Source organism: Brevibacillus sp. FSL K6-6036 (assembly GCF_037964015.1).
Classification (GTDB): domain Bacteria; phylum Bacillota; class Bacilli; order Brevibacillales; family Brevibacillaceae; genus Brevibacillus; species Brevibacillus borstelensis.
In genome coordinates this window covers 1,937,501-1,995,171 of the sequence record NZ_CP150173.1, presented here as the reverse complement: position 1 = coordinate 1,995,171, position 57,671 = coordinate 1,937,501, and the positions used below count along the sequence as shown (strand labels likewise).

At 52.7% G+C, this 57,671-nt stretch carries 50 protein-coding genes and 3 tRNA genes (1 of these 53 cut by a window edge); 23 read left to right on the top strand and 30 right to left on the bottom strand.

Features of this window, described 5'->3' with window-relative positions; translation table 11 throughout:
• The 5 genes from NST37_RS09940 to NST37_RS09920 form a co-directional block, all read right to left on the bottom strand.
• Window positions 1-1,237, bottom strand: partial view of a hypothetical protein gene (locus NST37_RS09940; RefSeq protein ID WP_003387440.1) — the 5' portion only. Its footprint begins 476 nt before the window's first position; 1,237 of the gene's 1,713 nt are visible here — the first part of the coding sequence; the start codon lies at window positions 1,235-1,237; its stop codon lies off the left edge, out of view.
• Window positions 1,238-1,350: 113 nt separating this feature from the next.
• Window positions 1,351-2,037 (bottom strand): deoxynucleoside kinase, encoded by a 687-nt coding sequence (locus NST37_RS09935; protein ID WP_003387441.1) that lies wholly within the window; start codon window positions 2,035-2,037, stop codon window positions 1,351-1,353.
• A 45-nt stretch (window positions 2,038-2,082) separates the two neighbouring features.
• Window positions 2,083-2,718, bottom strand: coding sequence for a deoxynucleoside kinase (locus NST37_RS09930; RefSeq protein ID WP_024985136.1), 636 nt, complete (start codon window positions 2,716-2,718; stop codon window positions 2,083-2,085).
• Between the two features lie 290 nt (window positions 2,719-3,008).
• Window positions 3,009-4,082: a spore photoproduct lyase gene (gene splB, locus NST37_RS09925; RefSeq protein ID WP_031931744.1), complete on the bottom strand. Its 1,074-nt coding sequence runs from the start codon at window positions 4,080-4,082 to the stop codon at window positions 3,009-3,011.
• A gap of 83 nt (window positions 4,083-4,165) precedes the next feature.
• A complete protein-coding gene (locus NST37_RS09920) occupies window positions 4,166-4,375 on the bottom strand; it encodes a hypothetical protein (protein ID WP_003387444.1) in 210 nt (69 codons plus the stop codon).
• A 142-nt stretch (window positions 4,376-4,517) separates the two neighbouring features.
• On the opposite strand from NST37_RS09920, the gene NST37_RS09915 reads away from it, so the two are divergent.
• Together NST37_RS09915 and NST37_RS09910 are read left to right on the top strand one after the other, a co-directional pair.
• Window positions 4,518-5,033, top strand: a complete 516-nt coding sequence (locus tag NST37_RS09915; protein WP_003387446.1) for a sigma-70 family RNA polymerase sigma factor — start codon at window positions 4,518-4,520, stop codon at window positions 5,031-5,033.
• A gap of 1 nt (window position 5,034) precedes the next feature.
• Window positions 5,035-6,465: a DUF4179 domain-containing protein gene (locus NST37_RS09910; protein WP_327955969.1), complete on the top strand. Its 1,431-nt coding sequence runs from the start codon at window positions 5,035-5,037 to the stop codon at window positions 6,463-6,465.
• A 134-nt stretch (window positions 6,466-6,599) separates the two neighbouring features.
• Here NST37_RS09910 and thiD read toward each other — a convergent pair whose 3' ends face one another.
• Window positions 6,600-7,394: a bifunctional hydroxymethylpyrimidine kinase/phosphomethylpyrimidine kinase gene (thiD, locus tag NST37_RS09905; protein WP_003387448.1), complete on the bottom strand. Its 795-nt coding sequence runs from the start codon at window positions 7,392-7,394 to the stop codon at window positions 6,600-6,602.
• 106 nt (window positions 7,395-7,500) lie between these two features.
• Between thiD and NST37_RS09900 the strand changes: the two genes are divergently transcribed.
• The 6 genes from NST37_RS09900 to NST37_RS09875 all read left to right on the top strand — a co-directional run bounded on the left by NST37_RS09900 (window position 7,501) and on the right by NST37_RS09875 (window position 13,208).
• The gene (locus NST37_RS09900) at window positions 7,501-8,310 is read left to right on the top strand and encodes an ATP-binding protein (protein ID WP_003387449.1); all 810 of its coding nucleotides are present in this window, start codon (window positions 7,501-7,503) and stop codon (window positions 8,308-8,310) included.
• On the top strand, window positions 8,307-8,969 hold the full coding sequence (locus NST37_RS09895; RefSeq protein WP_003387450.1) for a response regulator transcription factor: 663 nt from the start codon (window positions 8,307-8,309) through the stop codon (window positions 8,967-8,969). The genes NST37_RS09900 and NST37_RS09895 overlap by 4 nt, the downstream gene beginning before the upstream one ends.
• Before the next feature lie 299 nt (window positions 8,970-9,268).
• Window positions 9,269-10,159, top strand: coding sequence for a zinc ABC transporter substrate-binding protein (locus NST37_RS09890; protein WP_269745626.1), 891 nt, complete (start codon window positions 9,269-9,271; stop codon window positions 10,157-10,159).
• A gap of 27 nt (window positions 10,160-10,186) precedes the next feature.
• On the top strand, window positions 10,187-10,978 hold the full coding sequence (locus NST37_RS09885) for a metal ABC transporter ATP-binding protein (protein WP_003387453.1): 792 nt from the start codon (window positions 10,187-10,189) through the stop codon (window positions 10,976-10,978).
• Window positions 10,975-12,330, top strand: coding sequence for a metal ABC transporter permease (locus NST37_RS09880; protein ID WP_024985133.1), 1,356 nt, complete (start codon window positions 10,975-10,977; stop codon window positions 12,328-12,330). Before NST37_RS09885 ends, NST37_RS09880 begins: the two co-directional genes overlap by 4 nt.
• Window positions 12,327-13,208 (top strand): metal ABC transporter permease, encoded by an 882-nt coding sequence (locus NST37_RS09875; RefSeq protein ID WP_003387455.1) that lies wholly within the window; start codon window positions 12,327-12,329, stop codon window positions 13,206-13,208. Before NST37_RS09880 ends, NST37_RS09875 begins: the two co-directional genes overlap by 4 nt.
• 211 nt (window positions 13,209-13,419) lie before the next feature.
• Here the strand turns inward: NST37_RS09875 and NST37_RS09870 are convergent, their stop codons facing one another.
• Window positions 13,420-14,520, bottom strand: coding sequence for a TIGR03943 family protein (locus NST37_RS09870; RefSeq protein WP_003387456.1), 1,101 nt, complete (start codon window positions 14,518-14,520; stop codon window positions 13,420-13,422).
• Between the two features lie 11 nt (window positions 14,521-14,531).
• Window positions 14,532-15,536: a permease gene (locus tag NST37_RS09865; RefSeq protein WP_003387457.1), complete on the bottom strand. Its 1,005-nt coding sequence runs from the start codon at window positions 15,534-15,536 to the stop codon at window positions 14,532-14,534.
• 220 nt (window positions 15,537-15,756) lie between these two features.
• On the opposite strand from NST37_RS09865, the gene NST37_RS09860 reads away from it, so the two are divergent.
• From NST37_RS09860 to NST37_RS09845, 4 genes are all read left to right on the top strand, one after another.
• Entirely contained in the window at window positions 15,757-16,092 is a 336-nt protein-coding gene (locus NST37_RS09860; protein WP_051994747.1) for a metalloregulator ArsR/SmtB family transcription factor, read from the top strand.
• Window positions 16,093-16,317: 225 nt separating this feature from the next.
• A complete protein-coding gene (locus NST37_RS09855) occupies window positions 16,318-17,694 on the top strand; it encodes a hypothetical protein (protein WP_172920639.1) in 1,377 nt (458 codons plus the stop codon).
• Between the two features lie 164 nt (window positions 17,695-17,858).
• Entirely contained in the window at window positions 17,859-18,908 is a 1,050-nt protein-coding gene (locus NST37_RS09850; protein WP_031931738.1) for an NAD(P)-binding domain-containing protein, read from the top strand.
• A 34-nt stretch (window positions 18,909-18,942) separates the two neighbouring features.
• Entirely contained in the window at window positions 18,943-20,100 is a 1,158-nt protein-coding gene (locus NST37_RS09845; protein ID WP_024985128.1) for a cation diffusion facilitator family transporter, read from the top strand.
• Between the two features lie 160 nt (window positions 20,101-20,260).
• Here NST37_RS09845 and NST37_RS09840 read toward each other — a convergent pair.
• Both NST37_RS09840 and acsA read right to left on the bottom strand, forming a co-directional pair.
• Window positions 20,261-21,591 (bottom strand): IS1182 family transposase gene (locus NST37_RS09840; protein ID WP_122958896.1). Its coding sequence is split into 2 segments (ribosomal slippage): window positions 20,261-21,051 and window positions 21,051-21,591, totalling 1,332 coding nucleotides; the frame shifts between segments, so codons are not numbered across the junction.
• Window positions 21,592-21,795: 204 nt separating this feature from the next.
• On the bottom strand, window positions 21,796-23,511 hold the full coding sequence (acsA, locus tag NST37_RS09835) for an acetate--CoA ligase (RefSeq protein WP_003387464.1): 1,716 nt from the start codon (window positions 23,509-23,511) through the stop codon (window positions 21,796-21,798).
• Window positions 23,512-23,674: 163 nt separating this feature from the next.
• Here acsA and NST37_RS09830 point away from each other — a divergent pair, with 163 nt between their 5' ends.
• From NST37_RS09830 to NST37_RS09805, 6 genes are all read left to right on the top strand, one after another.
• The gene (locus NST37_RS09830; protein ID WP_003387465.1) at window positions 23,675-24,625 is read left to right on the top strand and encodes a metallophosphoesterase; all 951 of its coding nucleotides are present in this window, start codon (window positions 23,675-23,677) and stop codon (window positions 24,623-24,625) included.
• A 40-nt stretch (window positions 24,626-24,665) separates the two neighbouring features.
• Complete coding sequence (locus NST37_RS09825; protein WP_031931736.1) at window positions 24,666-25,664, top strand: helix-turn-helix domain-containing protein; 999 nt, start codon at window positions 24,666-24,668, stop codon at window positions 25,662-25,664.
• 106 nt (window positions 25,665-25,770) lie between these two features.
• The gene (ugpC, locus tag NST37_RS09820; RefSeq protein ID WP_227277896.1) at window positions 25,771-26,886 is read left to right on the top strand and encodes a sn-glycerol-3-phosphate ABC transporter ATP-binding protein UgpC; all 1,116 of its coding nucleotides are present in this window, start codon (window positions 25,771-25,773) and stop codon (window positions 26,884-26,886) included.
• A 112-nt stretch (window positions 26,887-26,998) separates the two neighbouring features.
• Window positions 26,999-27,772, top strand: a complete 774-nt coding sequence (locus NST37_RS09815; RefSeq protein ID WP_031931735.1) for a Cof-type HAD-IIB family hydrolase — start codon at window positions 26,999-27,001, stop codon at window positions 27,770-27,772.
• Between the two features lie 145 nt (window positions 27,773-27,917).
• The gene (locus NST37_RS09810) at window positions 27,918-29,315 is read left to right on the top strand and encodes a S8 family peptidase (RefSeq protein ID WP_003387469.1); all 1,398 of its coding nucleotides are present in this window, start codon (window positions 27,918-27,920) and stop codon (window positions 29,313-29,315) included.
• Window positions 29,316-29,378: 63 nt separating this feature from the next.
• Window positions 29,379-29,972: an NAD(P)H-dependent oxidoreductase gene (locus NST37_RS09805; protein ID WP_024985125.1), complete on the top strand. Its 594-nt coding sequence runs from the start codon at window positions 29,379-29,381 to the stop codon at window positions 29,970-29,972.
• A 58-nt stretch (window positions 29,973-30,030) separates the two neighbouring features.
• On the opposite strand, the gene NST37_RS09800 is transcribed toward NST37_RS09805, so the two are convergent.
• The 7 genes from NST37_RS09800 to NST37_RS09770 all read right to left on the bottom strand — a co-directional run bounded on the left by NST37_RS09800 (window position 30,031) and on the right by NST37_RS09770 (window position 38,441).
• A complete protein-coding gene (locus NST37_RS09800; protein ID WP_024985124.1) occupies window positions 30,031-30,531 on the bottom strand; it encodes a DUF3907 family protein in 501 nt (166 codons plus the stop codon).
• 95 nt (window positions 30,532-30,626) lie between these two features.
• Window positions 30,627-31,802, bottom strand: coding sequence for an ABC transporter permease (locus NST37_RS09795; RefSeq protein WP_003387472.1), 1,176 nt, complete (start codon window positions 31,800-31,802; stop codon window positions 30,627-30,629).
• Window positions 31,795-32,985 carry an HlyD family efflux transporter periplasmic adaptor subunit gene (locus NST37_RS09790; RefSeq protein ID WP_024985123.1) on the bottom strand — a complete coding sequence of 397 codons (1,191 nt, stop codon included), beginning with the start codon at window positions 32,983-32,985 and terminating at the stop codon, window positions 31,795-31,797. Before NST37_RS09790 ends, NST37_RS09795 begins: the two co-directional genes overlap by 8 nt.
• 77 nt (window positions 32,986-33,062) lie before the next feature.
• A complete protein-coding gene (locus NST37_RS09785) occupies window positions 33,063-33,641 on the bottom strand; it encodes a TetR/AcrR family transcriptional regulator (RefSeq protein WP_003387475.1) in 579 nt (192 codons plus the stop codon).
• 159 nt (window positions 33,642-33,800) lie between these two features.
• Window positions 33,801-36,896 carry a BTAD domain-containing putative transcriptional regulator gene (locus tag NST37_RS09780; protein WP_003387476.1) on the bottom strand — a complete coding sequence of 1,032 codons (3,096 nt, stop codon included), beginning with the start codon at window positions 36,894-36,896 and terminating at the stop codon, window positions 33,801-33,803.
• A 230-nt stretch (window positions 36,897-37,126) separates the two neighbouring features.
• Complete coding sequence (locus tag NST37_RS09775) at window positions 37,127-37,750, bottom strand: YhcN/YlaJ family sporulation lipoprotein (protein WP_003387477.1); 624 nt, start codon at window positions 37,748-37,750, stop codon at window positions 37,127-37,129.
• Between the two features lie 268 nt (window positions 37,751-38,018).
• Window positions 38,019-38,441 (bottom strand): copper amine oxidase N-terminal domain-containing protein, encoded by a 423-nt coding sequence (locus NST37_RS09770; RefSeq protein ID WP_051567434.1) that lies wholly within the window; start codon window positions 38,439-38,441, stop codon window positions 38,019-38,021.
• 150 nt (window positions 38,442-38,591) lie between these two features.
• Between NST37_RS09770 and NST37_RS09765 the strand changes: the two genes are divergently transcribed.
• Together NST37_RS09765 and NST37_RS09760 are read left to right on the top strand one after the other, a co-directional pair.
• Window positions 38,592-40,763, top strand: coding sequence for an exo-beta-N-acetylmuramidase NamZ domain-containing protein (locus tag NST37_RS09765; RefSeq protein WP_003387479.1), 2,172 nt, complete (start codon window positions 38,592-38,594; stop codon window positions 40,761-40,763).
• A gap of 92 nt (window positions 40,764-40,855) precedes the next feature.
• On the top strand, window positions 40,856-40,999 hold the full coding sequence (locus NST37_RS09760; RefSeq protein WP_003387480.1) for a hypothetical protein: 144 nt from the start codon (window positions 40,856-40,858) through the stop codon (window positions 40,997-40,999).
• Between the two features lie 75 nt (window positions 41,000-41,074).
• Here the strand turns inward: NST37_RS09760 and NST37_RS09755 are convergent, their stop codons facing one another.
• Entirely contained in the window at window positions 41,075-42,649 is a 1,575-nt protein-coding gene (locus NST37_RS09755) for an acyl-CoA synthetase (protein WP_003387481.1), read from the bottom strand.
• A 567-nt stretch (window positions 42,650-43,216) separates the two neighbouring features.
• Between NST37_RS09755 and NST37_RS09750 the strand changes: the two genes are divergently transcribed.
• Window positions 43,217-43,525, top strand: a complete 309-nt coding sequence (locus tag NST37_RS09750; protein ID WP_003387482.1) for a DUF3817 domain-containing protein — start codon at window positions 43,217-43,219, stop codon at window positions 43,523-43,525.
• Between the two features lie 102 nt (window positions 43,526-43,627).
• On the opposite strand, the gene NST37_RS09745 is transcribed toward NST37_RS09750, so the two are convergent.
• From NST37_RS09745 to NST37_RS09715, 7 genes are all read right to left on the bottom strand, one after another.
• Window positions 43,628-43,716: transfer RNA gene (locus tag NST37_RS09745), tRNA-Ser, on the bottom strand.
• Between the two features lie 156 nt (window positions 43,717-43,872).
• Window positions 43,873-45,291 carry an aldehyde dehydrogenase family protein gene (locus NST37_RS09740; protein WP_003387484.1) on the bottom strand — a complete coding sequence of 473 codons (1,419 nt, stop codon included), beginning with the start codon at window positions 45,289-45,291 and terminating at the stop codon, window positions 43,873-43,875.
• Between the two features lie 81 nt (window positions 45,292-45,372).
• A complete protein-coding gene (gene gabT / locus NST37_RS09735; RefSeq protein ID WP_339186617.1) occupies window positions 45,373-46,734 on the bottom strand; it encodes a 4-aminobutyrate--2-oxoglutarate transaminase in 1,362 nt (453 codons plus the stop codon).
• A gap of 40 nt (window positions 46,735-46,774) precedes the next feature.
• Window positions 46,775-48,046 carry a peptidase gene (locus NST37_RS09730; RefSeq protein WP_003387487.1) on the bottom strand — a complete coding sequence of 424 codons (1,272 nt, stop codon included), beginning with the start codon at window positions 48,044-48,046 and terminating at the stop codon, window positions 46,775-46,777.
• Between the two features lie 12 nt (window positions 48,047-48,058).
• A complete protein-coding gene (locus NST37_RS09725) occupies window positions 48,059-48,736 on the bottom strand; it encodes a 3-oxoacid CoA-transferase subunit B (RefSeq protein ID WP_003387488.1) in 678 nt (225 codons plus the stop codon).
• A complete protein-coding gene (locus NST37_RS09720; RefSeq protein ID WP_003387489.1) occupies window positions 48,718-49,410 on the bottom strand; it encodes a CoA transferase subunit A in 693 nt (230 codons plus the stop codon). Before NST37_RS09720 ends, NST37_RS09725 begins: the two co-directional genes overlap by 19 nt.
• 18 nt (window positions 49,411-49,428) lie before the next feature.
• Window positions 49,429-50,781: an aspartate aminotransferase family protein gene (locus NST37_RS09715; RefSeq protein WP_338461503.1), complete on the bottom strand. Its 1,353-nt coding sequence runs from the start codon at window positions 50,779-50,781 to the stop codon at window positions 49,429-49,431.
• Window positions 50,782-50,924: 143 nt separating this feature from the next.
• Between NST37_RS09715 and NST37_RS09710 the strand changes: the two genes are divergently transcribed.
• Entirely contained in the window at window positions 50,925-52,484 is a 1,560-nt protein-coding gene (locus NST37_RS09710; RefSeq protein WP_031931727.1) for a PucR family transcriptional regulator, read from the top strand.
• A 15-nt stretch (window positions 52,485-52,499) separates the two neighbouring features.
• On the opposite strand, the gene ablB is transcribed toward NST37_RS09710, so the two are convergent.
• On the bottom strand, window positions 52,500-53,339 hold the full coding sequence (gene ablB, locus NST37_RS09705; protein WP_024985116.1) for a putative beta-lysine N-acetyltransferase: 840 nt from the start codon (window positions 53,337-53,339) through the stop codon (window positions 52,500-52,502).
• 347 nt (window positions 53,340-53,686) lie between these two features.
• On the opposite strand from ablB, the gene NST37_RS09700 reads away from it, so the two are divergent.
• A complete protein-coding gene (locus NST37_RS09700) occupies window positions 53,687-54,415 on the top strand; it encodes a glycerophosphodiester phosphodiesterase family protein (RefSeq protein ID WP_003387493.1) in 729 nt (242 codons plus the stop codon).
• 55 nt (window positions 54,416-54,470) lie between these two features.
• Here NST37_RS09700 and NST37_RS09695 read toward each other — a convergent pair whose 3' ends face one another.
• The 4 genes from NST37_RS09695 to NST37_RS09680 all read right to left on the bottom strand — a co-directional run bounded on the left by NST37_RS09695 (window position 54,471) and on the right by NST37_RS09680 (window position 57,381).
• On the bottom strand, window positions 54,471-55,430 hold the full coding sequence (locus NST37_RS09695; RefSeq protein ID WP_024985114.1) for a TIGR01212 family radical SAM protein: 960 nt from the start codon (window positions 55,428-55,430) through the stop codon (window positions 54,471-54,473).
• A gap of 265 nt (window positions 55,431-55,695) precedes the next feature.
• Complete coding sequence (locus NST37_RS09690) at window positions 55,696-56,934, bottom strand: glycosyltransferase family 2 protein (protein WP_003387495.1); 1,239 nt, start codon at window positions 56,932-56,934, stop codon at window positions 55,696-55,698.
• A 255-nt stretch (window positions 56,935-57,189) separates the two neighbouring features.
• Window positions 57,190-57,266 (bottom strand) — tRNA-Glu (locus NST37_RS09685).
• Window positions 57,267-57,299: 33 nt separating this feature from the next.
• Window positions 57,300-57,381, bottom strand: a tRNA-Leu gene (locus tag NST37_RS09680).
• Window positions 57,382-57,671 lie beyond the last annotated feature (290 nt).

Below are 57,671 nucleotides of genomic sequence, written 5' to 3'. Positions count from 1 at the left end.
GTTTTTCCACCCGATACAAATTTTTGTCGCCCGCTGGACGCACGAGCACGATATAGAGATAGCCATCCACATCGTCTACAGCCATTTCCAGCGCAATCGACCCGGTCGACGTCTCATCGAAAAGCGGCGTTTTTTCTCCCGTAGCCAAATGATACACTGTTCCAAGCTTCTCTTCGACATAGAGAAATCTCCCTGCATCCAGCCAATCGATTGTCGCATGGGAGAGTCCGCTGCCTTCCAGCATCGGCTCGATCAATAGCGGATCACGTCCTCTCTGCTCCAAAACGAGGGCAACCTGTCTATCTCCCCGTCTGCTCTTGCTTCGCCCTCTGTCAATCACGCCGAGATAGCTTTCGCGGTCAGGAGAGAGTATCAATCGGTCGTAAAAGGAGTCATAGGGACTAAAACCGACCACCTCGCTGTCAGGGTAGGAGAGCCAGGACAACGGCTGTTTTTTGTATAATGCCACATAGCGATACTCTTCGGGCAGATAGTTCCCGCTTTGCGAATGGAATTGCGTCAAGTCCAGCGCCGCCCGATTGACCCTTCGCACATCAAGAGACATCGTCCGATCATCCAGCCAGACTGCCGGGTAGCCGTTGACTGACCGTCCCGCTTCTTCCTTCCTGATCATAGGCTCTGAAAATCGCAGCAGAATCGTTCCCAATCCTTCCGTTATGTACAAGGATCGGGATTCTCTGCTCTCCGGAAGCATGAGCACCGCTCCCTCTGCCTTGCCGGGCTGAATGGTAAGAGCAAGGGGGGCCATTCTTCGGAGAGTGATCGTCGGAATATTCCCAAAACGAAACCCGAACTCGTCTTTGATTTCCGAAAAGGTCATCGTCAATTGATAATTGCCTCGTGACACCTCGCGGACGGACGTGCTGTACTTCACATCGCCGATAAGCTCCACTTGGGAAAGGAAGCTTTCCGCTGCCTCCAAGGATTGGTTCGTTGTCACATCAATATGTATAAAGGCTTCTTTTTTATGCAGTCCAAGTTGAATCGGCTGTTTTGGCATCTTGCCTCGTTCAAACTCGGCTATCCGAAAGCTGGCCTGATCGTCTTGCTGTCCAATCAATAATCGCTGAAAAGCTTGCTCAAAGGCATACGTTTCTCCGGCCGTGACGGAATTCAACGTTTTCTCCATCATTTGCGACCGGTAGAAGGCAGTAATAATCCAGATGGAAGCCAGGCAAACCGATCCGAGGGTAACAATCAGCATCCACCGCTTCACTTGAACGCCCCCTGAATAAACACGCTTTTCTCCATGATATCATAAACCTTTGTGTCCGATCAGATAAAAGCCCCTTTGCTGACGAGAGTTCCTATCATCAAAGGGGCATGGCATTAGCGGTGGAAGGACCGCCCGAGTCTGATTTTTTCTGCTACCCGGGACAGTACAACTTCGACGGAAGACGAATCTTCTACGACGTCGTATTCATTGATGTTGATCCGAAGAACCGGACAGGTCGAAAACGAGGAGATCCACTTTTCATAGCGGTTGTACAAATCCAGCCAGTAATCGGTCGGCGTCTGCTGCTCCATCGGACGGCCGCGTTCCTGGACGCGGTCCAGAATGTCGTCAAAGCTTCCTTCCAAATAGATCAGGATGTCCGGGTGCGGAAAATACGGAGTCATGACCATCGCTTCGAACAGTTGCGTATACGTTTGGTAATCCTCTTCCGTCATGTGCCCTTGCTCGTACAGCATCCTGGCGAAAATGCCGGTGTCCTCGTAAATAGAGCGATCCTGCACAAAACCGCCCCCGTATTCAAACATCCGCTTTTGCTCTTTAAACCGCTCTGCGAGGAAAAATACCTGCAGATGGAAGCCCCAGCGGGACAGATCTTCATAAAATTTCCCCAGATACGGGTTGTTGTCCACTTTTTCCACGGATACCCGAAAGCCGAGCAGATCGGCCAAAGCATATGTAAAGGTGGACTTTCCGACACCTACCGTTCCCCCGATCGTAATGACAGCGTTGCTAGGTATCCCGTACTTTTCTCTCAAATCACTGTTTTTAAACCCAGACATGAACGTAACTCCTTCTAAAATGATCAGGCCGTGCGCATGGAAAGATTAAGCCCCCTGGAGCGAACGGATATATGGTTCGATTTGCTTCAGAACATGCTGCAGATCTTCCGGCTTATGTACAAAATCAAGCTCGTCGCACTGAAACTTGATTACGGGCGTATCTGGATGGCGTCTTTCAAACGCTTCCATAAATTCATTGTAATCAGCGATCAGATTTTTCATATAGCCTACATCCATTTTGCGTTCCACATCGCGATCGCGCATCTCGATACGCTTCATCACCGTATCGATCGATGCTGTCATGTAGATGACCAGATTCGCCTGTGGCAAGCCTTCCGTAAGGATATCATAAATCTTCAGATACTTGGGCAGGTTCTCCTCATCCAATGTCCGCTTGGCAAAAATGGTGTTTTTAAAAATATTGTAATCTGCCACTGCCGATATCCCCTGTTTCAGATAGTCCCGGTGCAAATCCTGCAATTGCTTGTACCGGTTGCAAAGAAAAAACATCTCCAGCTGAAAGCTCCATTCGGCAATGTTTTCATAAAACTTTCCCAGAAACGGATTTTCATACACGATCTCTTCCAGCAGTTTCAGATCAAAGGCTTTGCTGAGTTCACGGGACAGCGACGTTTTGCCAATGCCAATCGGTCCCTCGATAGTTACAAATACGGGCTTCATAATTGTCACAACAAATCCTTTCCCAGATATGAGAGCCTCCATATTGTAGCATGGACATGTCAATTTTGTCGAAAAGATTCGGATAATGTCAGGCGCAGAAAACTGTGCCGCTTGAGGCTTTGCGCAGAACATTTGCACCTGATTACGACAAGTCTTCCTCTCCGAAATGTGCTCGCAGCTTGGCTGTTGTCCGCAGGAATCCGTTCGACCAAGAAAACCGCTCAGCATGGGGGCTGGCGGTTCATTGTTTTACGGTCTATCGATCAAAAATTTTTTTGTTCATCTCGTTCTCACGTAAAATACTCGATTTTCGCTTGCGGGAAAAGGCGGGTGATTTCCTTTTCCAAATGCTCACGGAGCGCTTTTGCCTGCACGTCCGGATAAACGTATTTGCCTTTCCCGTATTTGCCCCATTTGTACTTGCGCTCTTCCTCGTTCATTTCCAGCTTTGTCTTCGGATAGCGCTGCAGGATCAGCTTCTTGGCCACCTTGGTGAAGCGGTGCTGGATCAGTTCGAACGTAAGGTCTTCCATCGCCTCCGGCACCAGCTGTTCCCGCAGACGTTCCAGCAAGTCGGTATATCCTTCTTCCCATCCCTCAAACCAGTACAGCGGCGCGAGAATGAAGCCGAGCGGATACCCCGCTTCGGCCACTTTTCCCGCCGCTTCAAGGCGCTGGGCGAATGTGGAAGTCCCCGGTTCAAAGTGCTTGATGACGTAATCAGCGTTCATGCTGAAGCGAAAGCGGGTGTGTTTGTTGTGGGCGGCGTCCAGCAGGGAGTCCACGTGATGGAACTTGGTTACGAAACGAAGCCGTCCCAGCGGCTGCTTCCCCATGAACTCAATCGCTCTCCGCAAATTTCCGGTGATATGCTCGATACTGACCGGGTCCGAGGTGCAAGCCGCCTCAAACCGGGTAATTTCCGGCTCCCGTTCGCGAATGTAGGCTTCCGCCTGCCGGAGTATGTCGTCTGTATTGACATATACGCGGATATACGGCTTTGTGCCGATATTTGTGTTCAAATAACAGTAATGGCAGTGCGCGGCACATCCTGTAGCCAGCGGGATGGCGTATTCGGCAGACGGCTTGGACTGCTCGAATTTGAGCGTCTTGCGCACGCCCACGACCAGCGTCCGCTTCGCATTGCGATACTGCTCCACGTCCGTTTCTCCGGGAATCCCGCGGACCTGGTTGTGGCTGGTCGTCATTCGGATCGGGATGCCCTGCTCCTGATACCGCTGATAAAGCTCTTTCCCTAACGGATAATGGAGTGCGTCGGGCTCGAAGAAAACAAAATCAGGCAGAAACAGCTTTGACTCTTTATTCGCAACTGTTTCCGGTTTTTCTGTAAGCGTCGTCGCCATGTCGATCCCCCCAGAGATAGTATCTCCGAACCCGAGCGAGGGGTTCGATGGAGGAAAATGGCTGTCGCTGTCCTGATGATCAGCTACAGGCGGTTTTTAAACTGGTGAAGCCACTCCAACGCCTGATCCCTCTGCTTCTCGGGTACCTGCAGCACATAGACGTGCCCCGTTCGCTGCGTTTTCCGTGACAAGAGGCGGACACGAATGCCCTTCATTTCCAAGTAGTGCCTGCACTCATTCGCCATTCTTGGCAAACCGTACGACTCATGAATCGTCACCCATTTGATCCACATCCCCGTTTTGACCGTCCTCTCTAGGTGCTATACGATACGATAAGCGAAAAGAAGGCGTCCGGTTCCCCCCAGACAAGGAGAAAAATGCGATTTTGAAAACCGTTTCTTCCCCGTCGCCGTCTAATAAGAAGGAGGGGTGAGCGTGAATCTGGAACAACTCGTCTCGTCTGCCCAGCAGGGGGATGATGACGCCTTTTACAAACTGATGCAGACACATAAAGAAAAGCTGTACAGAGTCGCATACGCTTTCTTTCGCAATGAAACCGACGCCCTGGAGGCTCTGCAGGAAGTCACATGCCGTGCTTATCTCAAGCTGCCCAAGCTCAAGCAGCCGGCCTATGTCTCCACGTGGCTGACGAGGATCATGATCCATGTCTGTGTGGATGAGCAAAAACGAAAAAAACGGTCGCTGGCAAGTGATATGGGCAGCGATGCGCCAATTCGGGATGACACGGATACAACCGACCTGCGGCTTGAGCTGGAAGACGCGATTTCCCGGCTGACAGGCATGCATCGACAGGTCATTATTTTAAAGTACTTCGAAGACTTGACCATACGCGAAATCGCCGCCCTGCTCGACCATCCCGAGGGAACGATCAAGACATGGCTTCACAAGGCGTTGGGCGCGTTGCGCAAAGATTTGGGAAAAGGTTGGTGAGATGATGAATCGACGCGAAGAAACGGACGCTTTTTTCTCAGGAGAAGAGTCGGAATCGCGCCCCGGCGAGGATCGGATCGAGCAACAATTAACAGAGAAGAAGGTACAGTACGAAAAGACTCAGGCTCCTCCGGAGGCAGACGCCTTTATTCTGGCCGGTATGACCCAAGCAAAGGGGCAGTTGCGGAAGCATCAGCGTATATGGCGCATCCGCTGGTCGCTCATTGCCGCGTGCTCCCTTGTTGCGGGCTTGTTGTTCACGATCCGCCTCTCCCCCGCCTTCGCGGCTTATGTGAGCGATATTCCCGGAATGGAGCCGATCGTAAATTTGGTCCAGGCGAAGAAAGGCTTGGAAAGGGCTGCGAAGCACGGGCTGGCACAAGAAATTGGCGCATTTGCGGAAGCGGATAACGTCAGCTTCACGATTGATCGGGTAATCGGGGATCAAAGGCGGATGCTGCTGCTGTATACGATCAGGCACAGGGAACCAGGGCATGTCGTTCGATTGGAGGGCATCGATATTACGGATGACAAGGGCAACCAAATACCGCTCAGCTACTCGCTGTCCAGCGGGAGCTTTAAACCTGTCAGCCATGCGCAGGAAGCGATTGAGATATACCCGACGGATGAAAGTCTGCCGCTCCCGGATCATCTGGTTGTAAAGGCAACGATCTACGTGGATGCCCTGCCAATGGATACTCCGATCAGCGTAACTGTCCCCATCGACAAGTCCAGGTATGCCGACCTGAAAGAAAAAATATACCCGGTCAACCAGACGATTACTGTCGACGGACAAAAACTGACGGTTTCGCAGGTCGCCGTTTACCCTACCCAGGCGGAAGTCACGGTTCGGTTCGCTCCCGAAAATACAAAGCACATCTTCGGTTTCGACAATTTGCGGCTGGTGGATGAAAAGGGACAAACCTTTGCTTTTTGGGGGAATGGCATTCCTTCCCATAAAAATGGCGAGTTCGAGGTGATCTACCATCTGGAGAGCAACTATTTCGACACTCCTCAGCAACTCTATCTGAAAGCAAGCGGCATCCAGGCATTGGACAAAGACAAGCTGGTCGTGGTAATCGACGCAAAGAACAAGGTGCTATTGAAAGCGCCGGATGACAGGCTATCGCTGGAAGCGCTTAGGCAGAATGATGACGTAGTCGGCATGGACTATCACCTTCGCGTCGATGAGCAGGACTTCCACGAGTACGGCTCGCACATTTCAGAGCTGACAGACGATCTGGGAAATCGATACGAATTTGTCCAAGGGACTTCCACCCCATCAGAAACCGAAACCATTCAAAGATATGGCGTCTTGTTCAAGCGTACGGAACCGGCTCGCAAGGGCACCCCCAGCACGTACAAATTTACGCTCAACTACTACCCGACCAGATTGAAGGGGGATCTGTCCATTCCGATCGAGATAAAGTAAAGCAACAGTTGGGAACCTTTTGCACCAGCACAAAATGCCCGCAGCAGGACCCCGATGCACCCTCTTGCATCTAGGTTTTGCTGCGGGCTTTCTTGCTTTGTTTCCCCTGCCAATTGTTGCAAAATCCGTTGTTTTTATTTCACAGCCGCCCAGTGATTGGTCGGCCCATGACCGCCGCCGATCTGCGGTGCCGTTCTGATCGCTTCCACGATAAACCGGTTGGCCCGGTCCACCGCTTCGACGAGCGGCGTGCCTTTCGCCAGCTCGGCAGTAAGCGCCGCCGAAAACGTACAGCCTGTCCCATGCGTATGACGGGTCGGTACCCGTTCATGCTCCATTTCAAAAAAATCCCGGCCGTCATAGAGGATATCCACGATGGCATCCCCTTGAAGATGACCCCCTTTCATCATCACATGGCGCGGGCCCATCTGGTGGATCGCTCTAGCCGCTTCGCGCATTTGCTCCGGGGTTTCGATGCGCAGCCCGCTCAAGAACTCGGCTTCCGGCAGGTTGGGAGTGATGACCTCTGCCAGTGGAAGCAAAAAGCGCTTGAGGGCCGCAATCGCCTCATCCTGCAGCAGCTTCGCTCCCCCCTTGGCGATCATGACCGGGTCTACGACCAGCTTTTTTACGTCAAAATGGCTGATTTCCCGGGAGACTGCTTCAATGATCTCCGCGTTAAACAGCATCCCTGTCTTCGCTGCGTCCGTCCCGATATCCCGGAGCACTTCATGCATCTGCTGGGCTACCGCTTCCGTCGGCAGCGGATACACGCCTGTTACACCCAATGTATTTTGCACGGTAACCGCTGTGATAGCGCTTGTCCCGTAAACGCCGAATTGGTGGAAGGTTTTCAGATCAGCCTGAATCCCCGCTCCTCCTCCGCTGTCCGATCCTGCGATTGTCATCGCTTTTGCAAGTCGGTTCACGTCTGCTCCTCCTATCCTCTCTGTCTTCTGTTATGAGTATATCATCAGCCCGTCTCCTCCGGTATACTGGGAATGTACCATCTGGTCAAAGGAAAGGGATGTAACTATGACGTACCGTGTCTTATACTGGTTGACTGTACTGCTCCCGCCAATCGTCATCGGCGGTTTTGAATTTGTACGCCACGACTTTTTGCTGCCTTATTTATCCATGGAAACAGGCAATGTCTACATCACAATATTGACTCTGCTGCTCTCCTTTCTCTTCGCTACCTGGATGTTCCGCAAGATTGACCGGATGAATGCCCGGATCGTGGAGGAACAAGCTCGCCGCGCCGTCTACGAAGAGCGGGAACGGCTGGCCAGAGAGCTGCATGACGGTATTGCCCAATCACTGTTCTTCCTCAACGTCAAGCTGAAGCAGGGCCAATTGGAGGACGCCCGCGCTGCAGTCTCCGCGATTGACAATGACGTACGCCACGCCATTTTCAACCTGCGCTCTCTCCCCGAAGAAGGCAGCAGCCTGACCCAGCGGCTGGAAAACTGGCTGGCACAGTGGAGCGCCCTCTCCGGCGTTGATGTCACTCACCAGATCGAAGTGCCTGACGGCTTCTTTTCCCCTGCCGAAGAAGTTCAGCTATTTGGCATTGTCCAAGAGACCTTTGCCAATATTCAAAAGCATGCAGGGGCCAGACACGCTTGGCTGACATTAAAAGCGTTACGTGCAGACAATTGGTGTCTGTCTGTCGAAGACGACGGCATCGGAATCAGCCTGGACGAGCATGAAGCGAAAAAATACGGCCTTAAAATGGTTCGGGAACGAGCCAAGCAGCTGGGCTCCACTATCGAAATTACACAGAGAACGGAGGGCGGCACTTCCATCCGCCTGGTGTTCGATCGAGGAGGTAACAAAGCGTGAATGCGTACCGCGTTCTGATTGCAGATGATCACCATATGGCGAGGCTGGCTATCCGCAGTCTCCTGGAGCAAGACCCTTCCTTTTACGTCATCGGTGAAGCGACCAATGGCGAAGAAGCCTATCAAATGTGCGGAGCACTGCAGCCGGACCTGGTGCTGATGGATATCAACATGCCGCGTTGGACTGGTCTGGAGGCAACGCGAGAGGTAAAAAAGGCATACCCGCATATAAAAGTTGTCATTCTCAGCATCTCTGATGATGTGGGAGATCTGATCACAGCCATACAATTTGGGGCCCAAGGCTATCTTTTGAAAAACCTGGAGCCGGACGACTGGATTACCTATTTGCACGCCCTTCTCGGTGAAGACAGCGAGCTCTCAAGAGAAATGGCCGCGCGCTTGTTTACCCGCTTCCGGCAGGAAGAAAGCATGAATGAGCCTGTCCCCGACGTGTTGACTCCGCGCGAACGCGAAATCGTGATGTACGTCGGCGCAGGCAAAACAAACCGGGAAATCAGCGACGCCCTGATCATCGCAGAAAATACCGTAAAAAATCACATCAAGAACATTCTTGAAAAGCTGCAACTGGTCAATCGCGTCCAGCTCGCAGCCTACGCCGTAAGGCATCATCTGATGCTCAGGCAAAGCGACGAGCGTTAGCTGCCCAGCCAGGTGAAAGCGATAGGGCCAGCGGGCACGCTCTGCTGTCCCTTGCGTGTGTATTATGGTTACAGCAACAGCACGTGTATTCCAGGATCAAAAAACTTGTACAAGCGAAACATTTTTGTCCTGAGAAAATAGTGTTGCGCTGTGCCATTTTTTTGTGTTAAAGTTGCACGAGGGAAACATTTATGTCTAAGGATAAAATATTTGAGGAGGGACAACCTTTGAGTGCTAAGACTACATATCAAAGAGTGCTGAAAGGAACGTTTTACTCTGTCTTGACAGCTGCTTTTCTATTGACCGGCTGCGGGACAAAGGAGGAGCCGGCAACAAAGCCGGCTGCTGGTGAGACTGTCTGGAAAGTCACGGCAACGACAGGCATGGTCGCCGATATTGTAAAAGAAGTGGGCGGCGAACATGTCGAGGTGACACAATTGATGGGCGCCGGGGTCGATCCTCACCTGTACAAAGCGTCCGAAGGAGATATCAAGCGGATTGACCAGGCCGATATCATCTTCTACTCCGGGCTGCATCTCGAGGGGAAAATGGTCGAAATCTTCGAGAAAATGAGTGCGAAGAAGCCGGTAAAAGCGGTTACCGCCAGTTTGACAAGGGAGCATCTGCTGGCTGACCCTGCTGCTCCTGAAAGCCCCGACCCGCACGTCTGGTTTGACGTCTCGCTATGGATGAAGGCTGTCGAGCAGGTACGGGACGATCTCGCCGCGTTTGACGCTGCTCACGCATCGAGCTATCAGGCCAACGCGGAGCGATATTTGCAAGAGTTGAAAGAACTTGATGATTACGCACGGGAGCAGCTCGGCTCGATCCCGAAAGAACAGCGCGTTTTGGTCACGGCGCACGACGCTTTCCAATACTTCGGTCGCGGCTATGACGTAGAGGTGATGGGGCTGCAAGGAATCAGCACCGCTTCCGAGTATGGCCTGAAGGATGTGCAGACGCTTGTAGATACGCTGGTTGAACGCAAAATCAAAGCCGTCTTTGTGGAATCGTCCGTTCCCAAGCGCTCTATCGAAGCAGTAGTGCAAGGTGCAGCTGCGAAAAATCACACTGTAGCCATTGGCGGCGAGCTGTTTTCGGACGCCATGGGAGAGCCCGGCACACCGGAGGGCAACTACATCGGGATGGTTCGCCACAACGTCGATACGATTGTGAACGCTTTAAAATAAACTAACTTTTCTAAAGGAGGAAGACAGATGAGCAGCCAGACTGGAGCTGTACCTCTGCTGGTACGCGATATGACCGTCGCCTATCAGAAAAAGCCGGTACTGCGTAATGTAAATCTTTCGGTCCCGGAAGGAAAACTGATCGGCATCATCGGACCAAATGGAGCGGGAAAGTCTACGTTTATCAAAGCGGTTCAAGGCTTGATTCCGACCGCTTCGGGCACTGCGGAGGTGTATGGAAAGCCGTTTTCCCAGCAGCGCAGATCGGTGGGCTACGTCCCCCAACGCGAGTCGGTAGACTGGGATTTTCCTACAGACGCTCTCGACGTAGTCTTGATGGGAAGATACGGACGATTGGGGTGGTTCCGGCGTCCCGGCAAAGCTGACCGGCAGTTTGCCCTGGATTGCCTGAAAAAAGTGGGAATGGCGGATTATGCCGACCGCCAGATCAGCCAATTGTCCGGCGGCCAGCAGCAGCGGGTTTTCCTCGCCCGCGCTCTTGCCCAGGAAGCCCAGCTCTACTTCATGGACGAACCGTTCGCAGGCGTTGATGCTGCCACCGAGAGGGCTATCATTCAGCTTCTGAACGATCTGAAAAAACAGCAAAAAACCGTTCTGGTCGTCCATCACGACCTCCAGACGGTCGATGAGTACTTTGACTGGGTCATCCTGTTGAACAGACGCGTGATCGCCGCAGGTCCCGTCAAAGAGATCTTCACGGCTGAAAACCTGCAAAAAACGTATGGCGGCCGCTTGCAAGTGCTGGGGACCCAGGTTCTCCTCACCAACGACAAAACGTCCGGGGAGGCGGATGCAACATGAATCTCCTTCTCGCCCTTCAAGACCCCAATACGCAATGGGTTTTGATGGGATGCATCCTGCTCGGCACAAGCAGCGGGATTCTCGGCTGCTTTGCCTTTCTGCGGGGGCGTTCGCTCGTCGGTGACGCCCTTGCACATGCTGCGTTACCCGGTGTATGCATGATCTTTCTTTTGACTGGCTCCAAATCGATCGGACTGTTTCTCATCGGAGCCGGAGTAGCCGGTTTGTTGGCCAGCTACAGCATTACGGCCATCTCCCGCTACAGCCGGATCAAGGAGGATACTTCACTGGCCATCGTCCTGTCCGTTTTTTTCGGCATCGGCATCGTGCTTTTGACGTTCATCCAGCACAGCGCCAGCGGAAATCAGAGCGGTCTTGACAAATTTTTGTTCGGGCAAGCTGCTTCGTTGGTGAAAAGCGATGTGGTGACGATCATGATCGTGGCCAGTGTACTGATCGGGCTGACGGCGATCCTCTTCAAGGAGTTCACCCTGCTTTCCTTTGACCCGGGATTTGGCCGCGGCCTTGGCTATCCGATGGGCCTCTTGGACGGATTGCTCATGCTGATGCTGCTGATGTCAGTCGTGATCGGCTTGCAGGCAGTCGGAGTCGTCCTCGTCGCCGCCATGTTGATCGCCCCTGCCGTGACCGCTCGATACTGGACGGATAAGCTGAGCAGAATGGTCGTGTTGTCGGGAGTATTCGGTGCGCTTAGCGGCGTGCTTGGTACATTGATCAGCACCCAGCAGGAAAACCTGCCTACCGGCCCGACTATCGTCCTTTCCGCAACCTGCTTTTTTGTCCTTTCGATCCTGTTCTCTCCCCGCAGAGGGGTGCTGGCGCGTCTTTTCCGTTTTTTCAAGCTGCGGCGCAAGGTTCTGATCGAGGATGTTCAGCAGGCCTTGTACGAGTGTTTGGAGGAGCAAGCAGGCAGCTCTCGTCCGGGAGGTGTCTACCTCGGAATCGGTTCGGCCGAGCTCGCTTTGAAAAGCGGAAAAAGCTTGTCCCAGGTGAAAAGCGCTTTGGCAGAGATGGTTCGGCAAAAAATCGTGGCCGAACGTGCCAAGGCGGATGGAAGTTCAACCTGGACGTTTACACCGGATGGGTTGAAAAACTCCTATCTGCTTGTGCTGAACCAAAGGCTGTGGGACCTGTACCACATGAACCAAAATGAGTATCATCACGTTCACATTGATCAATCTCAGGAAGAGCTGGCACCGCAGTTGACTGAAGAAATGCTGGAGAAGATGCTGGCCCAGCTCGAAGCGTATGATTTGACGCCGAAGCTGACGGAAGGCACACAGGCCATAAGCCGCTTGTACGCCCGCGAGCAGGGAGGATTGTCACTATGAATACGTTCTGGATCATTTTGACCGGGGCATTGGTCGCTGCTTCATGCGGTTTTCTGGGCTGCTTTCTGATCCTTCGCAGAATGGCGATGCTCGGGGATGCGATCAGCCACTCGATCCTTCCCGGCATTGTGATTGCCTTTTTGCTGAGCGGGAGCCGCGATATTTTGCCGATGCTGATCGGTGCTGCTGTCGTCGGCCTGTTGACCGTCTTTATCGTGCAGCTTCTCAGTCAAAACGGCGTGAAAGCGGACGCTGCCATTGGCGTAACGTTTACCGCTCTGTTTTCTGTAGGCGTCGTGCTAGTCTCCTTGTACACCGCGCAGGTCGATCTCGATCTGGACTGCGTCCTGTACGGAGAAATCGCTTATGTCCCGTGGGATACATGGCAGTGGGGCGGAATCGACATGGGCCCGCGTGCCGCTTGGGGAATTGGCGGTGTGTTTCTGCTCAGCCTGCTGCTTGTCGGCCTTTTCTTCAAGCAGTTCAAGCTGTGCAGCTTTGATCCCGCCCTTGCTGCCGCGATCGGCATTCCCGTCGTATTTTTCCACTACCTGCTGATGACACTGGTCTCCTTTACAACCGTGGCAGCGTTTGAGAGCGTAGGGGCCATCCTGGTAGTGGCGATGCTGGTCGTGCCCAGCGCGACGGCATACCTATTGACGGAAAAGCTGCACGTCATGCTTTTTATCAGTATGGGGGTTGGCGTTCTCTGCTCGGTATTTGGCTATCTGCTCGCCTCCTGGATGGACAGCTCGATCGCCGGATCGATGACAGCCGTCTCCGGTCTTTTGTTTTTGCTGGCGTTCCTCTTCTCGCCGCGCCACGGGATGGTTATCCGGATGCTGGCCCGCCGCAGGATGCGCTTGGGCACCAATTGATCCGGGAATTGAGTCGTTGTCGTTCCCATGACTTTTCTCATTCAGTTCCCCGAAACGCTGACCTGTTTTCGGAAGAGCCTATGTTTTTTGGTGTAACCACTTCTTGAGTTACCCAAAGTCTAGGGCCATAAAAATAGCTGACGGCAGATACCGTCAGCTTCTTTTTTCTTTTCGGCAAAAGCTCCCCGCTTCGGTGCGTTAACTAGTCTGATCAAGGCGAGGGAGCCGTTTCAAAATTGTAATAGACATACGGGTCCTTCGGCGCCTCTACCTTTTCTACCTTCGATGCCTTCAACACGAGCATGTCGTACTCGTTTACTTTTCTCAACTCCAGCTTTCCCCGAACCTGCACCCAGCTGTCCGTTTTCCACTTGCTGGCCTCCGGCACTTCGACCAGAATGCCAAAGACTGTCGCATCTGCCGTGCAGCAAGAAACAGAGAACCGGGCGACGACGAATTGCTCCGGTGAAAATCCTGCCTCCCGGTACACAAAGCCCATTGTTTGCACTTCTTTGCCGGCAAATTCCTTGGAGAACAAATCCATCGTCGTCAAGCCGTCGAGAAACAGCTTGTCATCCAGCAGAATTACCGGTTGTTTGTACATCTTGACTGCCAAATCGGTATAAAAACCGCCAAATTGTTCAGGGTTGAACAAGGCGCGTAGTTCCTCGTCTGTTGCGGTTGTATTGCCAGAAGCGTGACCTGTGTCCGTATTTTTCGACTCGATGCTGTTTGTTCCGGATGAATTCGAGTCAATCGGGACGACTTCCACCTCCTGCCTAGAGCTGGATGCATCCCCAGCTTCTCCTGTAATTGCAGCGGCATTCGCTTTCTGGCCTGTTCCGGACGACTCCGGCAACCGACCGCTTCCGCTCTCCCCTCCTGCACCTTCCTCTGATAAAGGCGCAGCAACGGTGACTTTCTTTACCCAATGGCTTTCCCCTGTCAAGAGCGTAACACCCCGCTTTTCCGCCAAAGAGCTGCCGAGAATCTTGTCCGGCATCACAAACCCCATCAAGAGCGGCAAAGCAAACAAGGAGTACACAACAATCGAAATCCAGCGGTTGCGAGGGAGCTTGTGGGCGTCCTCGCAGTCACACTCATAGGCTGTAGGTCCAATGACAGCCTGGCGGATACTGGCAATCGTAAGCAGGCAAAAAACCCCGAGCGTGACATAGCTCAGCATATGCAGGCGCGGAGCCAGATACTGACTGAGGCTTCCCGACCAGATCAGCTCCGCGAGCAGCACCGTAAATCCGGCCAACAGAAAGCTGCGCACCCAATAATGACGTTTTACAGCATTCGCATCCATCTGTCTCCCCCCTACACTGGTATGAGCAATGTGACGGCAAGCACCAGCAGCGTCACAGTCAATAGCAGCTTGACGACAAAGCCGAATCGAAACGAGCCAAACAGCATCATTGTGCTTTTCAAGTCAAGCATCGGCCCGTAGACTAGAAAAGCCAACAGCGAGCTGGCATGAAACGTATTTGCGAAGGAAGCCGCGATAAAGGCATCCGCTTCCGAACAGAGCGAGAACACATACGCCATGCCCATCATGACCAAATGGGAAGTAAACGGTGTTTGTCCGATAGACAGCAACGTCTCCCGACTGATCCAGACTTGCAGTACTGAGCTGATCAGGGCGCCAAACAGCAAGTATTTGCCCATATCAAAAAATTCGTCGACCGCGTGGTTCAGCGTAGCACCGAGCTTGCCGCCGACCGCTTCCGCATGTGCCGTCTCATGGCGAATCTCTTGCTCCACACCGATCCGGAGCGGATTCTTTTTGACGGTCAAAAATATCAGCACACCGGTGATCACGGCGACGAGAAAAGCGGCCAAGACCCGGTAGTAGGCCAGATCAGGAAAGCGTTGAAAAGCAACCACCGTCGATGTAAATACGACCGGGTTGACGACAGGCCCTGCCAGCAGGAAGACAATGCCCACATGAACCGGCATCCCTTTTTGAATCAATCGCCGGACGACCGGAATGATCGCACACTCGCAGACGGGAAAAAGGATTCCCAAAAGGCCCGCAAAAGGAATCGCCGCAAGCGGATGCCGAGGCGTCCAGCGCCTTACCTGCTCTTCCGATACAAACGTCTGAATAAAGGCGGAAAAGAAAACTCCCAACAATACAAACGGGATGGCTTCCAGAAGAATGCTGAGAAAAAGTGTTTTTACATCAAGCAAGCTCGGGGATTGAAGAAAGCCAAGCAAGCCGGACTCGCCACTTCCACCTCTGCCCAGCAACAAGACGACAAACGTTCCCAACAAAAGAGCCCCCATGATTTCCAGAGACAGCCCCCGTATCTTTGCCAGCACAGCTCGTTCCTCCAATCCAGCTTCAAAATTGCTTGTCCTTACTCATTATATGCATTCTTTACAACAATTCCACCTATTGGGAAATGTAAAAAAGAGATTGCTTGCACGAATTGCATACCTGTACTTTTTTTCCAGCTCAATCCGTTTTATAATACCTAAACAGGGAGGTGATGACGTGCCATCTGATGATACGCTCGGAAAAGACGCCCACATATGCGAAATGCAAAGTGTCGATGAAGCCAAGGTAAACCGTTTGAAGCCGCGCATGCAGGAAACCGACGGCGTAGCGACCATCTTTAAAGCGCTTGCTGACGATACGAGAGCGAAAATAATATACGCCCTCGCCCTCGAAGGGGAGCTATGCGTCTGTGATGTAGCAAACGTGATAGAGGGTACGATCGCCAATACCTCTCACCATCTGCGCCTCTTGCGCAATATGGGGCTGGCTCGTTACCGGAAAGAGGGCAAGCTGGTCTACTACTCCCTCGATGATGATCATGTCCGCCATCTGATTCTCTCTGGCGTTGAGCATGCAGCCGAACGAAGACAAAACTGACCTGATATCCCGGAGCCCTTCCCCTTTCTCCCCCTGCTCCGGGCACTTCCATCATCCCGCCAACAACTTTCTTGTCATTCACGCCAGTCTTCTTCCACTTTTATGTTTTCAGATTACCGTGTACTGCATGGAAAGGAGGTGGTCGGCTTTTCCCACGATATAGATTCACCGTTTGACGTTGCTGACTGGTCTAGAGCAAACTCTTGACAAAAGGAGGCGTCATCTATGAATCAACCGGATATCGGGAATATGGATCTGTGCATTAAAGACGTGATGGAGGCAGCCTTGGACAACAACCGAGGACCTGAAGACCCTACGGACTTTCAACAACTGTATACTCGATTAGTCGCCGCACGGGAAAAGCTCCCGCCACTCTATCAGGATCGCGTCTACCAGCCCTTCATCAAGGCACTGGACGAGCTTTCCGAAAAAGGCTTTGCCGAGCTGCTTCGCCGCGATCCCAACCGGGAGCAGGCTGCCGGTTTGCTGCTCGACATCGCACAGGCCATTCTCCAAAACGGAGAAGGCTATGAAGACCGCGCTACCGATGCCTTCCAGGAAGTGGTCAGCGACTTGTATGACGGCTTTCTAAGTGCATCCGACCGAAATGGAATCAAGCCTCCCGACCTCAGTGTGACAGCTCCGCTGGTCAAGTGGGGACGGCCTGAATACGGTCCTTATACGTGGACCATTGCGGCCGCCTCTCACTTTGGCCTTGAAACAGGCATTGTCAATCTCCCGCCCTCTCATGCCAAACGGGGCCTGCTCGGATGGTCTGCGCTGAGCCACGAAACCGCGGGGCATGACATTCTTCACGCAGACACAGGCCTATTGAAAGAACTGGCGCAAAAAATTCGCGAGCAATTGTTGAAGCAAAATTTCACCTTGGGATTGGCCAATTATTGGTCGCAACGAGTGGATGAGACCGCTTCCGATGTACTGGGAATCCTCAACATGGGACCCGCAGCCGGTATCGGCCTGATCGGCTATTTCCGGGGGCTGAACGGTGCATGGAACGGGACGCCGACCTTGCGAAACACGGGGCCTGAGTACGATTCCCATCCTGCCGATATTTTGCGCGGCTATCTTGCTGCCGAAACCGTTCGCCTGCTTCAATTTGACCAGGCGGAAGCGTGGGCAGAGGCGATTTCCGCCGAGACCGACAAGGATTTGACTACCATCCAGCTCGGAAGGCAGACAGTCGATGCCAAAACTGCCCGGAAATCTGCTGCTGTCGTCGCTCAAGCGATAACAGAATCACGTCTCAATAGCCTCGAACAGCATTCACTCGGACAAATCCAGAACTGGCATAACGAAGATGAGCGCATCGCAAGCCAAATCCGGGCACATATCCACTCAGAGTCAAAGCTGCATGAATGCTACGTTTCAGGGATGTATGCCGCGCATGTCGTGGCGGCTTCCGTCACTGCTTCTCTGGAGAAAAACGCAAACATCGAAGCGATTTCTGCCGGCATGCTCGCCTTGCTCAAGGAGATGCACGATGCCAACCCTGCATGGGGACCACTCTACGTCAAGCATCGAGGCGACCTTACGCGTCATCGCGCCTATCGGTTCCCCGCTGCTCAATCAGTCGCTGGATAAGCTTTTGCTGGGCCGCTGAAACCTGGCGGCCATTTTTTTATTCTCATCATTCAAATATATGCTTGATTATTGTTTTGTTTTTGGTATACTTTTCCTAACAGCATGCGGTACTTCATCTGGAACCTTTAAAATGGGAGCTTTCCCCTAAGAAACGAGGTTTTTGCATGAAAACATACGAGGTTATCGTCGTAGGAGCCGGCCAAGCCGGTTTGGCGATGGGATACTACTTGGTCAAAAAAGGAATATCCTGCCTCCTGATAGACAAACATAAGCGGATTGGGGATGTATGGAGAGAGCGTTATGATTCGTTGGTGCTGTTCACCCCGCGCAAACAAAGCGATCTTCCCGGACTTCCTTTTCCCGGCGAACGGAGCGGCCTTCCTGCAAAGGATGAGGTTGCCGACTATCTGGAGCGGTATGCTGCGCATCATTCTCTCCCGATTCAGCTCGATACGGAAGTACAGACCCTAATCCCAACCGGCTCGGGTTATCGCGTGGAAACCTCGGACGGCACTTATAGCGCCCGACAGATCGTCATTGCAACCGGGCCCTTTCAGGTTCCGAACATTCCGCTGATGCATACGCAGGCAGCCGATGATATTGTGCAGCTCCATACAGCTCACTATAAAAACGAAACGCAGCTTCAAGACGGGCCGGTGCTCGTCGTCGGCTCCGGCAATTCCGGTGCGCAAATCGCCGCAGAGCTTGCTTCCCATCGAACCGTTTACCTCTCCATGGGGCAAAAGAGGATGTTTCTTCCCCGTTCCCTGTTCGGGAAGCCCATGTTCTGGTACTTTCAGGCTACAGGCCTGTTGACGGCACCGATAACCTCAAGCTTGGGAAAATGGCTACAATCAAAACCAGACCCGATCTTTGGCTACAGGCGTGAACTGCGCAAATGGGAAAAGGCCGGAACTCTCCAGCTAAAGGAACGCACCGTCGCTTTGTCGGGACGAACCGCAGTTTTTGCAGACGGCAGCCGCACTGACATAGCCAATGTGATATGGAGTACAGGCTTTTATTCCCGCTACGATTGGATAAAAGTTCCGGGAGTTCTCGATCCCAAGGGTCAACCCCTGCATACTCGTGGAGTTTCTCCCGCAAAAGGCATTTATTTTCTGGGGCTGCCCTGGCAGTATCGCCGCTCTTCTGCCTTGCTCGGGGGAGTTGGCTTGGACGCGGCGTACTTGATCGAGCGGATTTGCAATTACTAATTTCATGCTCTCATTGACAGAGGAGGCGTATCTTATGGGTTTCCATCACCACCACGGCGATTCCCACGACCACTCGCACCATCACCATGGAAAGGGCGCAAGCAAACGCGCTCTCGGAATTGCCCTGTCCATCATCACCGTCTTTCTTGTCGTCGAGGTAATCGGCGGATTCATGACCAACAGCCTTGCCCTCCTGTCAGATGCCGGTCACATGCTAAGTGACGCAATGGCTCTGTTGTTAAGCCTGCTTGCATTCATCATGGCTTCCCGCCCGCCTTCTGCCGAAAGAACGTACGGTCTGCACCGATTTGAAATCCTCGCTGCTCTAGTCAACGGGGTGACACTGGTCGTCATCTCGCTTGTCATCCTGTGGGAGGCCTACCAGCGGCTGTGGGATCCGCCTGAGGTGGCCAGCGGCACCATGGTTGCGATCGCCGCCATCGGCCTTTTCGCCAATATCGCCGCTGCGTTCGTACTGATGCGGGGCGACTATAAAAATAACGTCAACGTTCGCAGTGCCTTCTTGCATGTGCTCGGCGACCTGCTCGGTTCTGTCGGGGCCATTATCGGCGGCCTTTTGATGATGTGGTTTGACTGGTATTTGGCCGACCCGCTGATCAGCATCATCGTAGCTGTCCTGATCATGTTCAGCGCCTGGCGCGTCACAAAAGAATCGGTCAACATTTTAATGGAGGCAGTCCCATCACGGATTGACACGAGAAAAATAAAAGAACGCTTGGAGCAAATAAGCGGCGTTCAAGAGGTCCATGATCTTCACGTCTGGACAGTCACGTCAGGCTTTGATTCGCTCACCTGCCACTTGACCGTTCACGACAGCTTGCCAAGCTACCCGATCTTGAATGAAGCCATCCGCATTTTGCACGATGAATTTGGCATTCCGCATACGACGATCCAGGTGGAAAACTCCTCGATCAGACACGCAGAGCTGGCTTGCGAAAATCACGGCGACAACCACCAGAAAAAGCAGCCATGGGCAAATGTTCACGGGCATGATCATGGGGGCAATCACGGGCACAAGCACGATCACAGACATGATCGCGAACACAACCACGAACACGGCTACAATCACGGACATGTTCACAGCCACGCACCCTCCGATCATGATGACCACGGCTCTGCTCCTGGTCACAGCCGTAGTCATCATCACGATAATCCAAAAGCTACTTCCTGAGTCCTTCTTTCCACGGATCGCAAAAAACTGGAAAGCAAAAAACTCCTGACGCGATTGTCAGGAGTCAGGCTGTCGAGAAACCCCACAATATGTTGGAGTTTCTTCTTTCATAACAATAAAATTGAGCACGAAGTGCTGGAAGTCTTAGATAGCACCACACCTAACATGCCTTTGCAAGGTGGAGTGCTATCTTTTTTATATTTTGAACGGTTGCTGTCAGCAACGCTTGCTCTTGGACATTTTCACGTCCGCGCAACCTACAATAGCGAAGTCCATGCAGTTCTTTGGCATCTGCAAAACTTCGCTCTATCGTTTGGTATCTCAACCTGTATAGGTATTTTCCTGACTTACTTAAGCGGTTCTGTCGAACCCATTCTTTACTCTCTTCCCATACATGCCTGGTTATCACCTTTTGGTGATTTTTTGACCGTGTACACATAGTGAGCATCGGACATGCCTTACATATTTCTTTATTTGACTTATACATTCTGTATCCGTTACGGTCAGTTGTCGAATAAGCAAGCTCATGTTTTTGGGGGCAAATATAGACATTCTTTTCGGGATCATATTTAAACCGCCATTTGGCGATAAGGCCTTTAACAGGTGAAAAAGCTCGATGGCCAATGACGGCAAAGATATTTAGATCGTGCAGAGCCTTGCAGATTGGAGTAGTTAAATAGCCAGCATCCAATGCAACGGCTTCAATGGTATCTGTAAACCCAAACTTCTCAATTTGGTGTTGTAGCCGATCTACATAAGGAACAGAATCATGAACGTTACCCGCAGTCACGTGTACATCAGTTATGATATTGTACTTATGATCGACTGTCCGATGATCGAGATAGAAAAAGCCTTCAGGCTTTCCGTCACGAACCATGTAACCACTGTCCGGATCAGTAGTACTCACCTTGATTTCCTTTTCTTCCTTCACATCCTCTCTAGGCTTCAATCCTTTTTTCCGTGTGCTTCACGGTCTTCATTAATGGCTGCTTCTAAATCACTAAGGTAGGCTCGACTAGATTTTTCAATAACATGCTTCTTAAATTTACGTTTGTTCGCATTTGCTTTCAGATGAGTGGAATCACTTATCAAAACACGTCCGCCAACCATGCGATGTTGGATAGCAAGGCGAACGATTTCATCAAAAATCTCTTGGAAAACATTTGTGTTTTTAAAACGAGTTCGACGATTCCAACTGATGGTAGTGTGGTCTGGAACTCGATCTGTTAGTGAAAGGCCAAGAAACCAGCGGTAAGCGATATTCGTCTGAATTTCCTTTTCGAGTTGTCTTTCTGACCGGATACCGTAAAGGTATCCAATGAAAATCATTTTAAATAAAACCACCGGATCAATGGCTGGTCTACCGTTATCTTCACAATAGTATTGGCGTACTTTTTCTCGGATGAAAGAGAAGTCTACATGCTTTTGAATAACTCGTAGCAAATGGTCCTCCGGGACCAACTCATCAAGGCATACAAATTCATATTGCATTTGTTGCTTTTTTTCATTAGAGGAAAGCACAATAATCACCCGCCAGTAAATGTAATTACAAGAATATTATAACACATTAACGCGGTGTCGTCATAAAATACAGGGGAATAAAAATGGCTGTCGACTTTCTCGACAGCCTGACTCCTGACGCGATTGTCAGGAGTTTTTTCGTATTGTCGGGCGATGCAGGCAAGCTTGCGCTTCTTAATCTTCCAGCGTGGACAGATCGCCGGTTGGAAGTCCAAGCTCCCAAGCCTTCAGCACTCGGCGCATGATTTTGCCGGAGCGGGTTTTCGGCAGTTTGTCGCGGAACTCGATTTCTCTCGGGGCCGCATGCGCAGCCAGCCCTTCTTTTACAAACTTGCGGATTTCTTCCATCAATTCCTCGCTTGGCTCGTAGCCGGCCCGCAGCGAAATGAACGCTTTAATAATTTCCCCACGCACCGGATCGGGCTTGCCGATCACGCCTGCTTCAGCAACCGCCGGATGCTCCACCAGCTTGCTCTCTACTTCAAACGGACCGACCCGTTCGCCGGAGGTGTTGATTACATCGTCTACCCGGCCCTGGAACCAGAAATAGCCATCCTCGTCTTTGTAAGCAGAGTCGCCGGATACATACCAGCCCGGAAAGCGGAAATACTCCTCATACTTGGCCGGGTTTTTCCAGATTTGCCGCATCATTGACGGCCAGCCGGCGCGGACGGCCAGATTCCCCATGCGATTGGGCGGCAGTTCATTTCCGTGATCATCGAGAATCGCCGCGTAGATGCCCGGGAACGGCTTGCCCATCGAACCAGGCTTGATCGGCATGCAGCGGTAGTTGGAGATGATTTGTCCGCCTGTCTCGGTCATCCACCAGTTGTCGTGAATCCGTCTCTGGAAGACCCGCATTCCCCAATGAACGACTTCCGGATTGAGCGGCTCGCCGACGCTCAGGACGTGCCGCAGGGACGACAGGTCAAACTGCTTGACGAGCTCATCGCCCGCACCCATCATCATGCGGAAAGCTGTAGGCGCACTGTACCAAATCGACACCTTGTACTGCTCGATTGTCTTGTACCAAGCCTCCGGCGTAAATCGTCCACCCCGCACGACGTTGGTGACGCCGTTCAGCCATGGGGAGAAAATGCCGTAAGCGGTTCCCGTTACCCAGCCTGGGTCCGCTGCACACCAGTAGATGTCTCCCTCCTGAAAATCGAGAATCCATTTTCCTGTCTGCAGATGCTGAATCATCGCGTTGTGTACATGCAGGACCCCTTTCGGCTTCCCTGTAGAACCGGAGGTGTAGTGCAGAATCATGCCGTCTTCCCGGTCGACCCATTCGATCTCCAGGTCGGAGGAAGCTTCGCTCATCGCTTTTTCAAAGCTGATCAGCCCTTCACCCAGCGAGTCATCCGCCCCTACTACGATCACGTGCTTCAGATGTGGCAGGTCTTTTACAGGAATGCGAGGCAGCAAGGCTGGAGTCGTGACGATGGCGACTGCTTCACTGTCCTCCAAGCGGTCACGGACGGCAGCCTCCATAAAAGCTTCAAAGAGCGGCCCGACGATAGCGCCGAGCTTCAAAATGCCAAAAAAGCTTACATACAATTCCGGGGAACGCGGCATAAAGACGAATACGCGGTCTCCCTTTTTAATCCCCAGATTGCGCAGCACATTCCCGAATTTGTTGGACAACTCGCTCAACTGGGCAAACGTATAGCTTTCATTTCTCGTTGCGTCGCTGAACAACAGAGCTGTTTTATCCCTACGTTCTGTCAAAAGATGTCGATCAAGTGCTTCGTAAGCCATGTTTACCTTTCCCGTTTCGTACCAGGTAAACTGCTTTTCCACTTCGGACCAATCAAAGTTGGCATATGCTTCCTCATAATTCGTCAGGTTGCTTTGTCCTTCCGTAGTTGGAATCATTTCCACTTTCATACCTCTCACTCTCCTTGTGTGGCTGAAGGATCTTTTTCTTTCAACTTTCATAATATTTCTTCACTTCTTGACAAATTCCTCCTACCAAAAACCTACTTCCCCTATCGAATCTTTTATCCGGTATAATAGACGTACAAATCATAATGCGGAGGTGAGATCCGGGATGACCTGGATTTTCTTTTTTTTGCTGATTGCTGTCCTCTTTGCCCGTGCCTACCGCAATACGTTTAAAGTAAACACCACATTTGTCGATATTGCACTGAAACAGTCGGAACGAGTGCCAAACGCAGAACGGCATTTGCCGCTTTCCATTTTGCACCTTTCGGATTTGCATATGGAAAACCTTTCGATCAAAGCGGAGCAGATCGCCCGTGACTATGCTGCTCGCAACGTCGACTTGATCGCGATCACAGGGGACCTGCTCGATCGCGAGAAAAATATCCCCAAAGCCGTCCGCTACGTGGAAACCGTCATGTCGCTTCAGCCCCGTCTCGGCACTTACGTTGTTCTGGGCAACCACGACTATGTCCTCTCCTCTCCAAAACTGGCCCAGCTAATAGCGGAGCTGAGACGGATCGGCTGCAAGGTCCTGATCAACGAGCACGTAACGGTAAATGCGTATGGCCAACCGCTGCACATTATCGGAGTTGACGACTACGCTACCCGCCACAGTGATCTGAAAAAGGCGTTCAACGGCGTTCCCGAAGAGGGACTGCGACTTGTATTGACGCATGACCCCAACCTCGTCCTGGAAATGAAGGACTATCCGTACGACTATTTGCTCGCAGGCCATTTTCATGGCGGGCAGATTCACTGGCCCAAGCCATACCATTTGGCAAAGATGGGGAAACTGCCAAAGCTCAACATGGTGAAAGGCTTGCATCAGTTCGACGGCCGTCCCTTCTACATCAGCGAGGGCGTGGGACAGACCGGGTTGAACATTCGCCTGCGCTCGCGTCCCGAGATCGCTTTGCACACCCTCGCGCCTGCATCGTATTTCGCCCTGGCTCAGTCTCACGAAGTGAATTCTGAGACGGTGCATGCGGCAGAGGACATCCAAGCTGTAAAGAAGGTACCTGCAGCAGAAGCTGCTCCCACCCTGGCTCTCGATTAAGGTATAATGAGGCCAACGGATAAAAAGACGGGGTGCGGAGATGAACGATTGGAAATACGAAGTCGATAAAATCCGGCAGGCGACAAACCTGCCTATTTCCTATTTGTGCGGTACCGTAGAACAGATCAGGGCGGAGTCGCTGCGACTGGAAGAGGAAGGCTGGGAGATCGTCGCCCAAGCAAGCTCGAGCGGCCAATGCAGCATCGTGATGATTCCGAGCACAGCGTGGGAAGGCGTTCCGCGAGCGCTCCTCTCCCTCATGTTTTCGGAGAAGCTGCAGGCCGCCTCGGACCAGTCACAGCTTGCGAACTGGTTACACGAGATCGCTTTGGGAGCGCCTACTCCCCCTCCTGCCGGGTTGGCAAAACAACTGCATTGGCAAGAGCCGCGGGTTCCTTTTTTGCTGGAGCAGTGCCGGGAAGGCTTTTCATGGCATTCCCTTGCTCCGATCCTGCCGGATTTTTTCAAGGGGGCTTCCCTCTCCCAGTTTCCCCTGCCTTTCCCCTACCTGTTGCTGGCAGTCCCTTTGTCTGCTCTTGGCTCAAAGCTCGACGAGGAAACGGGCTTGGAGTGGGCATCCGGCTTGCATGACCTGTTCTCGACGGAATGCATGGAAAATGTGCGGGTTATCGTCGGCGAGCCAGTCGGGCAGCCGCCACAGCTGGGGGACGCTCTGACGCGGGCTTTAACCCTGTCCAGTGCCTTGCGTAAATTCCGGCCAAAAACAATGGTTGCCAGCGTACGCCAATTTCCGCTGGAGCGCTGGGTGATGATGCTTGGCCCGGAGACAACGGAGTCTCTGCAAAAGGCCATCGAAGAGATGATCCCTCTGCCTCAGTTGAATGCGGAGCAGGTTGAGACGCTGGAAACGTTTTTTGCCAGGCACCTGAATGTCAGCGAGACAGCCCGGCAGCTTTTTCTCCACCGAAATACGCTGCTGTACCGGTTGGACAAGCTTACCGAACAGACCGGACTGGACCCGCGGCAGTTCACCGAAGCCGTTCTGCTGCAGCTTCTTCTGCTCTTTCGTCAAAAATAACCAAACAATTCGTGCAATTTGACCATAGAGCACCTCTTTCTGTTGCTGGTACGATATGGATACCATACGTATCAGACAGCATGTATATTCCGGGGAGGTGCCGTTCGTGGCTAAAGTTAGCTTGCAGCACATTTACAAAAAATTCGGAAACAATGTCATTGCTGTTAATGATTTTCATCTTGAAATCGAAGACAGGGAATTCCTTGTTCTCGTCGGACCATCCGGCTGCGGGAAATCTACAACTCTGCGGATGATTGCGGGCCTGGAGGAGATATCGGAGGGCGACCTGTACATCGGGGACCGGCGTGTCAATGATGTCGCACCAAAAGACCGGGACATCGCCATGGTCTTTCAAAGCTACGCCCTCTACCCTCATATGAACGTGTACGAAAACATGGCCTTTGGTTTGAAGCTGCGCAAATTTTCCAAAGCGGAAATTGACAAACGGATACAGGAAGCCGCTCGGATCCTCGACATTTCCCACCTTTTGGACCGCAAGCCGAAAGCGCTTTCCGGCGGGCAGCGCCAGCGTGTCGCACTGGGACGCGCGATCGTCCGCGAGCCGCAGGTGTTTTTGATGGACGAGCCGTTGTCCAACCTTGACGCTAAGCTGCGGGTGCAGATGCGCACGGAAATCCTGAAGCTGCACCAACGGCTCAATACGACCATTATTTACGTTACCCATGACCAGACTGAAGCGATGACCATGGGCGACCGGATCGTCGTGATGAAGGATGGCCTGATCCAGCAAGTGGCTACCCCCACAGACATATACAACTACCCTGTCAATCAATTTGTCGCCAGCTTTATCGGGTCGCCTGCGATGAATTTTATCAAAGGACGCATTACTGAAAAGGAGGGCCGCCTCGTTTTCGACGCCCCCCACATCCACGTCAGCTTCCCTGAGGACAAAGCCAAGCTTTTGAAAGAGCGCGGCTATGTCAACAAAGAGGTCACCTTTGGCATCCGTCCGGAGGATATATACAGCGACAATCAATTTATTGAAACCAATCCGTTTGACAGTTCCATCGAGGCTGTCATTGATGTAGTGGAAAATATGGGATCGGAGCTGTATGTTTACTTTACCAACGTGGGCGAAACCCAGATGGTTGCCCGCGTCGATGCCCGCGAAGGCTTTAAACCGCGCATGTCTGTCAAGCTGGGCATGGATTTGTCCAAGTGCCACGTATTTGACAGCGAGACAGAATTGGCGGTATTCTAGGTTTGAGTGGCAAAAGGAATGTCCCCGCCGGCATTCCTTTTCTTTATTATGTCCGCAAATGGAAGCAGACAACGAGATTGCGCATGCTGCGTATTGGAGAGGAAGAGAGAGAATGCCATACAAAATCGTCTTTTTTGACATTGACGGCACTTTGCTGAACACAGCGCACACCATTCCCCCGGATACAAAAGCCGCTATCCGCAGGTTGAAAGCGAACGGTGTGCGCGTCGCGATCGCAACCGGACGAGCCCCTTACCACCTGGCCCCGATCGCAGATGAATTGGATATCGACACCTTTGTCAGTTTCAACGGCTCCTATGTCGTTGTCGAGGGAAAACGTATTCACCATACGCCGATGAGCACGGCTACCCTGGAAGCTCTGGAAGCACATGCAGAATCGAATCAGCACCCGATGGTTTTTTTGGGAGCTGACACTTGCTATGCAAACAAGGCTGACCACCCGGACGTCATCGATTCTTTTCATTATTTAAAGCTGTCTCCCCCTGGCTACCATGAGCGATACTGGGAGCAGACGCCGATCTATCAAGCATTTTTGTACTGCAAGGAAACGGAAGCAAAAGAATATCTGGAGCGAGCTCATCCGGTCACATTCATCCGTTGGCATCCGAATGTTCTCGATGTCTTGCCGCCCAACGGCTCCAAGGCTAGAGGCATTGAAGCAGTGCTGCGCCATTACGGTCTGGCACCTGAGGATGCGGTTGCCTTTGGCGATGGATTGAATGACAAGGAAATGCTTTCCTTTGTAGGGATGGGCGTCGCGATGGGGAATGCCCATGAAGATGTAAAGCCGTTGGCAAATCTGGTCACACGGCATGTGGATGCAGACGGCATTTTCCACGGTCTTCGCCAGCTAAAGCTGATCTGATCCCGGTCAGTTGGACGAGCTTGCCCGCTGGATCGTTTTTGCAAACAAAAAGAGGACTTTCTATAAACTGTCAGCTTTTTTTCTTCATAATCACTCCTTCCGTGCACACGCTATATCTATAAAAGCATGGAGGGAGTGAGTTTTTTTGCGAGCCTTGCCCCCGATTTTCGTAGCCCTCGCGTTGGTCGGCCTGGCGGTCATCCCACTGACCTGGCACCAGAATCAGGAAATGCGCGAGCCTCACCCCCGCCTTACCTCGGTCAACACCAGCATCCCGAGGATCAACTATATCGAACAAGTGCGAGACGTCCGTCGAGACTTGGAGAAGAGCGCCCATATCAAAACCTTGCACCACAATGAACAGGATAAGAGTCACTATGTCGAACACGAAGTTGTCGTGCGGTTCCACCCTCGCCCCGATCAGAAAACGATCGACAAGCTGCTCGCCTCCTTGGATGGAAAAGTGAAACGCGATTACGGCCAAGCCATGATTATCAAATCTCGCTCGCTTTCGACCAAAGACTTGATGAAGAAGCTGGCCGAACATCCCGACTCCGTCTATGCGGAGCCCAACTATCTGCTGCTGCCAAACCGCGTTCCAAACGATACCTACTACCGGGAATACCAGTGGAATCTGCCGATGATCGGGATGGAGGACAGCTGGAATATCACCAGGGGCAGCAACAAGGTGGTTGTCGCCATCGTTGACACGGGAATTGATATGACGCACCCCGAGTTTCAGGACAAGCTGGTAGAAGGCTACAATGTGCTGGAAGACAACAATACGCCTGAAGACGACAACGGCCACGGCACCCATGTGGCAGGAGTAATCGCCGCCCGGACAAACAATGCTGACGGGATTGCCGGGATGTCCTGGAACAGCAAGCTCATGCCGATCAAGGCAATCGGGGCGGACGGCTCCGGCTCCGCATTTGACATCGCCCAAGGCATATACTGGGCTACTGACCATGGAGCCGACGTGATTAATCTGAGTGTCGGCAACTACACCCCGTCTGCCGCGCTGCAGGAGGCTTGTCGATACGCTTTTGAACGAAATGTCGTCCTCGTCGCCGCATCCGGCAATGACGCCAGCGAACAGCCCAGTTACCCCGCTTCTTACAAGGAAGTCCTGTCTGTAGCGGCTGTTGACCACAATCGGGAACGGGCCGACTTTTCCAATTTTGGCGCTCAAGTCGATGTCGCTGCGCCCGGTGTAGACATTCCCAGTACCTATATCTATAGCGACTACGCTGTGCTTTCCGGCACCTCAATGGCGTGTCCGCACGTCACCGCGTTGGCCTCGCTCCTCCGCTCTGTCCGTCCGGGTATGAAAAACACCGAAGTGATGGAAGTCATTCGCTCTTCGGCGGACGACCTCGGGCCTCCGGGCAAAGACAAACTGTACGGATACGGTCTGATCAACGTCAATACCGCGATCAGAAGCTTGAAGCCCGCCGCTCAGGAAATGAGAGAAGAGAAGCCCGAAACCATCGGCGGCCTGCTCAACAAGTTTTTCCTGCGTCTGCGGCAAGGGTTTGAGTAAGAATAACAGCCTGGCCAAGAGAAAACTGGCGCACTGCACCTGACGACAACAGGAGGAATGGCATTGAAGGCGTACATCGTTTTTGCTCATGAGGGTCATACAAGCTTTTGCCACGAAATACTGGAGAGGACCAAGCAAACTCTGGACCGGGAAGGAATCTCCTATACTGTCCGCGATCTGTATCAACAAGATTTCCAGCCTGTTTTTCGCGGCGAAGACATGCACCGTGTGGAGGAAGGACATGTCAGTGCGGATATTGCAGAAGAACAGCAGCAAATTACAGACGCGGATCTGCTGGTCATGATCTTCCCTGTATGGTGGTGGTCTCCGCCAGCCATTATGAAGGGGTATTTTGACAGGGTGTTTACAAACGGCTTCGCCTTTCGCTATGAGGAAAAAGGGCCTGTCGGTCTGCTCAACGGCAAGCAAGCCCTTGTCATGACGACGACTCGCGAGTCTGAGCATGACATGCGGGCAAGCGGAATGGACGAGGTCATGAAAAAACAGATGGCGGACGGAACGCTCAGCATGATGGGATACAAGACACTGTACCACAACTTTGCGGCTGTTCCTTACGTAAGCGAGGCTGCTCGCCGTGCCATGCTGGACGAGGTGGAGCATCTTCTCAAAAATACCCTCCAGCCCGTGGAAGTGTAAGCAAAAAGACCCTTCAGCAGGTCGAATGTGAACCTGTCGGAAGGGTCTACTTTCTTTTTTATACTTTTTGCATCCGTTTTTTCGTAATGTAATCCGTCTCGTAATAATGCAGGTCATCACGCATTTGCTCAAAAACCTTGCAAAGCGAAATCGTCAGTTGCTTGAGCTCAGGGGTTACTTCTTTGCGGAAGATAATGGCATCATGGTCTGTGTACGAATAACGGCCATCCTCGTCGTATACTTCTCCTTTGGGGTAGTAGAAGTTGTTGATACAGGAATGATACACCTGGTACAGGACTTCTTCGGCATACTCTTCATTGAACCTCGCCCGGCGGAGAGCAACTCCCAGCCGCTCGTACGCGTTCTCACAGTACACCAGCAAATGGCGCAAGTCGGAAAGGTAGTTGCGGTAGTAAGCCTCGTACTCCTCCGGATCACCGGACTGATTGACCAGCCCCATCAAGGTGACTTGATTTAAAAAGCGCTCCAGATCCATGCTTACTCTTTTCAACTTCGTGTACGTCTCTTCGCACAATTGCTTCAGATGAGTCACTGACATAATGTCCCCCTCGCGTTGAAAGAATCTGCTTTTTTTTGATAAGTATACTGGATAGGTTCTTTGCAACACAAGGATTTCTTTTCTGCAAATCCTGCCTATGCGTTTGTCGTTTCAGGGGCGGCAGCTGCCGCTTTTTTGCTTTGGACTAGATAGGTCAGGTAGGCTGCAAACAAGCCCAGCAGCGTCATGAACAGAAGAACGGACACTTGATACGTAATGTGGGAAAGCCCGTGGCCTTTCGTCAAAACTTCCCGAACTCCATCGAGAAAATACGTCAGCGGCAGTGACTTTCCGATCGCCGCAATCACCGGCGGCATGGACATCAGCGGCCAGGTGTATCCTGAGAGCATGAAGGACGGTACTGCAATCATCATGGCTGCCTGCGTAGCTTGCAGCTGGTCCTTCGAGTAAAACGAGATCGCAAAACCGATGGCCAGCACGGCGAGGTTAAAAGCGGTGCCGATCAGCAGCAAATGTGCCGTACTGCCGTAATACGGGATGCCAAAGCCTTTCAGCAGGATCGCAAAGGTCAGCACGAGGTTGAAGGTCGCAACCAGAAAGTACGGCAGCAGCTTGCTGATTGCGATCGCCCAGAAGGAATTCTCAGCCAGCGTCTCCCTCCATGTCCCCGCTTCTTTTTGCTGGGTGACTGAGAGGGCAATCCCGAGGAACAGAACCTGCTGCATGACGGTTCCAGCCAAACCAAAAACCATGAACGACATATAGCTGAAGGTCGGATTGTACAGGACGCGATAGCGGTAGTCGATCCCGGTGTACAGCTTCATCCCTTCCTCGCCCCAGCCGCCATGCGCTTCCAGCTTTTTCAAGGTCACACCCGCAGAGACCGTCTTCGTGACTGTATTGGCAGCGCGGACAGCGGTATTGGAGATCATCATGTTGCTGCCGTCGATAACCGTAAGTACACTGGCGTCCCGTCCGGCTTTGACGTCCATCTCCAAGTGATCCGGAATGATCACAGCTACTGCCGCTTTGCCTTGGTCAATCAGGTCCATCGCTTGTGTTTCTGTGTTGACGATATGGGTGACGCGGAATGTCTGGTCGGCATCGAAAGCGCGCGACAGCTCCCTGCTCAGCTCTGTCTGATCGGCGTCGACCACGACCGTCGGAATTTCCGTCACTTTTTTCTCGCTGTACAAAAATCCGAACAAAGTCAGGTAAATCACCGGTACGGCAAACATTACCGTCACAATCGTCTTGTTTGTAAAAATGCGACGCCATTCTTCCCAAAACAGCCGGGACAGGTTACTCACGCTCACCAGCCCCTTCGAGCTTCCATTCTACGCTGAGGCCCGGCAGAATTTCTGGATCGTGAATTTCCATTTTGACCTGGAATGCGCGGATATCGCGATCGCCCAGCTCCTGTGTCGCTTTTTTCACCGCGAAATCGGCCGCAGGCGCTACATTGACTACACGCGCTTCGGTTTCACGATTCAATGAAGGCACGAACAGGTTGACCGTATCCCCGGCTTTGATTCCGGCAATCTCGTATTCATCCACGTAAAATTTCACGTAGTTGTCTTGCTTCGTCTGGATCGTCAAAACAGTGAAGCCTTGCGAAACCAGCTCACCCTTCTGCACAGCTACCGATTTGACGACGCCGTCGACAGGGGCAGTCAGCTTGGTGTTGTTCAGATACGCTTCTACCTCTTCCAAAGCTCCCTTCGCTTGCTGTACTCCCGCTTCAGCCGACTTTACGTCCAGTTCTTTAAGGCCGACCTGTCCGCGTGCAGCGACAGCTTGATCGTAGGCGGCCTGCGCCTGCTCCCACTGCGCCTTGGCTGCATCGAGCTGCTCCTTGCGCGAGCCGGACTGGGCCATTTTCAGCTGCTCCTCAACTGCCTTCTGCTCCGCAACCGCCTTTTCGTAATCCATCTGCGCTTCGTCGACCTTCACCTGCGGGACAGCCCCTTCTTCGAGAAGCTTTTTCATCCGTTGGAGCTGCGTCTCCGCAATTTGCTTGGCCGTTTGCGCCGCTTGCTGCTTGGCTTTCAGCTGGGACACTTCTTCTGAGCGGGCGCCGTTCTTGTTCGCTTCATACTGCGCCTTGGCAGCATTGACCACGGCCAAAGCCTGGTTTACCTGCGCGTTGCTGGAAGTATCCGTTATTCCGACGCCTTTCTTTGCCTGTTCCAGCTTTACCTGTGCCAGATGGTAGGCAGCTTGCGCCTGCTCGCGCTTTGCCAGCAGCTCTTCGTTGTTCAAGGTCGCGACCAGTTGTCCAGCCTTTACCTCGTCGCCTTCCTTGACCATGATATCTGCGATGGAGCCCCCCATTTTAAAGGAAAGATCCACGGATGTTCCTTCGACAACCCCGGCGACTTGCTTGGAGCGCTGACCAGCCACGCTACCTGCACCCGGTCCCATCAGGTATGCCCCCAGTACAGCAATGCAGACGACAAAACCGGTTACTCCTATCCACGCTCGTTTATTCATCGTTCATTCTCCTCTTTTCCATTCTCTCTTTGCATGTGTCGTGCTCGGCTGCATGATTCATCAGCCTTTTGATTGCTTTACCCTTTCATCAAGACTCCGGACAGCAACATATGAAGCGTCCTTCGGTCTGAATCCGTAATTCCCGTCTCTTTGCGGAACTGCTTCCGCAGCATCGTAAAACCAGCCATGCCGAACAGCGAGGAGACCATTGTACGGACCTCAATATCCGGTCTGACAAAGCCTTCCTGCTGCAGCTCGGCAACATAGGCCTCCATGGCCATGAAATAGCCGGACAGCAGCTTCCCGATCATTTCATCCCGCTGCTGGTCTCCGGTAAAGAAGCTCAACAAGAGAAGACAAAGCTCCCGATGCTCGGAAAAGAAGCGAAGATGCTCATCCAGAACGCACAGCACGCGTTGATCCATTGACAAATCCTCTCGCTGCATCACGCTGTCCACGGAATCGATCAGCATCTTCACGCCTTTTTCAATCACGTACAGAAACAGCTCTTCCTTCGTTGAAAAATGGTAGTACAGCGTCCCTTTCGCCACCGCAGCCACATCGGCAATCGCATCCATCGTCGTATCGCTGTATCCGTATTGAGCAAAGGCAGTCAACGCTGCTTCCACAATCTGATCTTTCTTCGAACGTGCCATCCCTCCTCAGCCTCCCGTTTGTTTTTTTGAACTGACTGGTCAGTACAAAAAGTAGTTTACGTCGTTTTCCTGATTTCGTCAATAGGTCCGATGAAAAAAGCTTCCATCGAAGCCCTCGTAAAATGCAGGCATAAAAAAAGACCGCATCAGTTTGCGGTCTTAGCCTTCCATAATAAAACGGTACGTATCCACAGTCTGCGGCATCGGCTGCACGCCGAGCTGCTTTTGCAGGTTTGCCACGCATTTGTCGTAGATGCGGATGGCCTGTGCCCGGTTGTTTTGCCGATAGTAGGCCAGCATGAGGAGCCGGTATGCCTCCTCCCAGCAGTCGTCAGCCATCAGGATCGATTCGCACCAGCGGATCGCTTCGTCTATCCGCTTCGAGTCCAACAGCAGTTTGGCCAGGCGCTCTGCCCCTCGCAGGAAAAGCAGCTGCAGCCTTTCTCTTTCCGCTACACACCAATCATCGTACCGACAATCCGGCATGTACTCCCCCTTGTAAAAAGACAGCCCTTTTTCCAATAAGACAATCGCTTGCGAAGCGACACTCGCCTCCAGCCCGAGTGTTACGTAACGGTCGAACTCCTCCGCATCGATCTGAAAGCCCGAGGCCAGGTTAAAGCCGTAAGAGCTGCCGTGACGCTGGATGAAAAAAGCGCTCGCTCTGGCTTCCCGATTCGGCTCGAGGGCTTTGTTCAGTGCGTTCAAAGCAACCTTGAAGTCACGGGCGGCGGTCTCTTCGTCACTTTCTCCCCAGAGGGTCGCGACGATCTCTTCTCTGGCCAGCAGATGCTGCCTTTTCGTCAGGAGAAGCTGAAATAGCTGCTTTGCCTTTCCGCGCTGCCAAGACTTTTCCCCCAGCTCCCGTTCGCCAAGCCAGACACGAAACTGACCGAGCGTCTGGATTCGCAAGGTATAGCCGGGATGAAAAGTGACGTTCTGCAGGCCCAGGTCAGTCAGCAGCTGCGAGACGTAATCGGGAGAAACCTGTCGCCTCTGAGCCTCGATCAGTACCGGCATCAGCTGCTGGACATCATGCGGAGTAAACATCGTCGGCCGCTGCAGCAGGAAATGGTATTCCCCCGCCTGGATCGCGGTCAGCGCCTGAGTCACGGCCGGGATAAAAGCAGGCCAATTTTTCTGGCGATAGGCAAAAAAACTGAGCCATAAATGACAGATCGCGACCCCAAAGCTATCTCCACAACGGCTTAAGCGCTCCTCGCAATCGCGAATCCACTCTTCCGCCTGCTTGTCCTGCCCGCAGGAGGCATACGCGATGCCGATTGCGAGTCGCACCAAGCTGTTCAGCCAGTCATCACGCATCGCCTCTGTTTCCTGGAGTCCCCGCTGCCCGTAAGAAAGCGCCATATCCAGATTCGATTCCCGCCCGTAGAGAAGAGTCAGCCCAAGGAGCGTCTCCGATTTTCCTCGCGTCGACTGCAGGTCCTCCATCATTTGCAGACCCAGTTGGTACAACTGACGAATTTGGTCATAGGGCATTTGTTGACTGACCAAAGCCGCCGTCGCCTTGCGCACGTATCCATTTGCCTCCACGAACGGGGAGTGCGCTTCTTTTCCTTGTTGGATCGCGTACTCTGCTGCTCTGAGCCCCTTTTCCCATTCGCCGTTCAAGCCGTATACAAAGGCCAGCAGCAGGGAGGTTTCCCGGTAGGATCTCATCAATGCAGGCTGGTTTACCTGCTCCGACTTCCACTCGCTCTCCAGGAGCTGGATCGCCGACTGAAGCCTGCCCGTCCGGAACAGCAGGCGGGATTCCAGCTCGACCTCCGTCCGCTGCTCCCATTCCTGGCTCCGCCGGTACCAATCGGCAGCCTGCTGCGAGTCTCCCCTGTTGGTGTATATCTCCGCGAGCAAGCGATAAAGCCGTGGAGCCAGCTCATGGTCTGCAGGCTCGAGCAGACGAATCGCAAGCTTCAGCAGTTCCTCTGCCTTCACGCTTTGGACACTGTCCAGATGGACCCGGGCGAGTCCTTCCAGCCCTCGGCACTGGCCGATAATATCCCCCTTTTCCTCGCACAGCGAGAGGAATCGCTGATAAGACAGAAAGGCCTTCGGGTACAGGCAGCGGTACCGCTCGACCTCAGCCTGATACAGCCAGAGAACATAATAACGCTCTTTTACCTCGTCCGGCAGAAGCTGCAGCCACTGTGACAGCTGGTCCAGCTTGCCTGTCTGAAGCAGCGGGTTTGCCGCTTGACAAAGCCATTCTCCGAGCTCGTCCCACGCCTCGATCAAGCGCAAATGTTCAAAGCCTTGCTGCACGTCTCCTTTTCGCTTGTACAAGGCAGCAGCAGCTCTGTGCATGTGTATGTATTCCTCCGGATGTCCCGCCAATTTGCTGATCAGTAGACGCCGCAGCAGCGGATGATACGCATAGACATTGTCTTCCCTCAGCAAAAAAAGGTTGCGCCGAAGTGTTTCTGCAAGCAGATGAGCAGCCTGTTCACCGAATACCTGGCGGATGTCTTCCGCCTCAAAGCTCTCAAAAACGGAGGACCTCATTAAAAACGTCTGAAGCTCCTGCTCCTGCTTGTCCCATACCTCTGTTTCCAAGAATGGCAGAAATCGCGAGGATTCGGAAGCGCTGCCCACTGTGTGGACGCCCATTGCCAATGTTTCTCCAATCGTTCGGACAGCAGCCGCCCACCCTTTGGTTATGTTTGCAATCCGCTCGCTATCGTCCTTTGACAAGGCGATGTCGTATTCGTCCAGAAAAAATGTCTCCATCTCTTCACGGGAAAAAGCGAGGTCGGATACCGTCAGCTCCATCCCATCGCCGCGTGCGGACATGACATTCAAAAATGGCCAGTCCGGCCGGGTTCTGGTCAGTATGACTACCCGAACGTTCTGCGGCATGTTCTGCAAAAAATATTGCATCCAGTTGTCCACTGTCACTTTGGAGTGAACATTGTGAAAATCATCCAGAATCAATAGGAGCTCGCCCTTGACTTCCATGCATGCGCGAATAAACAGGTCAGCAATCGATTCCGTTGAATCGTCTCCGGGCTGTGTGCCCGAAGCCCTCATTGCCTGCAAAAAAGAATCGCCGAAAGCCGGATGAACCATTCGTATGCTCTCCACCAGATGTAACAGAAAAACGGGCAGCTCGCCATCCTTCTCGCCAATCCGATACCAGCACGCCTCTTTGTTGCCATGATCAAAAAATGCAGCCACTGCTGTCGTTTTTCCGTACCCCGCACCTCCATGGATCACAGACAGAGCTTTGTGCTTCATCAGCCTGAGCTTCCTCGCCAATGACAATCTGTGAAACACGTAAGGCCCCAGTCTCGGAGGGGTTATCCTGGTCAGGCTCACCCTGGATGCATTCATCGTTCGTACACTCCTCACCGATCACATCATCCAAGATATAGTTCCATGAGCCTGGCCAAAATCCTCCCTCCCGTCCATGACAAAAGCCACCCGGCGGTCAGGTGGTCTTTTACGTCCAAATCATTCATCGTGTGTCAATCAACCAGATTGAACCCTTTTGTCGTATAGCCGATGTCGTTTAACAGCGTTTGGAATTCGTCTTCTGGAACACGTTCTCCCCGTACGACGCGCTGGTGGATGTCAGCAATGCGCTGATAAACAGCCGGATTGGTTGAAACGTACATGATGTTGTAGCGTGTCTGCGCCTGGAGTCTGCTGCGCATCACTCCCGCTACACGCTGCTGGAGGCGGTCCGTATGCCCGTTATCGATACGTGCAGGCTTGCCCGGCGTATAGAGCACCGATGGCGTAGGATCAATACTGTCGGGTTTCGTTGCACCATCAGGAAGCACCCCGATCAACAAATTATCCTTATACGCAAGTACCTTGATGTCGACGACACCCGGAATTCTTTCCGCTTGTGCCTCCAGAGTCCGGACGAGATCCGGCTCGCGGTTATGCCTGTTCTTTTGGACAAGCATCGCAGCCGGTCCCTTGTCTGTACCGACGTTGTCATTTTTTATATTGATCCCGTAAGCATCATACTTGGCAGGCTCTCCGTGATAGTCTTCTCCGCCTTGTTCCTTATTCGGTGTACAGCCTGACCCGACGACTCCGGCAAGCAACAGTGCACAAAGCGCTGAACCCCATCGTTTCAAAGAAAAACACCTCCTCACTCCCTAGTGTGAGGAGCCGGAGGTATTCTTACTCGATGAGAAAACTGCTTCTTTTTTCTAATTCAGGATGACGAATGTTCCTTCCGGTCTGCTTTTCATCGCCTTTTTCAGCTAGTAGCGTATATTCCTCAGCCGTTATCTTCTCCGTCCATTCAAACAAAAATGTCCCGTCTGATTGGATCTGGACTTCGTAGCTCGCATCAATCAGCTTTCCTTCTTTGCTGCCAGCAGGCTTTTGTGCAACCGGATTTTACTCCTGCTTCCTTTCCGGCGATGTGACCAGGCTGGCTGGCGCTTTACCCTCTTCTGCTTTGTCTTTGATCAGAACGGTCTGGTTACTTCCATCCCAATTCACGTCGTAGGATAGAGCTTCGGCAATGAAGCGAACCGGAACCATCGTCCGCTGGTTGACGATTTGGGCGGGCACATCCAAGCTGATGATCTCGCCGTTACGCTTTGCAATCTTCCGGGAAACAATCAGTTTAATTTGGGCGTCACCCTTTTGAATCAAACCCGTTCTTGTCTGACTGTTCCAGTCTACGTCAAAGCCTAAGCCTTCCGCGATCGGACGAAGCGGTACCAGTGCCCGGCTGTCTTTGATCAGCGGTTTTTGATCGGGGAACGCGATCGGCTTGTGATTATATTCTAAGCTCCATGGCGGTATTCGGGCCACATGGAGATGCTTCCCACACGTGATAGGTGACTTCTCACCCCCGACTTCTTTCCTATTTTCAAATTGTTACAAAAATGAAACCAATTTGCTACAAAAACACGCTACAATGAACATACATCGACGACATTTTTCCCGAAAGAGGCCGAAGCTATGAAACGATTTATCCCCTTCCTCATTCTTGTCCTGATTTTAACCCTCATTCCTCCTGGTGGAAGCTTTGCGAACACTTCTGCGGTTCTGCTCGGAAGCGACGTGCTATTCGACCAATTTCACCATGTCATCAAAGGAAAAAAAGTCGGCCTTGTCACAAATCAAACAGGTGTAAGCAGTCAAGGAATCAGCACGATCGACCTGCTTCGCCGGGACAAATCGGTGACACTGGCGGCTTTGTACACACCGGAGCACGGTCTGGACGGGAAAACACCGGCCGGCAAATACGTTGCCTCCTACCAGCATCCCGTCTACGGCATTCCTGTCTACAGCCTCTATGGTTCGACAAGAAAGCCCACAAAGCAAATGCTCGCTGGCATTGATCTTTTGCTGGTCGACTTGCAGGATATTGGAGCCCGTACCTATACGTACATATCCACTCTCCAATACTGCATGACGGCGGCAAAGGAGCAGGGCAAACCGATCATCGTACTGGACCGGCCCAATCCTGTTGGCGGAACCATTGTCGAAGGGCCCGTTCTGGAATCTGCCTACCGCTCATTTGTCGGTGTGGACACCCTCCCGATGGCACACGGGATGACAATCGGCGAGCTGGCGCAATTTTTCAACCGCAACATCGACGCAAACCTGACCGTTATCCCCATGAAAGGTTATACGCGTCAAATGTTGTTCCAGGATACCGGACTTCACTGGATTCCGAGCTCTCCGCGAATACCGGATCTGGCTGCTGTATTCGGTTATATGGCAACCGGCCTGGGAGAAGGAACCGGAATCGTCCAGGCTGACAATTTCCGCTGGATCGGCGGCGAAGGGATCGATTCGGGCAAATACGCTGATCTGTTAAACGGAGCGCTTCTGCCTGGTGTCGTTTTTCTCCCCGAGAAGAAAGATTCAAAAGGCGGCGTCCGGCTCCAGATCACCAATCCTCATCTGTTCAATCCGGCCAAAACGGGGATTTACGCTTTGACCTACGCTCATCAATTGAATCATTTCAAGGTTCCGAAGAGCGGAAAGACAAAAGTGATGTTTGATCTGGTAATGGGAACAAACAAAATCGGCCAGTACCTGGAGCAGGGGCTGTCCCCCAAACAGATTGAGGAGAAGTATGCAAAAGATCTGGAAGCATTTCGCAAGCTTCGCAGCAACTATTTGATCTACAATGACCAGCCTTACGTTCCTGTTCAGCCCATTCAATCAAAGAAGGGCATTTCACAGGCAAAACCTGCTGCTCCCGGCAAGCCAGGTCCAGCCAGCTCACAATCGCAGACGAAGCCGACAGCCCAGACGAAGCCAGCCGCGCAAACGCCTTTGCCGAACCAATCAAACAACAGCACTGCGACAGCAACGCCAACTCCAGGGTCTGGCGGATCGGCAGGACTGCCCGAGTCTAAACAACCGTCTGTGGCGGGACAACCGAAGCCGGTGGCAAAACCCGCCGTACCTTCAGTTCCGTCAGCCGACCAGACGCCAGCTAAGCCGGGCGGCAGTCAGACGCAGGAAAAAGTGGCGTATCTGACATTTGATGACGGTCCTTCTCCAATTACAACTGAGGTGCTGGACATCCTCAAGGCCCATGACGTCAAGGCGACCTTTTTCGTCGTAGGGAAAAGCGTGCCGGGACACGAAGCGATCTTGAAACGGGCGATTGCCGAAGGGCATGTCGTAGGAGGACACACATACTCCCACAACTATCGCACGATTTATAAAGATCTCTCCTCCTTTTTCGCCGATCTGGAAAAAGGCAATCAACTGATCGAAAAGGCAACAGGAATCAAGCCGACTGTCTTTCGGTACCCAGGCGGCAGCACCAATACCGTCAGCAAGACCTACCAGAACGCAGCGCTCTACAATAACCAGCATACGGTGATGAGTGCCATCAAAACGGAGGCTGCCAAACGCGGCTATACGTTTATTGACTGGAATATCACAAACGGGGATGCCCGCAGCAGCAAGTATACGCCAGAAACGGCCTTGGCAAATATAAAGGCGCAGGTAAGAAATCAGAAAGAAATTGTCGTACTGATGCACGACGCCGCGACCAAGAGCGCAACGGCCAAGTCCCTTCCAGCCGTAATCCAGTTCCTCAAAGAACATGGTTACCGCTTTGAAACAATCCATGCAGAGAAATCCACAGTAGCCACTGTGAAATAATGGCGACTCGACAACCAACTCATTCGTGAGTTGGTTGTTTTTATTCCGGCAACAATATCATTGACGATCATCTACATGGGGAGGAACATCTGGTGAGCTACACCTGCTACTATTGTGAGCACGAATCCGAAACGGCACATCTCATCACGTTCTTTCAAGGGACAGAGGAAAAGAACGAGCTGCTTTGCAGTTCCTGCTACGCTGATTGGCTCGAAGGCCTGAAAGTAGAACCGTAAAATCATGGGAAAAACCGCCTGATCGATCAAGCGGTTTTTTCGCATTCTTTATCCGTTTTGACAAGGCTGCCTTTTTTAGCTCTGCTGCGAGGCCAGACTCTCGTACTTTGCCCGCAGTTCCCGTTTTAGTATTTTTCCGCTTGGATTGCGCGGGAGGTTTTCTGCCAGGACGATATGCTTCGGAGCTTTAAACGCAGACAGTCTGGCTTTGCAAAAGTCAAGCAGCTCTTCGGCAGTCAAGGCTTCTCCCGCTTTGGGAACGACGACTGCGGCGACCGCCTCGATCCAGTATGGATCAGGGATTCCGATCACGGCTACTTCAGAAACAAGCGGGTGCTGGTAGATCACCTCTTCTACCTCCCTGCTTGCGACGTTTTCTCCACCCGATTTGATCATATCCTTTTTTCGGTCAACGACAGTAATATATCCTTCCTCGTCCATGACGCCGAGGTCACCGCTGTGGAACCAGCCTCCCTGAAAGGCTGCGGACGTTTTTTCTTCATCGCGGAAGTACCCCAGCATAGCATGGCTGGTTCGGTGTACGATCTCCCCCACCGTACCGCGGGGCACATCCTGGCCGGAATCGTCGACAATCCTCGTTTCCACATTCAGAGACGGTCTGCCGGCGGAGCCAGCTTTGCGGATTTGATCCGCGGGCTTTAGGACAGTAGCGAGCGGGGCTACCTCTGTTTGGCCGTAAAAATTCCAGAACTGCGCGTTCGGGAGCCTCCGCCCCAGCTCTTTCAAGATTTCGACAGGCATGATTGCTGCTCCGTAGTAGCATTTTTTTAATGAAGACAAGTCCCGCTCCGCAAATTCAGGAGAACGGAGCAGGGCGATCCAGACGGTCGGGGGGCAAAAGAGCTGTGTCGCCTTGTACTCCTCGACAGTTTTCAGCAGGAGCGCAGGCTGTGCCTGCTCCAAAATAATTCCGCTCGCACCGAGGTAGACGTACGGCCCCAGGAAGCAATGCAGCTGGGCGCTATGGAAAAGCGGGAGAGCGTGGATAGCGACATCGTCTTCGGTCATTCCACCGTCGATAATCGTACTGACGTATTCTGTCAGCACACTCTTATGCGTCAGCATGACTCCTTTTGGCCTGGATTCCGTCCCGCTGGTGTAGAGAATATGCACAACATCGTCATCCTCCAGTTCCAGCTCCGGCTCCTCTGTACTCGATTGGGCGAGCTGCGTACGGAAATGGCCCCAGTCATTTGCCTGCTCTGTTTTTTCGGAGATCGAGCATCTCAGGACCGGAGAACAGCCTGATCGGCGAATCGCCTCGTCGGCGACTGGATGGAATTCCTGGGAGGCAAAGATCGCTTTCACATCGGCATGTCCCAGAATAAAGGCCACGTCGTCAGCGTTCAGCATGTAATTGATCGGGACCATAATCACTCCCGCCCTGGCGAGGGCAAAGTTGAGAATGACAAAATCCATTGAATTGCGGGAGAGCACAGCTGCCCTGTCTCCCTTTTGCAGTCCAGACGCCAAAATCATATGCGCTGCCTGATTGGCCAGGATGTCCAGTTGTTCGTATGTAAGCGCCTCGTTCCCAAAGCGCAATGCAATCTTCTGCGGAAATCTGCCTCGGCTTCTGCGCAAAATATCTCCCAGCGTATTCCTTCTCGCCCGCTGAATTTCTTTCATGGACATCCCTCCGTCATTTTTCCTGCCTCTATTATACAACGAATATTCAGAAAAATAGAATCATTATTCTTTCCCGATATATCCATGCAATGTAAAAAACCCCTGACTCGAAATCAGTCAGGGAGAAGAACTCAAGGTTATGAGGTTGTATCTATAGTATAGTATATATTCGAGTATATACTCAACCGGGATATATTAGTAAACGGAAACAAGCCGCACCTTGGACAAATTCTTTTTGCCCGAGCGCGACAACTCCCGCTTTCCATATTTGCATGGTTTCAATCCGGTCCGTTAACCTGCCTACTCCAATCAAAAAAAATGCGGCGACCCGATCTGCATTAGTAAGTCGCCGCAGCCCCCAAGAAGTTTAGTCTGAGTGCTTACCTACAGAATATATCAAAGGGTACATACCATGCGATATGAAGTCGATGGCTACGGAAGAAAGTTTTGGTTTTTGCCATAAATGTATCGCAAAAATTTCAAAATTGCCTATGTTCCATTGATACATGCCCTTTAACTCGATAGAATAAGTGGAGACTGGTTCTTTACTCACTGGAGGTGTTCCCCTTGCTAAAAACGCCCCTTGGCCGTCTTCGTTTTATCGGCCTCATCGAAGGAATTTCGTACCTCGTCCTGCTTGGAATTGCCATGCCACTGAAATATTTTCTGGAGATGCCAAAAGCTGTGACGATTGCCGGTTCCTTGCATGGCGTGTTTTTCGTATTGTTCATGCTGGCACTCGCCCATGTCTTTTTCGCAAACCGGTGGTCGATCCTGCGGGCGCTCGGCGCGTTTGTCGCGTCTTTGATCCCGTTTGGAAATTTTGTTCTCGATGCACAATTGAAAAAAGAAGAAGCTTCCATGAAGCGATCATAAAGGAAACGCTTGACGACCTTCTCCCGTCAAGCGTTTTTGAATAGATGGGGTATCTGAAAAAAAGAAAAAACAGGTGCAAGACCTGTTCGCAGTGCTTTCTTATGGCGGAGGGAGAGGGATTCGAACCCCCGTGACGTTGCCGCCTAACGGTTTTCAAGACCGCCCCGTTATGACCACTTCGGTATCCCTCCGCATGGTTGAACAAGTTATACTATAACATACTCATTCCACTGAAAGCAACCGTTTTTTACAAAAACGAGCTTCCTCCAAACGGGGAAGCTCGTTTCCTGTACCGGCCTCAAAACAGCTGTCAATTGCCTTTGACAGCAGCTTTCTCTTCCTGAAACCTATCGCTTCACGACAACCAGCTTTAACTCCGTTAGCTCTTCGATCGCGTATTTGATTCCTTCCCGGCCCATGCCGCTTTCCTTGACACCGCCGTAAGGCATATGGTCGACGCGGAAGGTCGGGATATCGTTAATCATGACGCCGCCAACATGCAGCTCATCTGCCGCTTTCAATGCGAGTGACAGGTTTTGCGTGTAGAGTCCGGCTTGAAGGCCGAAACGAGAATCGTTTACGAACTCAATCGCCTCCTCTACAGAGTCCACCGGATTGATCAGGACGACCGGTCCGAATACCTCCTGGCAAGACAGTTTGGCGTCTGCCGGAACTCCTGTCAATACGGTAGGCTGCAGCACCCGTCCATCTGCTTTTCCTCCGCATTCTACCCTGGCGCCTCTCTCCCTGGCTTCCTCGATCCAGGCCAAGGCCCGATCCGTTTCCTTCGGAGAAATCATCGCGGAGTAGTCTGCTTCCTCGGACAGAGAGTCGCCGCCGACCAGCTTTTTGGTCTCCGCCACAAAGCGCTCCACGAATGTCTCGTATTCATCCCTGACCACATAAATCCGCTGTACGGAGATGCATACCTGTCCGGAGTACGCAAATGCGCCAAAAATACAGCGCGGGATGACCTCGTCGAGATTTACCCCTTTATCGATGATGACGGCAGAATTGGAGCCCAGCTCCAACGTAACCCGCTTGAGTCCGGCCCGATTGCGGATGTCGATGCCGACAGCCGGGCTGCCGGTAAAGGTCAGTGCTTTCACCCTCGGGTCTGTCACGAGGAGATCGCCTACTGTTGCTCCGCTGCCGGTCACAACATTTAGTGCTCCCGCTGGCACTCCGGCCTGCTCGGCAACCTCCGCCAGAAAATATGCGGAGAGAGGCGTCTGGGATGCCGGCTTGAGCACGACGGTGTTCCCTGCAGCCAATGCCGGACCAACTTTATGGGCGACCAGATTCATCGGGAAATTGAAAGGAGTGATCGCGCCAATCACGCCCAAAGGCTCACGCACGGTGTATGCAAGGCGCCCTTCTCCTCCGATGGCGGCATCCAGCGGCAGTGTTTCGCCGTGAATCCTTTTTGCTTCCTCCGCAGCGAATTTGTAAGTCTGTATTGTACGGATCACTTCGCCGCGAGCGGTTTTGATCGGCTTGCCTGCCTCCAGCGCAATGATTTTGGCAGCCTCCTCCAGCCGTTCGTCCATGATGAATGAAATTTTCTCCAGAATAGCCGCACGCTGATAAGCAGGCATGCGCCGCATTACCACCGAAGCCTCCTGAGCTGCGGAAATAGCCTTTTCTACCAGTTCGGCGTCCGCCTGCGCGATTTCCGCTATCTGTTCCCCGCTGTAGGGAGCGTAGAGCGGCGCGTAGTTTTTGGCCTCCACCCACTGCCCGCCAATGTAGCACGCTTTTTTCATCCATCCAGCCTCCCTCTCATCGACTCTCCTATGAGTTTTCCCGATATACGTCTTTCAGTCCGCGCTATTCTAGCCATTCCTTTATGCTTGTGAAGGCGTACACAGTTCCTCTAACACTTTCTCCATCACACCCAAACCTTCCTCCAATTGTTCGTCGTCAATCACGAGCGGAGAGAGAATCCGGATGACATTGCTGTAAAGACCGGCCGTGAGTACGACCAACCCGCGCTGGCAGCAGGCTTGCGCAATTTTTGCCGTCAATTCCTTGTCTGGCTCTTTGCCTGATTTGTCTTTGACGATTTCGATAGCACACATCGCTCCAATGCCACGCGCATCTCCTACCTGTTCAAAGCGTTGCTTGAAGCCTTCGAAGCACTGCAAAATCCCGGTTCCGATCTGGTTGGCTCTGTCCATGAAGCCTTCCTGCTCCATCATTTCGATCACCTTCAGAGCGGCGATACACCCGAGCGGACTGCCTCCATATGTTCCGCCGATCTCCCCTGGATTGGGAGCATCCATGATCTCAGCCCGGCCAGTAACTGCACTGATCGGCAGCCCGGCCCCAAGCGATTTGGACATGACAATCAAATCAGGCTCTACGCCGAAATGCTCCATCGCAAACATTTTGCCTGTGCGGCCAAAACCCGTCTGGACTTCATCGGCGATGAACAGGATGCCGTGCTTCTCGCAGATTGCTTTTACCCCTTGGACAAAACGCTTGGACGGTACCACGAATCCGCCCTCGCCCTGAACTGGCTCCATAATGACGGCCGCGACTTCATCCGCAGGCACTTCACCCAGGAAGAAGTCTTCGAAGCGTCTCAGCACTTGTTCGTCGCATTCTTCCGGAGTCGTTCCCGGCGTTGCACGGTAGTAGTACGGATAGCTCATCTTATACACATCGGGAGCAAACGGGCCGAACTGGTATTTGTACGGACGCACTTTGCTCGTAAGTGACATCGCCAGCAAGGTACGGCCATGGAAGCCGCGTTCAAACGAAATAATCGCTTTTCGCCCCGTGTACTTTCTGGCGATTTTGACCGCATTTTCTACAGCTTCCGCACCGCTGTTAAGGAAGAATGTTTTCTTTGCATGCGTCCCTGGCGTGATTCTGTTCAAAGTCTCGGCCAGTTTGACGTACGGCTCGTACATCATGACGTGAAAGCAGGTATGGATATACTGATCAAGCTGTTCCTTCAGGGCTTCCACCACCGCAGGCGGGCAGTGGCCGGCATTGATTGTCCCGATGGCTCCGGCAAAATCGATAAACGTATTTCCGTCGACATCAGTCAGAAGCGCTCCTTCCGCCTTCTGGACAAAGGTCGGCAAGGTGTTGAACGGACCGCGCGGCACATGGCTTTCCTTTCGTGCCAGAAGCTCCTGAGCCTTTGGTCCCGGAATTTGTGTTTTGATCTGAATGTACTTTGTAGTCGTCGAATCCATTTTTGATCTGCTCCTCCCTTGTCTGTCTATCAAGACCACATCATTTTGTTTCGTAGCCGCACCACTCCATAAGCGTCAGGGCAAATATCTCCGCGCAGCGGAATACTTCATCCAGCTCGACGGATTCATTCGGATAATGGGCGACTGCCGTTGTACCCGGGCCTACGATAATCGCAGGAGTATCGGCCAAGGTTGTCAGCAGCCCGCCATCCGTTCCCCATGGCGATGCCTCCACGACCGCCCGCTCACCGGTTACCTTGAGGAATTGATCCTGCAAAATCTCCATCAGTGGATGATCTTCACCCACGTCACCAGGCACCCAGCGGGCCCCGAACCACTCCAATTCAACCGGATGCTCCGCGAACCACGGGTCGTCATGGGCAAGCGCTGCGAGAGCTTCTTCCATTTCTCGTTTCGCAGCTTCCATCTTCTCGCCCGGGGCTACCCCCATCCGTCCCTCCAGCTTGACGAGATCGGCTACGGAAGACGGCCATTTTCCACCCTCAATCACGCCGAGGTTGATCGGGATCGGGATCGGCAGCTTTGCGTAAAGCGGGTCGACGATTCGATCATTGCGCTCTTTTTCCAGCTTGCTGATCGCGGTGACGACCTGCATGCTTTTCTCGATGGCGCTGACTCCTTCGTAGCGTGTGCCTCCGTGTGCAGAGCGGCCTTTCACCGTCAATCTGAACCACATCGAGCCTTGCTGCTTGGGGAAGATCTTCATGTTGGTCGGCTCCGGAATCAATGCCGCATCCGCTTTGTATCCGCGTAGGATTGCAGCGAGTGTCCCCGCTCCGCCGCTCTCCTCCTCCACGACGCTTTGAAAGATGACGTCTCCCTTCAGCCGGATGCCCAGCGCTTGCAGGACCTGAATCGCCAGCAGCGAGGAGAGGTTGCCGCCCTTCATGTCGGTGGAGCCGCGCCCGTACAGTTTCCCCTCCTCGATCTCGCCGCTAAACGGATCGTGTGACCATTGCGCAGGGTCTCCGGCAGGCACCACGTCCACGTGTCCGTTCAAGATGATCGAGCGGCCGCCGCCGGTTCCCTTCCAGACGCCGACGACATTCGGACTGCCTGAAAATTCGCTTCTCGGCGATACAAAATAGGGATGCTTCAGCAGCTCCTCTCCTCCCATCACCCAAAGATCCACTTCCATTCCCATGGCGTGCAGTCTTTGCGCGATTTTTTCCTGGATGGAACGCTCTTCTCCCTGAACACTCGGCTCGCGAACCCACTCCTGCAGAAGTTGCGTTGCGGCAGCCCGTTCCTTCTCGATCTGCTCCCGTATCAGCGCTTGCCAGTTTGTCATCGGTATCCTCCTTTATCGGAAAACTCTGACCTCTTCGTCCATTTTCAGTTCCGCTTCTGTGGCTCCGATCACGTCCGCCACCGTATAGGGGTGCATGACTTCTTTCAAATACAAGCCATCCTCCCGAACCTCCATCACTGCCATATCGGTGATGATCAGATGGGCTGCGCCTACGGCAGTCAAAGGGAGGGAGCATTCACGCACAATCTTCGACCTCCCGTTTTTGTCCAGATGCGTCGTCAACACCATGACCTTCTTTGCCTTCTGCGCCAGCTCCATCGCGCCGCCCATGCCGGGCACGCGCTTCCCGGGCACGATCCAGTTGGCGATGTCTCCGCGCTCGCTGACCTCCAGAACGCCGAGAATGGTCATGTCCAGCAGACCCCTGCGAATGATGGCAAAAGCGGTGGCGCTGTCAAAAAAGGAAGCGCCGGTCGCCAGTGTGACGGGAAAGCCGCCGGCATTGCACAGCATCGGATTTTCTTCTCCCGGAGCGGGGCTCGGACCCGTGCCGAGGATGCCGTTTTCCGCGTGAAACAGAACCTTTTTGTCCTTTGGAATGAAGTCTGCAACCAACGTGGGAATGCCGATTCCCAGATTGATGATCATGCCGTCCTCGATCTCCTGCGCCGCTCTCCGCGCGATCTTCTCACGAAAGCTTTCCGTTTCTTTTACTTCTCCCACGCCCATTGCCAGTTCACCCCCTCGCTTTTCACGATGTAGTTGACGAAGACGCCAGGTGTGACGATCTCTTCCGGATCAAGCGCTCCGATCTCCACGATTTCGTCAGCTTCGACGATCGTGATATCGCCCGCCATTGCTACCAATGGATTGAAATTGCGGGCACTCGTGTCGTAGACGAGATTGCCGAAGCGGTCCGCCTTTTTCGCATGTACGATGGCTACCTGCGCAGTCAAGGGCGTTTCAAGCAAATATTCCTTGCCCCCCACCAACACCTTTTCCTTGCCTTTTTCCGCAATGGTGCCGATGCCGATATCGGATAAAATTCCGCCCAGACCCACTCCGCCAGCGCGTACACGCTCTGCGAGGATGCCCTGCGGACAAAATTCCACCTCCAGCTCTCCAGCAGTCATTTGCGCCCCGGCATTCGGATTGGAGCCGATATGCGAAGCGATCACTTTCTTGACCCGCCGCTCTGTCACCAGCTTTCCTACGCCGATATGTGGGAATGCCGTATCGTTGCTGATCAGCGTGATGTCTTTGATTCCTTTGTCGAGAATGCCCTGGATCAGGGTAGGTGGATTGCCTACCCCGCCAAAGCCTCCCGCTATCAGCGTCATTCCGTCATGAAAATGGGCGAGTGCTTCTTCGACTGTGATTACCTTGTCAAACTGGTTCGCCATGTGTCCTCCTCCCCTGGATCAGGTCAGTTGCATTTCCTGTCTCATTTCTTCCTGTACACGCTGAACGGACTTTTTCAGCAAGTCTACAAGCTCGTCAATTTCCTCTGTCGTAATCGTCAGCGGCGGCGAAAGGATGACCGAGTCGCCCGCTACGCCTTCCAATCCTCCTGTCGCCGGATAGACGAGCAGGCCGTTTTCGAACGCCCGGGAAATGACCCGCGCTGCAACTCCCCTGGAAAGCGGGAACGGCTCCTTGGTCCGTTTGTCTTTGACGAACTCCAGACCGCACAACAGCCCGAGACCGCGCGCTTCTCCGATAAGCGGAGACTCGTCCGCCAGCTCCCGCAGTTTTCTGAGCAGGTAGGCTCCCTGTACAGCTGCCTTCTCGACCAGGTTGTGCGCTTCCACGTAGCGAAGCACGGCGAGCGAAACGGCTGCGGACTGCGGGTTCGCGCTGTACGTGTGTCCGGCCATGATCAGACCGGAGCCGCGTGTAATCGTATCGATGATCTTTTCCGTGGCCATCGCTGCTGCCATCGGCGTGTAGCCCGCGCTCATCCCCTTGCCGAGCGTTATCAGGTCAGGCTTGACGCTCCAGTGGTCAATCCCGAACTTCTCGCCCGTCCTTCCCACCCCCGTCATGACCTCGTCGGCAATAAACAGGACGTCGTATTTGTCGCAAATCTCCCGAATGCGCTGGAAGTAGCCGTCAGGAGGCACGACAGCGCCGCCAGAAGCGCCGATGACCGGTTCGGCGATAAAAGCCGCTACCTGCTCCGGACCGACCCGCAAAATGGCCGTCTCCAGCTCATCAGCACAAAGCCTCGCGTACTGCTCCAGGGACATGCCATCCGGTCTGCGGTACGGATACGGCGGCGAGATGGCCGGATAATCAGCCAACAGCGGAACGAACCGCTTGCGGCGCAGCACATGCCCGGACATCGACAGCGCCCCCATCGTAATGCCGTGATAGCTCATCCAGCGGGAGATCATTCTCGTCTTCGACGGTCTTCCCTGCTCCTGCCAGTATTGAATCGCGATCTTCTGCGCCGTCTCCGTCGCCTCGGAGCCGCTGTTGACGAAAAAGCTCCAATTGAGCTCGCCCGGAGCCCATTCGGCAAGCTTGGCGCCCAGCTCTTCGACTGCCTCGCTGCTAAAGTGCGAACGGTACGCAAAAGAGACCTTGCGTGCTTGCTCCGCCATCGCTTCGGCAATTTCCTCGACGCCGTGGCCGATGCTGGCCGTTACCGCACCGGAACAACCATCGATGTATCGTTTGCCCGACGTATCGTACAGGTAAATCCCTTTGCCATGGGAAACCCGGGGATACTCTTTGCCAAGCTCAGGCTTTATGACATAACTTCTCTGCATGCTAGCCACCTCTCCTTCTCTCTTCCCTTATCGTAGCGAATGAGCATGACGGTGCCATTCGACTGCCTGGAAGAAAAAGCGTGACAAAGAGACGGAATGTTTTATACATTTTGTATAAGAGATTCGTAGGGGGTTCGAAAAAAATGACGATCACCATACGCGAAGCGCTGCAGCTCCCTGACATGGTTCAAACTCGTTTGGTCGGTGGCGCAGAGGGCTTGGACAATCCCATCCGCTGGGTGACAATTGTAGAGGTATTGGAGGACGTAGGACGTCTGCAGGAAGGCGAGTTTTTGATCACGACCGGCTTTGGTCTGGCCGAAGACGCGAAGCGCAGGGCCTCCCTCATCCCGGCGCTGGCCAAGCAAAAACTTAGCGGCATCGCCTTTCATACCGGCTTTTATTTGCGGGAAATCCCTGTTGATTTGATCGAGATGGCCGACCGCCACCACCTGCCGCTTATCGAAATTCCCGTTGAAATGAACTTTTCAACGATTACCAAAGCAATCCTACAACCTATCGTCAATCGGCAATTCGAAACGCTCGCCTATTCGCAAGCCATACACCGTCAGATGATTGAAGCCGCCCTCTCCAAAGGCGGACTCCGGGCAATCGTGGAGAAGCTGGCGTCACTGACAGGCGGCCGCGTTTCTTTGACAGACGCGCTCGGATTCAAGGTTTACGGCAATCACGAAGGGGACGCTGGACAGCAGGCCGATCGAAGCGGCAAAGACCAGGAAAAAGAGCAAATCCATACGGTTGAAATTCGGGCCCATCGCGAGAAGTTCGGGACACTGCGATTGGCCAAGCCGAGGGAAGAGTGGAAAGATCTGGATGATGTAGCACTGCAGCATGCCGCTACGCTTTGCGCGATGGAATATATCAAAGAAAACGCTGTAGCAGCGACGGAATGGAGACTAAAAGGAGATTTCGTGGAAGAACTGCTCAGCGGCACAGAACTGGCTCCTGCCGAACTGGAGAGCCGCTGCCGCATGCTCGGCTATCCGTTGTCCGGTGCTCACTTTGTCGCGGCCGTGCAGGTAGAGGCCTCTGTCGACCGCTCTTCCTTTGAGCTTCATCAGGCCTGCATAACACTCATGAAGCGATTGTTTGACTCGCACAATCGCCCCTATCTGCTGCGGGAGAGACCACACTCTTTGTTTTTCATCATGCCGCATGACCAGACCAGTCTTGCTTTGCTGGAACAGTTCGCTGCCCGTTGGGACAGGCTTCATCGCGAGCACGACCTGCGAATTGGACTGAGCTCCCCACGCGGACGCCTGACCGAACTGGACGAAGCCGTGCAAGAAGCGCTCTTTGCCCTGCAGGCCTACCCGCTGCTGGTGCGTTCTCCCGCTCTGCTGTCGTACCAGCAGATGCAAGGCTATCAGTTTCTCTTTCCGTACCATCACAAAGCCGAAATGCTTGAGGCGATCTGGAAGCCGTTTCTGGAGCCTCTGCTGCGCTACGATCAGAAGCATAAGCAGCAGCTCCTCGAGACGCTGGACATGTACCTTATGCATAACGGAAATGGTTTACAAACGTCTCAGGCTCTATATATTCACCGGCATACACTCACATACCGGCTGGCGCAAATCAGAGAGAAAACAGGCTGTGATTTGGACGACGCCCACCAGCGATGGCAGCTGCAACTGGCGCTGATGGCGCGCCGGCTGCAGGAACAGCTCTTTCCGCCGGAGTAAGGAACGCGGGAAGGGCTACTCCCGGGTCGGGCGGAGCGATTTCACCCATATATTCATGTCTTCATAGCCGGAAAAGATCGTACAGTTGTTTATCAAACGGCCTCGATAAGCATAGCCGTGTTTTGCCGCTGTAATATTCATTCCAGCCGATTGGGCGCGGGTCAGGGTGTACAAGTAATAAATGCCCTGCCCGTTCATCTTTTCTTCCAGCGCCGTAAAGATCGGCTGAAGCAGCCCTTTCCCCGCGTGGTCCGGATGCGTGGCACAGTCCGTCAATTCCGCCGAACCGAAACGCTCTGTCACTTCCGCCGAGGCCGCACAGGCGATCCGTCCATCATGCTCAGCGACGATATAGTAGGTTGATTCCCTCATCGTCTTTCGAACGTATTCTGGATCATCCATGGGGGTCGGATAAGTAGCAAACACCGTCTTATACAGACTGGCAAGCTCCTCGGCATCTTCTTCGGTTGCCTCGCGCAAGCTGTACCCTACCGGCAGCGTTTTTGTCTCCGGGCGCTTGGACAAGCTGAGCTGCAGGATCTCCTCCTCGGCAAGATGGTGCATGGAGGTGGCCCGTTCCTCTGTCAAAAAGCTGGCGAGCATGTACGCGTTTTCTCCCTGAAAAAAACCGTCGATCACTCCTTCCTGGCGGTAGCCGAGTGAAAGCCAGGCCGGCACATCCTTTCGTTTTGCGTACACAATCAACTTTGTCGCTTCAGACTGTTGGGCGCATTCGATCATTTTCCCGTGCAAGTCAGTAATGGCTTCCGGGTCATAAACATGTACTTTCACCCGTTTGTTCCGGTGATCAATAACCAGATCTCCTGTTGAAATCATCGCAGACACATCAAGCATGACTAACCGCCCCTCCCGTTGTTTCTCTTGCTGCTATTGTATCATGTCGCTCAGATCATTCATCCTCCAGACTGTACAAAACTGCGTAGGTATTTGGCGAGTGCCAATCACGACAGGCAGACATAGGATAAAGTACGCTAGACTGCCGAGAGGAGAGAATCAGATGAGCTGCAGCCGGAACAACAACAGTACCCTTATACTGGTCCTGTTCATTTTGCTCGTTATCGTGCTTTGCTCATGTACGTAAATACCATTGCGCCCCTCTCTTCTGGTAGTAGCGAGGGGCGAAATACATATGTATGTAATAGGACCACTTGTGCAGGACCGAACGGAAGGAGGAAGCTCTCTTGACACCACTGATCTACGCTCACCGCGGTGCTTCCGGCCGCTATCCGGAAAATACGATGGAGGCTTTTCGCGCCGCTGTGCGACGTCGCGCAGACGGGATTGAGCTGGATGTTCAGTTGAGCAAGGATGACAAGGTGGTCGTGATTCATGACCACCACCTCGAGAGGACCACCAACGGACGTGGAACCGTGCGGCAGCATACATGGGAAGAGCTGAAAAAATTTCGCGCTGACAAGGCCGTTCCATCACGCCAAAAGCACATCCGAATCCCTACTTTGCGCGAGGTGCTCCACACATTTGCCCCGACGAAACTGCGTTTTTGCATCGAGCTCAAAAACTTCTTCTTTGCCCAACCCCAACTGGAGGAATACGTGATCGGGCTGATCCGACAATACGATTTGACGAGCCGCACAGTTATCTCCTCTTTTAATTTTGACAGTCTGCTTGCTGTCAAAGAGCTTGATCCCAATCAGACGACCGCCTTGCTGTACATCGGGCCGCTCCATAACCCTTGGGAGGTCGGGAGCCGGTATCGCGTCGACGAATTGCACGTACCCAAAGATCAATTGACTACCGCGTTGGTCAGCAAGGCAAAAGAGAACGGATTCCGCGTCGTCGGCTGGACCATTAATTCAACTGCCGGCATACGTGATGCCGCCAAAATGAACGTTGACGGCATCATCACCAATTACCCGGGCAGAGCGAGAAAAGCCCTGCACAAACCATGAGACGAAAAGAGGGCGCCCCGCCAACCGCCAGAGACGGTTGAGGACGCCCTCTTTCTTATCGAGAACACGGTGTATGAAACTTCCCTTGCCAACTGTTTCTGCGAACGAGCTCGGCATCAATTCCGTTCAACACTTCCCATTTTTTACGGCTCCACATCGGACCGATGAGAAGATCAGGCGGTCCATCTCCGGTGACACGGTGCACGATCATCTCCGGCGGCAAAATCTCCAGTGTGTCGGCCACCAGCTTGGTGTATTCCTCCTGTGTCAAAAATTCCAGCAGGCCAGCCTCATACTGTTTGACCATCGGAGTCTTGCGCAGCAAATGCAGCAGGTGGATTTTAATGCCCTGGACATCCAGATTGGCCACAGCTTTGGCCGTCTCCATCATGTCTTCGTGCGTTTCGCCTGGCAAACCGTAGATAATATGCGAGCAGACGCGGATGTTATGCTTCCGCAGCTTTTCCACGCCGTCCAGGTAGCACTGATAATCGTGCGCACGGTTAATCAATTGTGCGGTCCGTTCATGGATGGTCTGCAAGCCGAGCTCTACCCATAAATACGTTCGTTCATTCAGCTCGGCCAAATATTCGACAACGTCATCCGGCAAACAGTCAGGGCGTGTGGCGATTGAAAGTCCGACGACTCCCTCCTGTTTCAGTACAACCTCATACATCTCGCGCAGCTCTTCCACGGGAGCATAGGTATTGGTATATGCCTGAAAGAAACCAAGGTACTTCGCTTCCGGCCATTTTTGATGCATTCTGTTTTTCACGTCATGGAACTGCCTTTCCAGATCCATCCGTCGATCCCCGGCAAAGTCTCCCGATCCCCTGGCACTGCAAAACGTGCAGCCTCCCGTTGCGACGCTGCCATCCCGGTTCGGACAACTGAACCCCCCGTCCAACGGCACTTTAAACACCTTCTCCTGAAATGTTTGGCGGAGATGGTAGTTCCATGTATGATAACGTTTGTCGCCCCACAGTTGCGGGGTGTCCAACGGTTTTATTTGCATATTCATCATCTTATCTCCCTTCTTGGCGGCCATGCTCTTCGAATCCACTTTCGTTGAAACCACGTCCACAATCCTGCCCGTAGCCTCCTGAGAAACTGTCCAACAACTCATTATATACGTTTCGCGATACCATAACCGCGGTTCTTTTGCATAAAGTGTTTCAGATGCGACTTCTCCATTATACCAGACAGATAGGTCGAGAGGGGAAGCGCAATACAGGAAACCACAGGGCACGTTTTCCCTGTGGTTTTACATTTACGCTGTGCTATTGTTGAATCTCTTCGATGCGTATCGCACGAGTATGCGATGTGTGGCTCCACACTTGGTTCTTCTTTGTAAAAAATGCATAAAACATGATCGGCAGCCATGTCAGGAAGAAGAAAGGCAGCAGCAATAGCCCAAAGTACCCTTTCCACGGCACTTTATCAAGATAGAGCGCAAGAAGCGGCAGCATGTAGAAGACTGCTGTCGAGCCATAAACAAGCCAGGTTGGCAATATGGTTGCCGCCGGCATGAGCATCTCGATCTCCAAAAAGCGGCCCAGGAACAGGATCGACATCATCGTTACCATCAGCACATACATCGGCTGAAACAGGTAAAATGCCGCATCAAGCATGCCTAGTTTACGTTTGAGCAGGCCATTCTTCAGCACCGAACCGATATAGCGGCCGGCCACATCGTAATGACCCTGCATCCAGCGCAAGCGCTGGCGCATAGAAGCTTTCAGGTCGATCGGCTTCTCATCCCACACCTTTGTATCATGGGCCCATGTCGGGTAGATCCCCCGCTCAATACAGCGGGTGGCAAACTCCAGGTCTTCCGTCAAGCTGGTAGCTCCCCAGCCCATCTCTTTTAACAAGTTGCTTTCAATGCAAAGCCCTGTTCCTCCCAAAGTGTTTGGAAGTCCCAGATTGTGACGTGCCAATTGCCACATGCGGTTTGTGAACCAGTAAGTCACAGCGTATGAAAGCGTAATCCACGAATCAAATGGATTTTTGGAGTCAAGGTATCCTTGGATGACCCGTGCTCCTTTACACAAGCGGTCATTCATGACACGTAAAAAGTTCTTTTCTACCAGGTTGTCAGCGTCAAACATCACGACGGCATCATATTGCTTAGGCCTTGCCCACAGGTTTTCCAGCATCCATTCAATCCCGAATCCTTTGCCTCGCTTCGACGTGTCAAAACGCTCACAAGCATAGGCTCCATGCTGACGTGCGATCTCGGCTGTATTATCCGTACAGTTGTCACAGATAACAAAAATATCGTACATCTCGCGCGGATAATCCAGCTTCTTCAAATTCTCGATAAGCGGCGCAATTACGGCGCTCTCATTGTGTGCTGCAACCAGGACGGCAAATGTCTTTTGTGGCTCATGTGTAACCTGCTCCTTTTTACGGAACAAGCCCGCACATGAAACAAGTGTCTGGTACGTACTTACTACACCTACCGTACTAGTAAATCCGATGAACAGTCCCTCAATGATCTCTTTCAATTCACTCATGGATTCTTCTCCTCGACCTAAATCTTATTTTTTTCTTGATTCAGGCAGTGTTTTTCCAAATTTTTACTCTTCTCTCTCTCTCAATTGGGAGTGTACCTCAAAATTCAGTATATCGCAATGACCCAAAAGTGGGAAAAAAAAGAGGCACTTCTATCACCATTCCCACCTTTATTCGGTTCTATTCGAATCCATGCCAGTAAGCAGAAAAAAAAGCCTTCGGAAAAGGCTTAGTCTAAAACCCGTATGCCAAAAAAGTGGTGACCCGTAGGGGATTCGAACCCCTGAATGACAGCGTGAAAGGCTGCTGTGTTAAACCGCTTCACCAACGGGCCAGATTGCAGGATTTCTCCCGCTTCAGAACATAATGCGGTCGGCGAGACTCGAACTCGCACGGGTCGCCCCGCCACCCCCTCAAGATGGTGTGTCTGCCAATTCCACCACGACCGCAGGTTGATAATAGAAAGCCCTAGGAAGATGCGCATTCCCGACCTACTGGCTTTAAAAGCAAGAGCGCTTTGCTGATCTCCGAATACCTCATATAAGCCTTTTCATCATACTTGAAGGTGACTTATGGTCCCGAATGATTCCTGCAGATTCACTCACAATTACGAAGTATACACGGTTGTAGTTTTCGAGTCAATAGGAATTTTGATACTCCTCGTTTCTCTTTATACTAATGTGTTTTCGACACGAATCCTAATTCTTCGTACTACTTCTGCTTGCTCTTACAAAACGAC

Excerpts from the sequence above, each read along its gene's own strand:
- NST37_RS09935 (WP_003387441.1), bottom strand. The coding sequence starts at position 2,037 with ATGTCTGGGTTTAAAAACAGTGATTTGAGAGAAAAGTACGGGATACCT.
- NST37_RS09930 (WP_024985136.1), bottom strand. The coding sequence starts at position 2,718 with ATGAAGCCCGTATTTGTAACTATCGAGGGACCGATTGGCATTGGCAAA.
- splB (WP_031931744.1), bottom strand. The coding sequence starts at position 4,082 with ATGGCGACGACGCTTACAGAAAAACCGGAAACAGTTGCGAATAAAGAG.
- NST37_RS09920 (WP_003387444.1), bottom strand. The coding sequence starts at position 4,375 with ATGTGGATCAAATGGGTGACGATTCATGAGTCGTACGGTTTGCCAAGA.
- NST37_RS09910 (WP_327955969.1), top strand. The coding sequence starts at position 5,035 with ATGATGAATCGACGCGAAGAAACGGACGCTTTTTTCTCAGGAGAAGAG.
- NST37_RS09900 (WP_003387449.1), top strand. The coding sequence starts at position 7,501 with ATGACGTACCGTGTCTTATACTGGTTGACTGTACTGCTCCCGCCAATC.
- NST37_RS09885 (WP_003387453.1), top strand. The coding sequence starts at position 10,187 with ATGAGCAGCCAGACTGGAGCTGTACCTCTGCTGGTACGCGATATGACC.
- NST37_RS09880 (WP_024985133.1), top strand. The coding sequence starts at position 10,975 with ATGAATCTCCTTCTCGCCCTTCAAGACCCCAATACGCAATGGGTTTTG.
- NST37_RS09875 (WP_003387455.1), top strand. The coding sequence starts at position 12,327 with ATGAATACGTTCTGGATCATTTTGACCGGGGCATTGGTCGCTGCTTCA.
- NST37_RS09870 (WP_003387456.1), bottom strand. The coding sequence starts at position 14,520 with ATGGATGCGAATGCTGTAAAACGTCATTATTGGGTGCGCAGCTTTCTG.
- NST37_RS09860 (WP_051994747.1), top strand. The coding sequence starts at position 15,757 with ATGCAAAGTGTCGATGAAGCCAAGGTAAACCGTTTGAAGCCGCGCATG.
- NST37_RS09855 (WP_172920639.1), top strand. The coding sequence starts at position 16,318 with ATGAATCAACCGGATATCGGGAATATGGATCTGTGCATTAAAGACGTG.
- NST37_RS09850 (WP_031931738.1), top strand. The coding sequence starts at position 17,859 with ATGAAAACATACGAGGTTATCGTCGTAGGAGCCGGCCAAGCCGGTTTG.
- NST37_RS09845 (WP_024985128.1), top strand. The coding sequence starts at position 18,943 with ATGGGTTTCCATCACCACCACGGCGATTCCCACGACCACTCGCACCAT.
- acsA (WP_003387464.1), bottom strand. The coding sequence starts at position 23,511 with ATGAAAGTGGAAATGATTCCAACTACGGAAGGACAAAGCAACCTGACG.
- NST37_RS09830 (WP_003387465.1), top strand. The coding sequence starts at position 23,675 with ATGACCTGGATTTTCTTTTTTTTGCTGATTGCTGTCCTCTTTGCCCGT.
- NST37_RS09825 (WP_031931736.1), top strand. The coding sequence starts at position 24,666 with ATGAACGATTGGAAATACGAAGTCGATAAAATCCGGCAGGCGACAAAC.
- NST37_RS09815 (WP_031931735.1), top strand. The coding sequence starts at position 26,999 with ATGCCATACAAAATCGTCTTTTTTGACATTGACGGCACTTTGCTGAAC.
- NST37_RS09800 (WP_024985124.1), bottom strand. The coding sequence starts at position 30,531 with ATGTCAGTGACTCATCTGAAGCAATTGTGCGAAGAGACGTACACGAAG.
- NST37_RS09790 (WP_024985123.1), bottom strand. The coding sequence starts at position 32,985 with ATGAATAAACGAGCGTGGATAGGAGTAACCGGTTTTGTCGTCTGCATT.
- NST37_RS09785 (WP_003387475.1), bottom strand. The coding sequence starts at position 33,641 with ATGGCACGTTCGAAGAAAGATCAGATTGTGGAAGCAGCGTTGACTGCC.
- NST37_RS09780 (WP_003387476.1), bottom strand. The coding sequence starts at position 36,896 with ATGAAGCACAAAGCTCTGTCTGTGATCCATGGAGGTGCGGGGTACGGA.
- NST37_RS09765 (WP_003387479.1), top strand. The coding sequence starts at position 38,592 with ATGAAACGATTTATCCCCTTCCTCATTCTTGTCCTGATTTTAACCCTC.
- NST37_RS09755 (WP_003387481.1), bottom strand. The coding sequence starts at position 42,649 with ATGAAAGAAATTCAGCGGGCGAGAAGGAATACGCTGGGAGATATTTTG.
- NST37_RS09740 (WP_003387484.1), bottom strand. The coding sequence starts at position 45,291 with ATGAAAAAAGCGTGCTACATTGGCGGGCAGTGGGTGGAGGCCAAAAAC.
- gabT (WP_339186617.1), bottom strand. The coding sequence starts at position 46,734 with ATGGATTCGACGACTACAAAGTACATTCAGATCAAAACACAAATTCCG.
- NST37_RS09730 (WP_003387487.1), bottom strand. The coding sequence starts at position 48,046 with ATGACAAACTGGCAAGCGCTGATACGGGAGCAGATCGAGAAGGAACGG.
- NST37_RS09725 (WP_003387488.1), bottom strand. The coding sequence starts at position 48,736 with ATGGGCGTGGGAGAAGTAAAAGAAACGGAAAGCTTTCGTGAGAAGATC.
- NST37_RS09720 (WP_003387489.1), bottom strand. The coding sequence starts at position 49,410 with ATGGCGAACCAGTTTGACAAGGTAATCACAGTCGAAGAAGCACTCGCC.
- NST37_RS09715 (WP_338461503.1), bottom strand. The coding sequence starts at position 50,781 with ATGCAGAGAAGTTATGTCATAAAGCCTGAGCTTGGCAAAGAGTATCCC.
- NST37_RS09710 (WP_031931727.1), top strand. The coding sequence starts at position 50,925 with ATGACGATCACCATACGCGAAGCGCTGCAGCTCCCTGACATGGTTCAA.
- ablB (WP_024985116.1), bottom strand. The coding sequence starts at position 53,339 with ATGCTTGATGTGTCTGCGATGATTTCAACAGGAGATCTGGTTATTGAT.
- NST37_RS09695 (WP_024985114.1), bottom strand. The coding sequence starts at position 55,430 with ATGCAAATAAAACCGTTGGACACCCCGCAACTGTGGGGCGACAAACGT.
- NST37_RS09690 (WP_003387495.1), bottom strand. The coding sequence starts at position 56,934 with ATGAGTGAATTGAAAGAGATCATTGAGGGACTGTTCATCGGATTTACT.